Origin of the sequence: Kitasatospora xanthocidica (assembly GCF_014656195.1) — a bacterium.
In the GTDB taxonomy this organism is placed as follows: Bacteria; Actinomycetota; Actinomycetes; order Streptomycetales; family Streptomycetaceae; genus Kitasatospora; species Kitasatospora xanthocidica.
Map to the genome: position 1 here is coordinate 389212 of NZ_BNBY01000003.1, position 57671 is coordinate 446882.

General features: G+C 72.7%; 48 protein-coding genes, 2 pseudogenes and 1 riboswitch (2 of these 51 only partly in view). Of the genes and pseudogenes, 30 read left to right on the forward strand and 20 right to left on the reverse strand.

Going from position 1 to position 57671, the window contains the following annotated elements:
* The 10 genes from IE332_RS07880 to IE332_RS07925 all read left to right on the forward strand — a co-directional run.
* Positions 1-147 carry the 3' portion of a type I polyketide synthase gene (locus IE332_RS07880; protein ID WP_189914413.1) on the forward strand. 2808 nt of this gene lie to the left of the window's left edge, so only the last 147 of its 2955 coding nucleotides appear in the window; its start codon lies beyond the left edge, outside the window; its stop codon occupies positions 145-147.
* A gap of 34 nt (positions 148-181) precedes the next feature.
* Positions 182-388: an MbtH family protein gene (locus IE332_RS07885; protein ID WP_189914414.1), complete on the forward strand. Its 207-nt coding sequence runs from the start codon at positions 182-184 to the stop codon at positions 386-388.
* Positions 385-1674, forward strand: a complete 1290-nt coding sequence (locus IE332_RS07890; protein WP_189914415.1) for an MFS transporter — start codon at positions 385-387, stop codon at positions 1672-1674. The genes IE332_RS07885 and IE332_RS07890 overlap by 4 nt, the downstream gene beginning before the upstream one ends.
* A complete protein-coding gene (locus IE332_RS07895) occupies positions 1667-2461 on the forward strand; it encodes a thioesterase II family protein (RefSeq protein WP_189914416.1) in 795 nt (264 codons plus the stop codon). The genes IE332_RS07890 and IE332_RS07895 overlap by 8 nt, the downstream gene beginning before the upstream one ends.
* An 8-nt stretch (positions 2462-2469) precedes the next feature.
* Positions 2470-4215 carry an acyl-CoA dehydrogenase family protein gene (locus IE332_RS07900; protein ID WP_189914417.1) on the forward strand — a complete coding sequence of 582 codons (1746 nt, stop codon included), beginning with the start codon at positions 2470-2472 and terminating at the stop codon, positions 4213-4215.
* A gap of 83 nt (positions 4216-4298) precedes the next feature.
* On the forward strand, positions 4299-5675 hold the full coding sequence (locus IE332_RS07905) for a condensation domain-containing protein (RefSeq protein WP_189914418.1): 1377 nt from the start codon (positions 4299-4301) through the stop codon (positions 5673-5675).
* 35 nt (positions 5676-5710) lie between these two features.
* The gene (locus IE332_RS07910; protein ID WP_189914419.1) at positions 5711-7591 is read left to right on the forward strand and encodes a non-ribosomal peptide synthetase; all 1881 of its coding nucleotides are present in this window, start codon (positions 5711-5713) and stop codon (positions 7589-7591) included.
* Positions 7592-7636: 45 nt separating this feature from the next.
* Positions 7637-9010 carry an ATP-grasp domain-containing protein gene (locus tag IE332_RS07915; protein WP_189914420.1) on the forward strand — a complete coding sequence of 458 codons (1374 nt, stop codon included), beginning with the start codon at positions 7637-7639 and terminating at the stop codon, positions 9008-9010.
* 55 nt (positions 9011-9065) lie between these two features.
* Positions 9066-9242: riboswitch (M-box (ykoK) riboswitch) on the forward strand.
* Between the two features lie 325 nt (positions 9243-9567).
* Positions 9568-10935, forward strand: a complete 1368-nt coding sequence (locus tag IE332_RS07920) for a magnesium transporter MgtE N-terminal domain-containing protein (RefSeq protein ID WP_189914421.1) — start codon at positions 9568-9570, stop codon at positions 10933-10935.
* Positions 10936-11042: 107 nt separating this feature from the next.
* Positions 11043-12245 carry an NRAMP family divalent metal transporter gene (locus tag IE332_RS07925; protein WP_189914422.1) on the forward strand — a complete coding sequence of 401 codons (1203 nt, stop codon included), beginning with the start codon at positions 11043-11045 and terminating at the stop codon, positions 12243-12245.
* Positions 12246-12445: 200 nt separating this feature from the next.
* On the opposite strand, the gene IE332_RS42330 is transcribed toward IE332_RS07925, so the two are convergent.
* Together IE332_RS42330 and IE332_RS07930 are read right to left on the reverse strand one after the other, a co-directional pair.
* On the reverse strand, positions 12446-12520 hold the full coding sequence (locus tag IE332_RS42330) for a 50S ribosomal protein bL37 (RefSeq protein ID WP_373313685.1): 75 nt from the start codon (positions 12518-12520) through the stop codon (positions 12446-12448).
* Between the two features lie 35 nt (positions 12521-12555).
* The gene (locus IE332_RS07930) at positions 12556-13374 is read right to left on the reverse strand and encodes an SDR family NAD(P)-dependent oxidoreductase (RefSeq protein ID WP_189914423.1); all 819 of its coding nucleotides are present in this window, start codon (positions 13372-13374) and stop codon (positions 12556-12558) included.
* Between the two features lie 803 nt (positions 13375-14177).
* On the opposite strand from IE332_RS07930, the gene IE332_RS07935 reads away from it, so the two are divergent.
* The 3 genes from IE332_RS07935 to IE332_RS07945 are packed head-to-tail and all read left to right on the forward strand — an operon-like array spanning position 14178 to position 17841.
* Positions 14178-15236 carry an iron ABC transporter substrate-binding protein gene (locus tag IE332_RS07935; protein WP_189914424.1) on the forward strand — a complete coding sequence of 353 codons (1059 nt, stop codon included), beginning with the start codon at positions 14178-14180 and terminating at the stop codon, positions 15234-15236.
* Positions 15233-16789: an ABC transporter permease gene (locus IE332_RS07940; RefSeq protein ID WP_229928413.1), complete on the forward strand. Its 1557-nt coding sequence runs from the start codon at positions 15233-15235 to the stop codon at positions 16787-16789. The genes IE332_RS07935 and IE332_RS07940 overlap by 4 nt, the downstream gene beginning before the upstream one ends.
* Positions 16786-17841 (forward strand): ABC transporter ATP-binding protein, encoded by a 1056-nt coding sequence (locus tag IE332_RS07945; RefSeq protein WP_189914425.1) that lies wholly within the window; start codon positions 16786-16788, stop codon positions 17839-17841. Before IE332_RS07940 ends, IE332_RS07945 begins: the two co-directional genes overlap by 4 nt.
* A 274-nt stretch (positions 17842-18115) precedes the next feature.
* Here IE332_RS07945 and IE332_RS07950 read toward each other — a convergent pair whose 3' ends face one another.
* From IE332_RS07950 to IE332_RS07960, 3 genes and pseudogenes are all read right to left on the reverse strand, one after another.
* Positions 18116-18538 carry a hypothetical protein gene (locus IE332_RS07950; RefSeq protein ID WP_189914426.1) on the reverse strand — a complete coding sequence of 141 codons (423 nt, stop codon included), beginning with the start codon at positions 18536-18538 and terminating at the stop codon, positions 18116-18118.
* A gap of 332 nt (positions 18539-18870) precedes the next feature.
* Complete coding sequence (locus IE332_RS07955; RefSeq protein ID WP_189914427.1) at positions 18871-19044, reverse strand: hypothetical protein; 174 nt, start codon at positions 19042-19044, stop codon at positions 18871-18873.
* A gap of 95 nt (positions 19045-19139) precedes the next feature.
* Positions 19140-19583 (reverse strand): annotated as a pseudogene (locus tag IE332_RS07960) (flavodoxin family protein); the annotation flags it as partial.
* A 222-nt stretch (positions 19584-19805) separates the two neighbouring features.
* Here IE332_RS07960 and IE332_RS40775 point away from each other — a divergent pair.
* Entirely contained in the window at positions 19806-20525 is a 720-nt protein-coding gene (locus IE332_RS40775; RefSeq protein WP_229928414.1) for a restriction endonuclease, read from the forward strand.
* Positions 20526-20584: 59 nt separating this feature from the next.
* On the forward strand, positions 20585-21271 hold the full coding sequence (locus IE332_RS40780; protein WP_229928415.1) for a tetratricopeptide repeat protein: 687 nt from the start codon (positions 20585-20587) through the stop codon (positions 21269-21271).
* Between the two features lie 490 nt (positions 21272-21761).
* Here IE332_RS40780 and IE332_RS40785 read toward each other — a convergent pair.
* Positions 21762-21934: pseudogene (locus IE332_RS40785) on the reverse strand (DUF255 domain-containing protein); the annotation flags it as partial.
* 186 nt (positions 21935-22120) lie between these two features.
* On the opposite strand from IE332_RS40785, the gene IE332_RS07975 reads away from it, so the two are divergent.
* From IE332_RS07975 to IE332_RS07990, 4 genes are read left to right on the forward strand one after another with little or no spacing between them, the layout of a single operon-like run.
* On the forward strand, positions 22121-22864 hold the full coding sequence (locus IE332_RS07975) for an NUDIX hydrolase (RefSeq protein ID WP_189914428.1): 744 nt from the start codon (positions 22121-22123) through the stop codon (positions 22862-22864).
* Positions 22865-24028, forward strand: coding sequence for a 5'-methylthioadenosine/S-adenosylhomocysteine nucleosidase family protein (locus tag IE332_RS07980; RefSeq protein WP_189914429.1), 1164 nt, complete (start codon positions 22865-22867; stop codon positions 24026-24028).
* Positions 24025-26007 carry a hypothetical protein gene (locus IE332_RS07985; RefSeq protein WP_189914430.1) on the forward strand — a complete coding sequence of 661 codons (1983 nt, stop codon included), beginning with the start codon at positions 24025-24027 and terminating at the stop codon, positions 26005-26007. Before IE332_RS07980 ends, IE332_RS07985 begins: the two co-directional genes overlap by 4 nt.
* Positions 26008-26033: 26 nt before the next feature.
* Positions 26034-26567, forward strand: a complete 534-nt coding sequence (locus IE332_RS07990) for a hypothetical protein (RefSeq protein WP_189914431.1) — start codon at positions 26034-26036, stop codon at positions 26565-26567.
* Between the two features lie 234 nt (positions 26568-26801).
* Here the strand turns inward: IE332_RS07990 and IE332_RS07995 are convergent, their stop codons facing one another.
* On the reverse strand, positions 26802-27518 hold the full coding sequence (locus IE332_RS07995; protein ID WP_189914432.1) for a flavodoxin family protein: 717 nt from the start codon (positions 27516-27518) through the stop codon (positions 26802-26804).
* A 138-nt stretch (positions 27519-27656) separates the two neighbouring features.
* Complete coding sequence (locus tag IE332_RS08000; RefSeq protein ID WP_189914433.1) at positions 27657-28442, reverse strand: class I SAM-dependent methyltransferase; 786 nt, start codon at positions 28440-28442, stop codon at positions 27657-27659.
* A 219-nt stretch (positions 28443-28661) separates the two neighbouring features.
* Here IE332_RS08000 and IE332_RS08005 point away from each other — a divergent pair, with 219 nt between their 5' ends.
* The gene (locus IE332_RS08005) at positions 28662-30311 is read left to right on the forward strand and encodes an MFS transporter (RefSeq protein ID WP_229928416.1); all 1650 of its coding nucleotides are present in this window, start codon (positions 28662-28664) and stop codon (positions 30309-30311) included.
* Here IE332_RS08005 and IE332_RS08010 read toward each other — a convergent pair.
* A complete protein-coding gene (locus tag IE332_RS08010; protein ID WP_189914434.1) occupies positions 30289-31182 on the reverse strand; it encodes a helix-turn-helix transcriptional regulator in 894 nt (297 codons plus the stop codon). The two genes, IE332_RS08005 and IE332_RS08010, sit on opposite strands and share 23 nt — an antisense overlap.
* A 197-nt stretch (positions 31183-31379) precedes the next feature.
* Between IE332_RS08010 and IE332_RS08015 the strand changes: the two genes are divergently transcribed.
* The 3 genes from IE332_RS08015 (at position 31380) to IE332_RS41820 (ending at position 37214) form a co-directional block, all read left to right on the forward strand.
* Entirely contained in the window at positions 31380-33185 is a 1806-nt protein-coding gene (locus IE332_RS08015) for an RNA ligase family protein (RefSeq protein WP_189914435.1), read from the forward strand.
* Entirely contained in the window at positions 33185-36052 is a 2868-nt protein-coding gene (locus IE332_RS08020; RefSeq protein ID WP_189914436.1) for an RNA repair domain-containing protein, read from the forward strand. Before IE332_RS08015 ends, IE332_RS08020 begins: the two co-directional genes overlap by 1 nt.
* Positions 36053-36173: 121 nt before the next feature.
* Positions 36174-37214, forward strand: coding sequence for an LGFP repeat-containing protein (locus tag IE332_RS41820; RefSeq protein ID WP_189914437.1), 1041 nt, complete (start codon positions 36174-36176; stop codon positions 37212-37214).
* Between the two features lie 68 nt (positions 37215-37282).
* Here IE332_RS41820 and IE332_RS08030 read toward each other — a convergent pair whose 3' ends face one another.
* Together IE332_RS08030 and IE332_RS08035 are read right to left on the reverse strand one after the other, a co-directional pair.
* Positions 37283-37642, reverse strand: coding sequence for a DoxX family protein (locus tag IE332_RS08030; protein WP_189914438.1), 360 nt, complete (start codon positions 37640-37642; stop codon positions 37283-37285).
* Positions 37643-37723: 81 nt separating this feature from the next.
* Positions 37724-38221, reverse strand: coding sequence for a cupin domain-containing protein (locus IE332_RS08035; protein ID WP_189914621.1), 498 nt, complete (start codon positions 38219-38221; stop codon positions 37724-37726).
* A 108-nt stretch (positions 38222-38329) separates the two neighbouring features.
* Here IE332_RS08035 and IE332_RS08040 point away from each other — a divergent pair, with 108 nt between their 5' ends.
* Positions 38330-39181, forward strand: coding sequence for a LysR family transcriptional regulator (locus IE332_RS08040; RefSeq protein WP_229928417.1), 852 nt, complete (start codon positions 38330-38332; stop codon positions 39179-39181).
* Between the two features lie 95 nt (positions 39182-39276).
* Here the strand turns inward: IE332_RS08040 and IE332_RS08045 are convergent, their stop codons facing one another.
* The 4 genes from IE332_RS08045 to IE332_RS08060 form a co-directional block, all read right to left on the reverse strand.
* Positions 39277-39633: a DUF1036 domain-containing protein gene (locus tag IE332_RS08045; RefSeq protein ID WP_189914439.1), complete on the reverse strand. Its 357-nt coding sequence runs from the start codon at positions 39631-39633 to the stop codon at positions 39277-39279.
* A gap of 564 nt (positions 39634-40197) precedes the next feature.
* Complete coding sequence (locus IE332_RS08050; RefSeq protein ID WP_189914440.1) at positions 40198-41217, reverse strand: NADPH:quinone reductase; 1020 nt, start codon at positions 41215-41217, stop codon at positions 40198-40200.
* A gap of 26 nt (positions 41218-41243) precedes the next feature.
* On the reverse strand, positions 41244-42146 hold the full coding sequence (locus IE332_RS08055; protein ID WP_189914442.1) for an aldo/keto reductase: 903 nt from the start codon (positions 42144-42146) through the stop codon (positions 41244-41246).
* A complete protein-coding gene (locus tag IE332_RS08060; protein WP_189914443.1) occupies positions 42143-42700 on the reverse strand; it encodes a TetR/AcrR family transcriptional regulator in 558 nt (185 codons plus the stop codon). Before IE332_RS08060 ends, IE332_RS08055 begins: the two co-directional genes overlap by 4 nt.
* A 341-nt stretch (positions 42701-43041) precedes the next feature.
* Between IE332_RS08060 and IE332_RS08065 the strand changes: the two genes are divergently transcribed.
* The gene (locus IE332_RS08065) at positions 43042-44241 is read left to right on the forward strand and encodes an enoyl-[acyl-carrier-protein] reductase FabV (RefSeq protein ID WP_189914446.1); all 1200 of its coding nucleotides are present in this window, start codon (positions 43042-43044) and stop codon (positions 44239-44241) included.
* Between the two features lie 51 nt (positions 44242-44292).
* Here IE332_RS08065 and IE332_RS08070 read toward each other — a convergent pair whose 3' ends face one another.
* The gene (locus IE332_RS08070) at positions 44293-45063 is read right to left on the reverse strand and encodes an AraC family transcriptional regulator (RefSeq protein WP_189914448.1); all 771 of its coding nucleotides are present in this window, start codon (positions 45061-45063) and stop codon (positions 44293-44295) included.
* A gap of 72 nt (positions 45064-45135) precedes the next feature.
* Here IE332_RS08070 and IE332_RS08075 point away from each other — a divergent pair, with 72 nt between their 5' ends.
* The gene (locus IE332_RS08075; RefSeq protein WP_229928418.1) at positions 45136-46359 is read left to right on the forward strand and encodes an MFS transporter; all 1224 of its coding nucleotides are present in this window, start codon (positions 45136-45138) and stop codon (positions 46357-46359) included.
* Between the two features lie 15 nt (positions 46360-46374).
* Here IE332_RS08075 and IE332_RS08080 read toward each other — a convergent pair whose 3' ends face one another.
* Positions 46375-50625, reverse strand: a complete 4251-nt coding sequence (locus IE332_RS08080; protein ID WP_229928419.1) for a bifunctional nitrate reductase/sulfite reductase flavoprotein subunit alpha — start codon at positions 50623-50625, stop codon at positions 46375-46377.
* Positions 50626-50990: 365 nt separating this feature from the next.
* On the opposite strand from IE332_RS08080, the gene IE332_RS08085 reads away from it, so the two are divergent.
* Positions 50991-51500, forward strand: a complete 510-nt coding sequence (locus tag IE332_RS08085; RefSeq protein WP_189914451.1) for a hypothetical protein — start codon at positions 50991-50993, stop codon at positions 51498-51500.
* Positions 51501-51625: 125 nt separating this feature from the next.
* Here the strand turns inward: IE332_RS08085 and IE332_RS08090 are convergent, their stop codons facing one another.
* A complete protein-coding gene (locus IE332_RS08090) occupies positions 51626-52357 on the reverse strand; it encodes an SDR family NAD(P)-dependent oxidoreductase (protein ID WP_189914453.1) in 732 nt (243 codons plus the stop codon).
* Positions 52358-52452: 95 nt separating this feature from the next.
* Between IE332_RS08090 and IE332_RS08095 the strand changes: the two genes are divergently transcribed.
* From IE332_RS08095 to IE332_RS08105, 3 genes are all read left to right on the forward strand, one after another.
* A complete protein-coding gene (locus IE332_RS08095) occupies positions 52453-53304 on the forward strand; it encodes a LysR family transcriptional regulator (protein WP_189914454.1) in 852 nt (283 codons plus the stop codon).
* Positions 53305-53403: 99 nt separating this feature from the next.
* A complete protein-coding gene (locus IE332_RS08100) occupies positions 53404-54006 on the forward strand; it encodes an ArsR/SmtB family transcription factor (RefSeq protein WP_189914455.1) in 603 nt (200 codons plus the stop codon).
* A gap of 59 nt (positions 54007-54065) precedes the next feature.
* Positions 54066-55376 (forward strand): MFS transporter, encoded by a 1311-nt coding sequence (locus IE332_RS08105; protein ID WP_189914456.1) that lies wholly within the window; start codon positions 54066-54068, stop codon positions 55374-55376.
* A 201-nt stretch (positions 55377-55577) separates the two neighbouring features.
* Here IE332_RS08105 and IE332_RS08110 read toward each other — a convergent pair whose 3' ends face one another.
* Positions 55578-56261 (reverse strand): response regulator, encoded by a 684-nt coding sequence (locus IE332_RS08110; protein ID WP_189914457.1) that lies wholly within the window; start codon positions 56259-56261, stop codon positions 55578-55580.
* A 73-nt stretch (positions 56262-56334) separates the two neighbouring features.
* Positions 56335-57671 carry the 3' portion of a sensor histidine kinase gene (locus IE332_RS08115; RefSeq protein WP_229928420.1) on the reverse strand. The gene runs 16 nt beyond the window's last position, so only the last 1337 of its 1353 coding nucleotides appear in the window; the start codon falls outside the window, past its right edge; it ends in the stop codon at positions 56335-56337.

The following is a 57671-nucleotide window of genomic DNA, read 5'->3' on the forward strand; positions in this document are numbered from 1 at the left end:
ATCGCCGTTCAACTCGCCTCTGCCGTCCGTGCGGCCTTCGGCGTACGCATCACCGTCAAGCAGGTCTTCACCGCCCCCGCACCGCGCCGACTGGCCCGGGTGATCGACGCCGCCCGGGTGACCGACGCCGCCCGGCAACCGGCCTGAACCGTCATCCGACACACCGACCCGAAGGACAGCCATGTTCGAGGACAACGACGACCGGACCTACGAGGTGGTCCGCAACACCGAGGAGCAGTACTCCGTCTGGCCGGCCGGCCGGGCGCTACCCGCCGGGTGGGAGCGGACGGGCGGACGGGGCAGCAAAGCGGACTGCCTCACCCTGATCGACGGCCTGTGGAGCGACCTCCGGCCGAAGAGCGCACGTGAACGGGCGGCCACCCGATGACGCGACCGGCCCCTCCGCCGGGACTGTCGCGCCACCAGGGCTTCCGACGGCTGTGGGCCGCCCAGACGGTCAGCGTGCTCGGCGCCCAGATCTCCGAACTCGCGCTGCCCCTCGCGGCCGTGACGGTATTGAAGGCCACCCCGTTCCAGGTGGGCCTGCTGGCCGCCGTGCAGTACCTGCCGTTCCTGCTGGTCGGCCTGCCGGCCGGGGCATGGGTGGACCGGACGCGCCGACGGCCCGTCATGATCGCAGCGGACCTGGTCCGCTGCGCGGTCCTGCTGACCGTGCCGGCGGCCGCGCTCTGCGGGGTTCTGCACCTGTGGCTGCTGTATCCGGTCGCCTTCGCGGTCGGGGTCATGACGGTCTTCTTCGACCTGGCAGCACAGTCCTTCCTGCCGACCCTGGTCGGCGAGGAGCAGCTCGTCGAGGCCAACACCAAACTGCAGCTGTCCGAGACCTCCGGTCAGCTGGCCGGCCCCGGCGCCGGCGGATTCCTGGTCCAGCTGCTGACCGCGCCACTCGCCGTACTCGCCAACGCGCTCAGCTACGCCGGGTCGGCGGCCCTGCTCCTGCTGGTGCGGGTGGAGGAGCGCCCGGTCCGCGACGCGGTCCGGCCCGGACTGGTGGCGGAGGTCAAGGACGGCCTCGGGTACGTGTTCCGGCACCGGCTGCTGCGCCCGGTAGCGCTGAGCGCGGGGATCGCCAACCTCTTCGGCCTGTTCGGCATGGTCCAGGCGATCCTGGTGCTCTACGCGGTCCGTGACCTGCGGCTCTCGCCGGCCGGGCTGGGCACCACGCTCGCGATCGCGAACGCGGGCGTACTGCTCGGCTCGCTCGCCAACGGCCGGGTGGTGCGGCGCCTCGGCGTCGGGCCGTCGCTCACCTGGGCCGCCTTCGGGCTGGGCGGCACCATCCTGCTGCTGCCGCTGGCCACCCCTGGCACCGCGATGCCCGTCCTGGCGGTCGCGATGGCCCTGGCCGGGCTGTGCGCCTCCGTCTTCAACATCAACCAGATCAGCTTGCGGCAATCCGTCACCCCCGCCCCGATGCGCGGGCGCATGACGGCGACGCTGCGGTTCGTGGTCTGGGGCGTCATCCCCGTCGGGACTTTCCTCGGAGGCGCACTGGTCGGCCCGCTCGGACTGCGCGGCGCCCTCTGGCTCGCCGGTGCGGGCAGCGTCCTCGCCGGGCTGCCGCTGCTGTTCTCCGCCGTGCACTCACTGCGGGCCATGCCCGACGCCGCACCGACTGCCCGATCGATGAGCCAGGAGACCCTTCATGCCTGAGGTTCCGGGGCACACCGTCCCACGCTGGCTGGTCAACCGCCGCAAGCGCCCCGACGCCACGATGCGGCTGTACTGCTTCGCCCACAGCGGCGGCTCGGCCGCCGAGTACGTCCGCTGGGGCGACGACGTGCCCGGCATCGAGGTGTGGGGCGTGCAACTGCCCGGCCGCGGCTCGCGGCTCGACGACCCGCAGTACACCCGGGTCGGCCCGCTGGTTCACGATCTGGTGCAACAGGCCGCGTTCCGCGCACCGTTCGCCTTCTTCGGACACAGCCTCGGCGCCCTGCTGGCCTACGAGACCGCGCGCGCCCTGCGCGAGCACGGCCTGCCCGGCCCCGAGCGCCTGCTGCTGTCCGCCTGCCCGGCCCCGCACCGGCCCCGCGGCCTGCCGCCGGTCCACCACCTCGGCGATCGGGAGCTGTTCACCGCCATCCAGGGGCAGTACGGCTCACTCCCCGACGAGGTGGCCGAGGACCCGGACCTGCTCGCGATCATGATGGCCTCGCACCGCTCCGACTTCGAACTGGTCGACAGCTACCGCCACACCCCCGGCGAGCCCCTTGACCTGCCGCTGCACGTCTTCGGCGGCACCGAGGACCGGCTCCCCGCCGAGGAACTCGCCCAATGGCAGGGCCACAGCCGCGGACCGTTCGCCCTGAACCTGCTGCCAGGCGGTCACTTCTACCTCCGCGAGCACCGCGCCGCCCTGCTCGCACTGGTCCAGGCCGCACTCACCGACCGCCGGCGCGCCGGGTCGCCTGTCGGCTCCCTCTCCCACGACCTGTGAAAGCAGACATGACTCACGACACCATCACCCCGGCCGGCTTCCTCGCCGAGCTCCACCTGGGGCACGTGCGCTGGGACCTGATCAGCCCCTTCCCCGCCCCGTCCGACGAGGACCGCGCCCGCGGCGACGCCGCCGTCGCCGAGCTGATGCGCTTCCTCCAGGAGACCGTCGACCCGACCGAGGTGGACCGCACCGCGAAGCTGCCCGACGGCTTCCACGAAGCCTGCGCCGCCCGCGGCTACTTCAAGCTTCAGGACCCGCTTGAGCGCGGCGGTCTGGGCCTGTCCGCCCACAACGCCTTCCGGATGATCCAGGCCGCCGCAAGCTGGTCGGTGACCGCCTGCTACGCCATGTCCGTCCACCTCGGACTGGGCGCCGGCGCCTATCTGCCGATCCTGGCCGACGGCGAGCTGAAGTCCGAACTCGAACGGCTGCTCGCGGCGGGCGCGATCTCCGGCGACGCCGACACCGAGCCCACCGGTGCGATCAACCGGACCCGGGCCACCACCGCGGTGCCGACCGAGGACGGCACCGGATTCCGGATCAGCGGCGAGAAGGTGTTCATCCAGAACGGGCCGATCGCGGGCCTCCTGAGGGTCTCGGCCACCGTACGCGACGACGACCGGGAGTACATCCGGCTGTTCTTCGTCGACACGACCGACCCCGGCTTCACGGTCAGGTCCTGGCACGAGTACTTGGGTCTCAAGGGCCTGCCCAACGCGGCCCTCACCTTCGACCGGGTCTTCGTCCCGCACAGCCGGGTCTTCACCCTCGACGGCCTGACCGCCGAGGACGAGTGGCGTCTGGCCCCCGAACTGCACACCGTCAGCGTCCGCGGCCGGATGTACCCCATCTCGGCGCCCGCCCTGGCAATCGGCCGGCTCTGCCTGCACTGGTCCCGGGAGTTCGTCCGGCGGCGTTCGGTCGGCGGGCTCGGCCTGGAGCAGTACGACGAGATCCAGCGCATCGTCGCCGCCAACCTCGCCGAGACCTTCGCCGTGGAGAGCGTGGTGGAGTGGTGCCTGCTGGCCGAGGAGCGCCACCCGGGGATCGACCTGGACCCGGAGCAGACGGCAGCCAAGAACATCACCTCGATGACCAGCTGGCGCATCGTCGACCGCACCCTGTCCCTGCTGGCCGCCGAGGGCTTCGAGACGGCGACGAGCAAGGCCCGGCGCGGCGCTCAGCCGCTGCCGGTGGAGCGGTTCTTCCGCGACGCGCGTGCCCTGCGGGTGGCCGGCGGGGTGGACTTCCTCGTGGACCACTGGGCCGCCCGGCACCTGCTCTCGCGCCATTACCCGAAACCGCAGGCCATCGCCGAGGCCGCGACCGACCTCACCGCGGCGGACGCCTGCCTGTCCCCGCGCAACCGGGACCACCTGCGCTTCGTGGCCGAACAGGCCGTGCGGTTCGCCCGCCTCAGCCGCGACCTGGTGGACCGACACCCCGACCCCGAGGAGCTGTTCGCCGAGGAACGCACGCTGATCCTGCTCAACCGGCTCTCCGCCGAGCTGTTCAGCATGTCCGCGGTGCTGGCCAACGCCGCCCGACTGCACGGCGAGGGCACCGGACCGGCCCAGGACCTCGCCGACGTGTTCTGCACCGAAGCACGCCACCGTATGGCGGACGCCCAGCGGCGCCTGGCCGACACCGACGGACCCGACCACGCCGGCGCCTGTGCGCAGTGGCTTCACGGCGACGGCCTGGAGTTCCTGCTCCGCGACACCGTCACCGCCACCCCACCCGCCCGCTGAGCAGGTGGTGTCCGAGGCCGCCACCAGCCCCCAGCCACCAGCCCGCACACCGAACGACCACCGACCCGGAAAGGGCCGCGCCGATGTTCAACCTCTCCCGCTCCCAGGAGATCGTCTGGCTGCACGAGGAACTCTTCCCCGAGAGCCGCGCCTACAACTTCACCGCCTCGCTCGACCTGCGCGGCCCGCTGGACGAGCCGGCCCTGCGGCAGAGCCTGGCGATCGTGCTCGCCCGCCACGAGGCCTTCCGCCTCGAACTCGATCCCGAGGACTTTCCACCGAAGCAGCGGGTGAACGGCACCTGCGCACCGCGCTACCGCACCGTGGACCTGACCGGTGACGAAGACCATGAGGCGGCCTTCGAGGCCCTGTGGCGCGAGCAGCACGACGAGCCCTTCGACACCGCCGAGGCGCCCATGGTGCGGTGGAGCCTGATCAGGCTGGCCGAGGACCACCACCGGCTGCTTCACACCGAGCACCACCTGGTGCACGACGGCTGGTCCTTCGGCCTGGTCCTGCGCGACCTGTTCACCACGTACCGCGCGCTGGCCCAGGGCATCCCGGCCGACCTGCCCGAGCCCCGCTCCTACGTCGAGCACGTCCGCCGGTCAGTGGCCGCCGAGGAACAACCGGGCCACCAGGACGAAGCCCTGGCGTACTGGCGGGGCGCCCTGGACGGCGCCGCCTTCGACCTGCCACTGCCCGGCCTGGCCGCCCCGGGACGGGTCCGCGACATCCCGCACGGCGACCAACTGCGCCAACTGCTGGAGCCCGAGCTGGCCGAGCGCCTGCGGACCGCCGCCCGCCGCGATGGACACACCCCGTTCTCAGTGCTGCTCACCCTCTTCGCGGAGCTGCTGCGCAGGCAGAGCGGCCGGTCCGACCTGGTGATCGGCAGCGCGGTGGGCAACCGCCCGCCCGGCTTCGAGGAGAGCGTCGGGATGTTCGTCAACACCATCCCACTGCGCATCCGCCTCCACCCCGACGACAGTGCGCTGAACGCGGTCGACGAGGTCACCGAGGTCCTGATCCGCTCGCTGCCGCACCAGGGCGTCCCGGTCCAGGACCTGGCCCGCGAACTCGGAGAACACTCCGGCACCGGCCTGGACAACCCACTGTTCCACGTCATGTTCAGCGCGCACGACGCGCCGATCCCGCACGTCGAGGGGCTGAACCTCGAGGTGTCGATCCACGAGGCGTTCAACACCGGTACCTCCCGTTTCGCCCTCGACGTGGTACTGATCCCCGACTCCCGCCGGACCGTCAACACCCGGTCGGGCCGCGGCGGCATGCTGCTGATCTGGGACTACGCCACCGACCTGTACGACGGCCCCCGGATCGCTGAATTGCAGCGGCAGTTCACCGCGCTGCTGGAGGCCTACCTCGCCGACACCGCGACCGGCCTCGCAGCGCTCACCACAACCGGCCTCGCAGCACTCACCGCAGCAGCCGACGGCTGACCCCACCACCCCGAACCATGCCCCGAGGAGACGAGATGACTTCCCACGAACCGACCGGCCACCAGCCGCCCAGCATCGCCTGGGGAGGTGAGCCCGCGCCCGCTCCCGCACCGGGGTCGGGACCACTCGAGTGGTTCGACAGCTGGCTGGCCGAGCAGCCCGACGCCCCGGCGGTCGTGGACGGCACCGTCACCTGGAGCTACCGCGAGCTCGACCAGGCCTCCGCCCGGATCGTGCGGGCCCTCGGCGACCGGGTCACCCGCGGCGAGTTGGTGGGAGTCTGCCTGGAACGTTCCGCGCTGCTGGTGGCCGCGGCGGTCGCGTTGGCCAGGATCGACGCGGTCTATCTCTCCCTCGGCGCGCAGCCGGGGGCCGCGCGGGTGGAATCGATCACCGAGGACGCCGGCATCAGCTGCCTGGTCACCGACGGCACCACCACCCCGCCACCCGGCTGGACCGTTGCGCCGGCCGACGCGGTGGACGGGCTCGTGGTCGCTCTGCGCGGCGGACGGGCGAACGGTGCGCCCAGCGATGCCTTCTGCGCCGTCACCACCTCGGGCAGCACCGGCAAACCCAAGATCGCACTGCTGCCGCAGGGGGCGATGGCCAACCTGGTCCGCTGGACCTGCGACCGGCTCGAGATCGGTCCCGAGTCCCGGGTGGGCCTCTTCGTCGGCACCACCTTCGACGCGCACCTCAAGGAGTTGTGGGAGGCGTTGTCGTCGGGCGCCACCTTGCACGTCGCGCCCGAGGACGCCCGCGGCTCGACGGCCGAACTGTTCCAGTGGTGGCAGGAGTCCGGCCTCACCCACTGCCTGCTGCCGACCCCGCTCGCCGACCTCGCCTTCACCCAGCCGTGGCCCGCCGGCCTGGCCATGCGCCACATCCTGGTGGGCGGCGACCGGATGCGGGTGCGGCCGCCCGCGCAGTGCGCGGCGGTCGTGCACAACGTGTACGGTCCCGCCGAGGCCACCGTGCTCACCACCACCCACCGCCTGCGACCCCACAGCGACGACCCGACCGCCGTCGTGCCGATCGGACGGCCGCTGACCGGTTACGCCGTCTTCATCACCGACGAGGACGGCCGGATCCTGCCCAGGGGACATGCCGGAGAGGTCCGGATCGGCGGTGCGGGCCTGGCGCTCGGCTACGTGGACCCGCAGCGGACCGCCGAACGCTTCGTGCCGGCCCCCGCAGGCCAACCGTACGTGGACCGTGTCTACCGGACCGGCGACAAGGCGGTGATGCGCGCCGACGGCCCGCTGGAATTCCTCGGCCGCATGGACGACCAGGTGAAGATCAGCGGCGCGCGGATCGAACCGGCCGAGGTCGAGGCCGCCCTGGAAACCCACGACTCGGTCCGGCGCGCCGTCGTGGTCCCGTACCAGGGCACCGGCGGCGGCCTACGGCTGGCCGCCTTCCTCCTGCTCGCCGAAGGGGCGCAGGCCGACGAGGACGCCGTGCTGGCCGCCGCCCGCGCCCGGGTACTGAAGCAAGCGGTGCCCGCCACGGTCCGCTTCGTCGACGCGTTCCCGCTGAACGCCAACGGCAAAGTCGACCGCACACTGCTCGCCCGGCAGGCCGCCCCCGCAGCGTCCACCGCACCTGGGGTGTCCACCGCACCTGGGGTGTCCACCGCACCTGGGGCGGCGCCGACCCGGCAGACCCCGCCGGCAGAGGACACCGAAGCGTTCCTCCTCGCGGCCTGCCGCCGGCTGCTCGACCAGCCCGACCTCACGCCCGCCGACAACTTCGCCGAATCGGGCGGGACTTCGCTGGCCGTCGCGCGCTTGATCGCGCTGATCGAGAGCACCTACCCGATCCGGGTCAAGGCCGCAGAGGTCATGCGCCAGCCCGACCTGGCAGCCCTGGCTGACCTGGTCGCCACCCGCCGCGCGGCGTCGGCGCGCGGCTGAACACTCCCGCCACCACCGCCCACCCGCCCCCTGAGAGGACCTTCCGTGGACCGCCCCACCCTGACCGAGCAGTACCTGGCCGAACTGAGCGAAAGCACAGCCACCGCAGCCGAACTGCTCGGTCGTGCACAGCACGACACCCTGCTCACCATCGACTACGAGAACCGCTTCCTGCCCCGCCCGCTCTTCCTCGGCCACGAAGAGCGAGAGCAGCTGATGGAAGATCTGGAAACGCTCCACACCGCGCTGTTCAGCCTGCCCGACAGGCTCTTCGACGGCGACCTCGGCGCGTTCGCCCGGGCCGTCGGCATGACCGAGACCCAGATCGAGGTGATCCTGCGCAGCCGGGGCGCCAGCGCGACCCGCATGGCCCGTACGGATCTGTGCGTCGACGACAGCGGATTCAAGGTCATGGAAGTCAACATGACCAGCTCGCTCGGCGGCATGGGCAACGGCGTGATGGCCCAGGCCCTGCTGGAACACCCGCTCCTCGCCGGCTTCGCCGCCCGGCACGGCCTCGGCTTCGCCGACACCGCCAGGGAACTGCTGCACACCATGTACGCCGCCACCGGGTTCGACCCACGATCCCGGCCGGTCATCGCGGTCGCCGACTGGCCGAGCAGCTACCTGAGCGGCTGGGCCGCCTTCCTGGAGGAGTTCTGCGCCCATCTTCAGGCACTGGGCGCGGACGCACACCCCTGCCACATCGGCCAGCTCGACTACCGCGACGGCCGGGTCTGGCTCGGCGACCGGGCCGTCGACATCATCCACCGGATCTTCCTCGCCGAGGACCTGCTCGAATCCCCCGAAGCCCCGGCGCTGATGGACCAGGTCGTCCGCGCCGCCGCAGCCGACCAGGTGAAGCTGTTCGTCCCGCTGGACGCAGAGCTCTACGCCAGCAAGACCACACTCGCGATGCTCTCGGACGAGAACAACCGGCACCTGTTCAGCACCGAGGAGCTGGCGGCGTTCGACCGCATCCTGCCCTGGACCCGAACCGTCCGGCCCGGCACAGTGACGCTGGAGAGCGGACAAACGGTGGAACTACTCGACTACGCCCGGGCCAACCGAAACGACCTCGTACTCAAACCGACGGTACTGCACGGTGGCAACGGTGTGGTCCTCGGCGGGGACGTGACCGAGGAGAGCTGGGCCGCGCACCTCGACGCGGCGCTCGGCAAGCCCTACATAGTGCAGCGCCGGATCCGCCCGGTCACCGAGCTGTTCCCGGACGAGAACGGCCAGTTGCAGCCATGGCTGCCGGTCTGGGGCGTGTTCACCATGGCGCGCGGCTTCGCCGGCATCATGGCCCGCGCCACCCCCCTGGAAGCCAACGTCGGCGTGGTCAACATCACCAACGGAGCACACGCCGGCACCGGACTGTACGAGCTGCCACCCCGCGAGCGCACCGACGAGTAACCGTCAAGGATTGGGCTGCATGGTCGGCCGGGCCTTATCATGGGCGCGGTTTGAACAGACACCTCGTTCGGTGAGGCGTCTTCACGGACACAGGCCACTGATCCGACGACGTCGAGAGACGCCCAGGGTCAGGACAGATCCTCCCGACCTAAGGGTTGATCCGAAGTGGCTTCCGCCCGACCGGGCCGGACACGCCGTGGAGTGCCAAAGCTCTGACGAGTTGGGGTGCGCCGGGACGTCGTCCCGGTTTCCCCTTGCCGCGCCGCCGCGACACCGATGTTCGCGGCCGGGACCGGGAGGAGGCGAGTTGGACAGTAGTCCGGGCCATAGTCGGCCCTTCACCGTGTTGTCCTCGTTGTCCTCGCCGTCGTTCCGCGGCCAGGGACAGCCTGTCCACCCCTGACCTCACCGGACTGCCGCCGTTCCCGCCCCGCGTTGCCGGGACAGGGTGCTCCCGTGCGTGCGGACCGGCCGAGCGCCGCTGCGGTCAGGGGCGGACAGGCGCGTTCCGGGCTGCCCGCCGCCCCGGTCCCGCCGGGGCCCAGGGGGTGTTCCTCGTGGCCGCTGCCACTCTGCTCATGTCCGCCACGGCCCGGCTGCGCGACCGGAAGGTCGACGCCGAGCGCCGTACCACCGTCTCCCGGACCGTCCGTTCCTCGCTGGTGTCCGTCGCCGGGCTGATCGGCGGCCAGGTCGCCAACCAGGCCGGCGAGGAGGTCGGCCGCGTCGTCGACGTGGTCGCCCGTCTCTACGGGCCCGAGCCCTATCCGCCGGTCACCGGCCTGATCATCCGAATAGGCCGCCGACGCGCCTTCGTCGCCGCCGGCGCCGTCGACCGCGTCCTGCCCGGCCGGGTGCGACTGCGCACCGCCCGCCTGGACCTGCGGGAGTTCAACCGCCGGCCCGGCGAGGTCCTGCTCGCCCGCGACGTGATGGACCACCAGCTCGTCGACGTCGACGGTGTCCAGGTCACCCGCGCCGCCGACCTCTACCTGACGCCGCTCGCCGACCGTACCGTCCTGGTCGGCGTCGACGTCTCCCTGCCCACCCTGCTGCGTCGGCTCGGCCCGCGCCGTTGGCAGGTCCGCCCCACCCCGGAGCGCGTCCTGGACTGGCAGTCCGTCGCCCCGTTCGGCGAGCAGGCCACCCACGGGCCCGCCGAGGTGAGGCTGCGCGCCTCCCGGTCCGCCCTGCACCAGCTGCGTCCGGCGGACCTCGCCGACATCCTGGAGGACCTGGGCCGGCACGAGCGCCAGCAACTGCTCGGCTGGTTGGAGCCGGAGCAGGCCGCGGACGCGTTGGAGGAGATGGAGCCGGCCGAGCTGGAGAACCTGCTCCGCGAGGCACCACCCGAGCACGCTGCCCGTCTGGTGGACGAGATGGAGCCCGACGAGGCCGCCGACGCCCTGCGCGACCTCGACCCCGGCGAGCGCGAAGCCCTGCTGACCCGCATGCCCGCCCCCGAAGCGGCCGAGCTGCGCACCCTGCTCACCCACCGCGAGGGAACGGCCGGCGGCGCGATGACCACCCTGCTGGTCACCGCCCGTCCGACCGAGACCGTCGCCGCGGTACGGGCGAAGCTGGCCGAGCAGGCCGAGCACCGCACCGAGATCGACGCGGTCGCCGTCCTGGACGACGACGGCCGGCTGCTCGGCGACCTCCCGCTGTTCGACCTGGCCGTCGCCGAGGAAGGCGCCCTGGTCGCGGACCTGGTGGCCTGGCGCGAACAGTTCGGTGCGCCGGTCACCGTCCGGCCCGACACCCGCCTCGCCGAGGCCGCCGACCGGCTGGTCGCCGCCCGCGCCAGCTCCCTGCTCGTGGTCGACGACACCGGCCGCCCACTGGGCCGGGTCCTCGCCGACGACATCCTCGACTCGCTGCTGCCCGAGCGCGGGCGCCTGCACTTCCGGAGACTGCTCAAGTGACCCGCGACCTCGACACCGCTCCCACTCCAGCACCCGCCGCAACGCCTTCCCCGACCACGACAACTCCGGTCCGCCGCAGGGGTTTTCGCCGCATCGCAGCCGTCGCGATGGTCGCCGGCCCCGGCCTGGTCGCCGCCAACGCGGGCAACGACGCCGCCGGCATCGCCACCTACGCCAGCGCCGGTTCCCAGTTCACCTACGGCACCCTGTTCTTCATGGTGCTGGTCACCATCGCCCTGGTCATGGTGCAGGAGATGGCCGTCCGGCTCGGCGCCCACACCGGCAAGGGCCTGGGCGCGCTGATCCGCGAACAGTTCAGCCTGCGCCTGACCGCCCTCGCGGTCTTCTGCCTGCTGCTCGCCAACACCGGTCTGGTGGTGAGCGAGTTCGCCGGGATCGGCGCCGCCTTCGAGCTGCTCGGCGTCCCCAAGTGGGCGGTCGTCCCGCCCGCCGCCGTCCTGCTCTGGTCGCTGGTGCTGTTCGGCTCCTACAAGTGGGCCGAACGCATCTTCCTGATCATGTCGCTGGCGTTCTTCGCCTACCCCGTCGCGATGATCCTCGGCCACCCGGACTGGGGGCAGGTCGGCGAGCACCTCGCCGTTCCCCACATGGAGCCGAGCAAGGACTTCATCCTGCTGGCCGTCGCCCTCATCGGCACCACGGTCAGCCCGTACATGCAGTTCTACGCCGCCGCCGGGGTCGTCGACCGCGGCGCCAAGCCCGCCGACTACAAGCTGATCCGCGCCGACGCCGTCCTCGGCGCGGTCTTCGCCTGCGTGATCAGCCTGACCATCATCATCGCCACCGCCGCCGCGATCGGCGGCACCGGCCCCCTGGAGTCCGCCGCGCAGGCCGCCGAGGCCCTCACGCCGGTCGCCGGACACAGCGCCGAGCTGCTGTTCGCCTTCGGCCTGATCGGCGCCTCCGCCCTGGCCGGCGCCGTGGTGCCGCTCTCCGCGAGCTACGCCATCGGCGAGGCCGCCGGCGTCGAGCGCTCCGTCTCCCGCAGCTTCCGCGACGCCCCGCTGTTCCTCGGGGTGTTCACCGCCCAGATCGCGCTCGGCGCCATCGTCGCGCTCACCCCCGTGGACGTCATCCAGCTGCTCATCGGCACCCAGGTCCTCCAAGGCCTGATCAGCCCGATCGTCCTGGTCTACCTCCTCGTCCTCACCAACCGCCGCTCCGTCCTCGGCGAGGCCGCCAACAGCCCCCGCTACCGCCTCGCGGCCACCACCGTGGTCGTAGGCGTGGCCGCCATGTCGACGATCCTGCTCGCCCAGACCGTCCTCGGCTGGTTCGGCCTCGCCTGAACCCGCGCCCCCGCGCAACGCGAACCCTCAGGGAGGAACCACCATGCGCCGCTTCGCCCCGTTGCTGTCGTCCTTCCGGGCGTCCCGGGCATGTGGCGGCCCCTGGAGTCCGTCGTCCGCCACAGTTCGGACGAGGCCGCCAGGAGCCACCGGGGGTCACCCGGTGCCGGTGGCACGCGGCACCGGGTGGGTCTGTCGGGCTACTGCCCGGCCTTGCGGCCGTGGTTCGCCTTCTTCTTCCGACGGGCCCTCTTCTTGCGGGCGCGCTTGGACATCGGGTGCGTTCTCCTCGGTACGGGTCCGGTCCAGGTCAGGCCTGGGCGACGAGCTGGTCGGCGAGCTTGGCGAGGCGGCGCTGCGAGCGTTCCTCCCGGGCTGCCGCGGCGGTCGGGGCGGGGCCGCCGCCGTCGTAGTACTCGCCGTTGGCCACCGGCGTGTCCGGCAGGCAGAGCCGGACGACGGCCGCCGCGCCCTCGGCCGCCGGCGCGCCGGTGCGCCCGTACAGCGGGAGCAGCGCGGTGTCGCACTGGCCCGGGTTGAGGCTGACGGCGGTGATGCCGGAGCCTTCGGGGGCCATGTCGCGGGTGTCCATGGTGAGTGCGAGCTGGGACTGGGCGTAGGCGGCGACCCGGGAGTACCTCTTCGCCCGGTGCGGGTCGGACCAGTTCATCGCGGCGGTGCGGTGCAGTGAGGAGGAGACGTTGACGATCCGGGCGTCGCCGGCCGCCGAGAGCGGGGCGCGCAGCAGCCTGGCCAGCAGGTGTGCGGCGAGGAAGTTGACCTGGAGCGAGATCTCGTTGCCGTCGTCGGTGCGGGTGCAGCGCTCGGGTGCCATGACGGCGGCGTTGTTGACCAGCAGGTCCAGCGCCGGGTAGTGCTTGACGACCTTGCTCGCGAGGACGGCGACCTCGGCGAGGTGGGTGAAGTCGGCCGCCAGTTCGACGAGTCGGTCCCGCCGGGCGCCGGCCGCGACCAGTCGCTCGACGGCGTCCGCGGCCTCGGCGGCCGTCCGGGCGTGGACCAGGACGGTGGCACCGTGCCCGGCGAGCAGGCGGGCGGTCTCCCAGCCGATCCCGGAGGAGGCGCCGGTGACGAGGGCGGTGCGGGCGGACAGAACAGCGTCGGACATGACCCATCCAAGGGTGCCAGGGCACGGCCGGGGTGCCGCCGGACGCGAAGTCGCGCCCGGCGGGTGCCGGCGGTGCGGGAAAGGTGTGGTGCGATGAGAACGCGCGCCCGTCCCCGGGCCCTCGGAGCCGGTTGGAGCCAAGGGAACGGGCGGCGTGATCGGCACGGAACGGTGACGTACCGAACCCGTGCCCGCGGCCGGTAGCGAGCGGGGTAGGGAGCTCGGTCCTACCGGACGGCGGTGGCGACCGCGACAGCGACGACCAGCGGCCGCGTATGCGGCGGGCGGTCGTGGTGGCGTGTCGAGCGGTTCATGTCCCCCATCAAAGTCGGCCCGGATGCCCGGATCAAGTCCGCCTCGCCCTCCTGACGAAACCCTGACGCCGGCTGGACGATCCGTCAGACCTTCAATGTTCTCACCCGCACCCGTCGTCGCGGCCACCCGGTGGGCCGGGCGAGAGCGGTGGCGCCACTCGTGCCGGTTCAGCCGGCGGGCGGGCCCGATCTGCCGGCGATTCACTCACACCCGAGAGCCACTACTCAGTGTAGTCAGTCACCAGTCTCGCGAAGCCCCCGACAACCGGTCGTACACCGTTGCCCTGACCTGTACTTGAAGGGCATTTTGCGTGGGCTTGGGGGTTCGCTCACCGAAGTTCTACCCTGCTGCGACCGGGCCGAGATGTGACGCTCCGACACTTGTTAGGCAAGCCTTTCCTGCCTTAGGTTCTCGTGCCGTCAGGCCGTCGTCCCTCGCAATCCGCAGGGGCCGACGGTCGACCCGCGCCCTTTCGGAGGACCCTCACCATGCCCGGAACCGTCCGGCCCCTCGCGGGCCTGTCCCTGGTCGCCGCCTGCGCCCTCGCGCTCACCGCCTGCGGCAGCTCCGGCGGGGGCAGCGCCTCGCCCACCGCCTCCGGCACCGCCCTGGCCGGCCAGAGCATCACCGTCTACAGCGGCCAGCACGAACAGACCGTCAAGGCCCTGACCGAGGACTTCACCAAGCGCACCGGCATCAAGGTCGAGCTGCGCTCCGGCGACGAGGCCGAGCTGGCCAACCAGATCCTCCAGGAGGGCGACGCCTCCCCGGCCGACGTCTTCTACGCCGAGAACCCGCCCGCGCTCACCGTCCTCGACGACAAGGGCCTGCTCGCCAAGGTCGCCCCCGACACCCTCAAGGCCGTTCCGGCCGCCGACAGTTCGGGCAAGGGCGACTGGATCGGCATCTCCGCCCGCACCTCCGCCTTCCTCGCCGCCACCGGCAAGGGCGCCGACACCGCACCGCCCGCCTCCGTGCTCGACCTGGCCAAGCCCGAGTGGAAGGGCCGCCTGGGCATCGCCCCCGGTGAGACCGACTTCGCCCCGGTCGTCACCCAGGTCCTCAAGGCCAAGGGCGAGGACGCCGCCAAGCAGTGGCTCAAGGGCCTCAAGGACAACGCCAAGGTCTACGACAGCAACGAGGACCTCTCCGTCGCGATCAACAGCGGCGAGGTCGAGGGCGGGGTCATCGACCACTACTACTTCTACCGGATGCGCGACGAGAAGGGCGCCGCCGAGACCCACGCGACCCTGCACTACTTCGCCAAGGGCGACCCGGGCGCCCTCGTCGACGTCTCCGGCGCCGCCGTCCTCAAGCACGGCAAGCACCAGGCGGCCGCCCAGGCCTTCCTCGGATACCTCGCCTCCGCCCCCGCCCAGACCGTCATCGCCGACTCCGCGAGCTGCGAGTACCCGCTGGTCGACGGCGTGAAGGGCAAGCCCGAACTGCCCGCCCTGGACGGCATCGGCACCGTTGCCGACCCGGCCCAGCTGGGCGACGGCAAGCAGGCCCTGTCGCTGCTGCAGGACGCCGGTCTGCTCCAGTGACCTTCCCGCTCCGACCCGAAGGCCCGCCCCCGCTGCGGCGGTGGCGGGCCACCGGCCTGCTCGCGCCCGCCGCCGTCGCCGTCGTCGCCCTGGTCGCCTCGCCGCTCGGCTTCGTCGTCGCCCAGGCCGCGCAGGCCGGTTGGGACCAGACCAGGCGCCTCCTCGGCCGCCCGCTGATCGCCACCCTGCTCGGGCACACCCTCGGCCTGACCGCAGCCGTCACCCTCGCCACCGCCGTCCTCGGCTTCGGCGCCGCCTACCTGGTCGAACGCACCGCGCTGCCCGGGCGCCGCGCCTGGACCGTCGCGCTCGCCCTGCCGCTGGCCGTACCGGAGTTCGTCCGCGGCTACTCCTGGGTCTCGCTGTTCCGCTCCGTCCACGGCTACTGGGGCGCGGTGCTCGTGATGACCTGCTCGCTCTACCCGCTCGTGTTCCTGCCGGTCGCGGCGGCCCTGCGGCACGGCGACGCCGCCGCCGAGGAGGTCTCCCGCTCGCTCGGCCGCGGCCGCCTCGCCACCCTGTGGCGCGTCACCCTCCCGCTCACCCGGCCGGCGCTGGCCGGCGGCGTCCTGCTCGTCTCGCTCTACCTGCTCGGCGAGTACGGCGCCTTCGCGATGCTGCGCTACACCACCTTCGCCACCGCCGTGTTCACCCAGTACAAGCTCGGCTTCGACGCTGCCTCGGCCTCCCTGCTCACCCTGGTCCTGGTCGCACTGGCCCTGCTGCTGGTCGGTCTGGAGGCCTGGGCCGGCCGCCGGGCCCGGGTCACCCGGCACGGCGCCCTCGCCCGCACCGCGCCGCCCGTACGCCTCGGCGGCTGGACGGCCCCGGCGCTCGTCGCCCTGGCCGCGCTGGTCGGCGTCTCACTCGGCGTGCCGCTGTACGCGCTGGGGTACTGGCTGCTCAAAGGCAGCTCCACCACGCTGCCCTCGGCCTCCGTCCTCGGCGCCACCGCGGCCACCCTCGGGTACGCGCTCGGCGCGGCCGTCGTCGCCACCGCCGCCGCCGTCCCGGTCGCCCTGTACGGCTGGCGGCGCGGCACCCGGCCGGCCCGCGCCGTCGAGCGGGTCGCCTACCTCACCCGGGCGCTGCCCGGCATCGCGGTGGCGCTCTCGGTGGTGTACTTCGCGGTCCACTGGGCCCAACCCCTGTACCAGCAGCCGCCGATGCTCGTCGCCGGGTACGTCGTGCTGTTCTTCCCGCTCGCGCTCACCGCGGTCCGGGCCGCCCTCGCCCAGGTCCCGCCCGGCGTCGAGGAGGCCGCCCGCTCCCTCGGCACCCGGCCGCTCGCCGTCCTCGGCCGGGTCACCCTGCCGCTGGTCCTGCCCGGCCTCGGCGCCGCCGTCGCCATGGTCGGCCTCACCGCCTCCACCGAGCTGACCGCCACCCTGCTGCTGCGCCCCACCGGAACCCAGACCCTGGCCACCCAGTTCTGGGTCTACACCAGCGGCCTCGCCTACGGGGCCGCGGCGCCGTACGCGGCCCTCATGGTCGCGCTCTCCGTCCCGTCCGTCCTCCTGCTGACCCACCGCACCCTCCGGAGTGGTTCATGACCGGACTGTCCGTCGTCGACCTGCACGCCGCGCACGGGCGCAGCCCGGTCCTGCACGGCATCGACCTCGCCGTGCCGGACGGCGCCCTCGCCTGCGTCCTCGGCCCCTCCGGCTGCGGCAAGTCCACCCTGCTGCGGGTGCTCGCCGGCTTCCACCCGGCCGCCGCCGGGCAGGTCGTGCTGCACGGGCGGATGCTGGACGACGGCCGCAGCCAGCTCGCCGCCGAGCGCCGGGGTGTCGGCCTGGTCCCGCAGGACGGCGCGCTCTTCCCGCACCTGAGCGTCGCCGCCAACATCGGCTTCGGCCTGCCACGCTCGCAGCGCCGCGCCCGGGTCGGCGAACTGCTGGACCTGGTCGGCCTGCCCGGGCTGGGCGAGCGCCGCCCGCACCAGCTCTCCGGCGGCCAGCAGCAACGCGTCGCCCTGGCCCGGGCGTTGGCGCCCCGGCCGCGCCTGCTCCTGCTGGACGAGCCGTTCGCCGCGCTGGACGCCACGCTGCGCGCCGAACTGCGCCGCGAGGTCGCGGCCACGCTCCGGCAGTCCGGGACCACGGCGGTCCTGGTCACCCACGACCAGGACGAGGCGCTCTCCTTCGCCGACACCGTCGCCGTCCTCCGCGACGGCCGGATCGCCCAGTCCGGCAGCCCCGACGAGCTGTACCACCGCCCGGCGGACGCCGCCGTCGCCCGGGTGCTGGGCGAGGCGAACCTGATCTCCGCCGAGATCACCGCGGCCGAGGCCCGCACCCCGCTCGGCACCCTGCCGCTGGCCGGGCCCGCCCCGACGGTCCGCAGCGGCCTCGCCCTGCTCCGCCCGGGCCGACTCCGGCTCACCGCCCAGCCGGTGGCGGGCTCCGTCCCGGCGAAGGTCCTCGGCAGCGACTTCCGCGGCCACGACCACCGCGTCGAACTCCGCCCCGGGGTCGCCGGACTGCCCGACGTCCTGATCGCGACCTCGGACCGGTCGTGGCCGCCCGGCAGCGAGACGTACGTGAGCGCGATCGGCCCGGCCCACGTGCTGCCGGAACCAGCCGCAGGGGGCGACCGCCCGTAACACGCTTCTGGGGGCGTTGGTTCCGCGCCACGACGAGACGATGTGGTTCCCGGCCGTGGACCACTCCACGCACAACACCGGAAGCGCCGAGGTCCGTTCGCTCCCGTTCGAGCCTGTTCGAGCCGAAGCAGCGGCCCCGCCGCCACCGGCCGGCTCACCCGCGAGGAACCCGCGCTCGCCGTGGACCTGTGGCGGCCTTTCCGGGCCGTCCCGGGCCTTCTCGGGCCTTCTCGGGCCTTCTCGGGCCTTCTCGGGCCTTCTCGGCACCGAAGGCCTACGGCGTGCCGCAGGTCAGCCGGAACTCGTGTCGCTCGACGGTCACCTCACCCGGGTCCGGCTCCCCGTTGGTGTTCAGGTCCCGGTAGACGACCTGGTGGTCCTCGTGGATCGTCAGGGTCCCGATGACCGTCCCGTCCGCGGCGTGGATCGTGCGCTCGTCCTCGGTGCTGACGTTGGCCACCGTGGTGTACGGCAGCCGCAGCACCACCTGGAAGTCGTCCCGGTCGAGGCCGCTCTGCACGTACCGTCCGTCGGGTAGATCCATGTGGAAGTCGACCTCGTTCGTCCCGGTGATCACGACCGTCGCCCCGTTCGACACGACCTGCCCCGTGGAGTGCTCCGTGACCGTGACCGTCCCGATGAGATCCGGCGGCAGGCAGCCCTCCAGCGGCGCGCTGTAGGTCTCCGTGTGCGTCATGTCGAAGTGCTCGACGACCCCCGCCGCCCGGGCCGGCGCCGCCCCACCCATCACGGACACCACAAGAACGGCGGCCAACGCCGCCGGACGCTCCGACCACCTCTCCCACACAGGACGTCCACCAGGTGCCCCCAACCTCGCACCTGATGCCGTCGGCCGCCGTCTCACGAGGTCAACCGAGTCACCCGCTCCCAGAGGCTGTCCGAACGCCCAGTGCTCCCGGACCGTCAGCGTGCAGCGCCTCGAAGCCCTCGTGGTGTGGCAGTCCCGTGGCGGCGACCCGGGCTCGGCACGAGCCGCGCCCGTCACCGGGGCGGTCACCCCTCGGACTGCTACTCCGGCAGGGGCTTGACGATCGTGTGGGTGATGATCTGCCCCTGGATGGTCTTGGTCTCGAGCCTCTGACGGCCGACCGGCTGGGTGGCCTTGACGGTCGTCGGCCGGGCGGTGGTCTCGGCGGCTTCGGGCTCGTCTGCGGTGGTCTCGGTGGGCTGGTCGTCGGCCATGGACGGTCTCCTCGGTCGTGCTGTCCCCGGTATCCCGGTATCCCGCGACGGTCCGCTCGCCTCGGCCGGCTCGTCAACTCACTCGGGCCCTGCCCTCAACGGTGTTCGGGGTTCTCGAAGTCGAAGCGGCAGCCGGCGTCCCACTCCGAGCGCTGGTTGCCGTGGGCCGGGATGCCGCCGGCGTCCTTCAGCATGCGGGCGAGGTGGAGCTGGTTCCAGGTCATGAAGGTGGTGTTGCGGTTGGTGAAGTCGTTCTCCGGGCCGCCGGAGCCCTCGTCAAGGTAGGACGGGCCGGGTCCGGCCTCGCCGACCCAGCCGGCGTCGGCCTGCGGCGGGATGGTGTAGCCCAGGTGCTGGAGGCTGTAGAGCACGTTCATCGCGCAGTGCTTGGCGCCGTCCTCGTTGCCGGTGATCAGGCAGCCGCCGACCCGGCCGTAGTAGGCGTACTGGCCTTCGGAGTTGAGGATCGAGGAGCAGGCGTAGAGCCGCTCGACGACCTTCTTCATCACGGAGGAGTTGTCCCCCAGCCAGATCGGCGGAACACTCTGGCACCCTACCTTGACGTGCAGCAAAGGCACGCTGTTGGTGAGCGCGGTTGTCCCGAACTGCGCCACCCCATAGAACCCGTATGGCAATCCGCGCTCGACGCGGCACCCGAGTCCTGTCCCCGGCGTCAAGCCCGAACCGGCTCGGCCACGCTGTCGGCACCACCGCATAGGCTGCTCACGAACACGAGCGAGCCGAGCCCGAAGGTGCCACCGATGCCCGACCGCACCCCGACCGCCCAACCTCCGGTGGCCGACCCGAAGATCCCGCTCCTGCCCTTCGACTCCCAGAACTGGGCCGACTTCGAGCGGTTAGTCTGCGAACTCGTCGAAGCCGCCGAGGGGCTCGCCCGGGTCGCCCGTTACGGAACCGCCGGCCAGGCACAGGGCGGCATCGATGTGGTCGGCCGTGCTTCCGACGGTCGTTGGTCAGCCTTCCAGGTCAAGCACGTCGCCGAGTTCTCTGCCGCCGCAGCCCGAAAGGTATTCGAGCGCTTCCTCTACGGCAACCGTCCCCATCGCGCGACCAGGTTCGTGATCGTCACCTCATGCCGGGGCACCAACACCCAGGTACGGGAACTCGCGCTCGAGTACCAGGCCGAGTTCCCAGACCTACAGCTCGGCGAGGTGTGGGACGCCGAGCACCTGAGCCGCCTGCTGCGGCCCCTGCCGTGGATCGTCGCGCGGTATTTCGGTGACCAGGTCGCCCAGCGCTTCTGCGACGCGGACGCGGTGGCCGCCTACTACGCGGGTACCTCCGGGCAGACAGGCACGCCCGAGGACACCATGGGGATCGCCGTCACGGACGCCGACCCGTTCGACTTCGAAGTCCACCAGGCGGTCCGGACCGAGGACGGCACCCCGGCCGACGATCCGCTCCGTACCAGGCGCGCTGGCTGGCCGAGAAGGGCCGACATCGGCTGGCCCTCGCCCTGACCAGCTGCGCCTTCCGAGCCGGCAACACCGGGGCGTTCACCGGACTCGCCTGGACGTACATGACCCCGGAGGAGAAGCCGAGGGCCATCGCCGTCCTCAAGCACGCGTTCCACGTCGAAGGTGACGTGAACGCTCCTCGGGAACTGGCCTGGATCCTGGCCGATGACGGTGACCGAGCGGGAAGCGAGGAGTACGCCAAGATCGCGCTTGAGCTCGGCGAGGTAAATGTGTTGCGCGGGCTGGGGATGAAGCACGCCTCCGAGGGCAACCATAGCGCCGCCGCAGGGCTGTACTGGCACGCCTACAACCTGGGCATGACCTGGATCCTGCTCGACCTCGCCGACCTCCGGGAGAAGCAGGGTGACCTCCGCCGCGCCGGACGCCTCTACCGACGAGCGCTCCGTGACGGCCAGTCGTACGCCGCCCACGGCCTGGTCCGGATTCTCGAACTCACCGGACAGGGACGGGCTGCCGAGGAGCTGGCGAACCGCTCCTACGACACCGTGGAAACGCTCGCCCGTGTCCGTGCGGCGAACGGACAGCGGGACAGTGCCGAACTGCTTCTCCGCGCCCTGGTCGTCAAGGGACACACCGAAGCCCTCCTTGCCCTGGGGCAGATCCGCCAGGCCGCTGGGGACCGCGCTGAAGCCGAGTCGGCCTTCCGTCAGGCCACCGCCGCCGGCGCTGACCGAGCCATCCAGGCGCTCACCGACCTACGTGCCGATGCGCAGGACAACGCTCACTGAACCCAGCCGCCCGCACCTAAGGGCCCGGGGTTCACCACGCCGAGAGACTGCGCGGCCCACAGCTCCACGTTCAACCCAGGCGCCGCTGGCAGAGCAGGCGATGGTCCGGTACCCCGCGAGCCGGAAAGGATCGAGCAGCGACGCGTCCTCGGATTGAGGACAGACGCGCCGGGGCCCGCCTCGCCGACCCAGCCGGCGCCGACCAGCGGGGGGGATGGTGTAGCCGAGGTGCTGGAGGCTGTAGAGGACGTTCCTCTCCCTCGTTGCCGGTGATCAGGCGGCCGCCGACGCGGCTGTAGTGGGCTGTGGCACCAGAGGCCGCAGTCAAGCCTCGGTCACGATGTCGTGTGCGGCGTCTGGGTCGACCACCATGCCAGCACACCACATGCATCCCTGCGCGCCACGCAGGACCCGGCTGAGCCGGACGTAGTGACCGGTCCCTTGGCCCCGGGCAATCGGAGGCGAGGTACGAGCTGCGCCAACACCACGTGTGCGCCATCGGGTGGCACCAGTGACAGGACGCGTACCCGACACTCAGCAGCCCCTTCACGCCCCGCCGCTCGGCCTCTGCGAAGGCGTCCGGCCACCCCAGGGCCACCAGTCGACGGGGGTATCGGCGTGCTCAAACAGGTTCGGGAAGGTCACATTGGCCAGACAGTTCACCCTGTGGGCAGTGCCAGACACCGGCTGCGGGAATCACCGATGGGGAAACGGACGAGTGGCGTCGATGTCAGCCGGTCGGTTCGTGCAGTCCCACCGCACCCGCCTCGGCTGTGGAGCAGAGCGGCACAGCACTCCCCCCGCACCCCTTCTTGTGCAAGTGACAGTAACTGAAGTACCTTGCAAGACATGCAAGATGACGTGTGGTCACCGACACCCGTACTACTGACGGTCGATCTCGTGATCCTGACGCTGCGGGAGAGCCGTCTGCACGTCCTCCTGGTGGAGCGCGGCGAAGATCCCTTCCGGGGCATGCCCGCCCTCCCCGGAGGATTCCTGAACCACGATGGTGAGGAGATCCTGGATGCCGCCCACCGCGAACTGAGCGAGGAAACGGCCCTGGCGGCCAGCTGGGTGCACCTTGAACAGCTGGCTGTATACGGGGCCTCGGACCGCGATCCGCGGGGCCGAGTCGTCTCCGTGGCTCACCTGGCGATCGCGCCGGAGCTGCCCGACCCGGTCGCGGGGACGGATGCCACCCATGCCGCGTGGGTTCCCGCAGAAGCCGTCCTGTCCGGCGAGGTGGAGCTCGCCTTCGACCACCGTCGGATCGCCACGGACGGGATCGAACGCGCGCGCACCAAGCTCGAGTTCTCGGCGCTCGCCACAGCATTCTGCAGGGAGAACTTCACCATCGCAGAGCTGCAACAGGTGTACGAGGCCGTCTGGGGCACCGAACTCGACACCCGCAACTTCTACCGGAAGGTCCAAGCTGCGAAGGGATTCATCGTCCCCTCCGGCACGGATCGCAGAACCACGGGAGGACGGCCCGCACGGCTGTACCGGGCCGGCCCGAAAACCGTGCTGTTCCCGCCGCTGATACGGCCCGCGCCATCCGCGACGGACGAGAACACGAGAGGGGAAGAGGGATAGATGTCAAATGGCCCGGTGGTGGTTCTCACTGCCCTCAATCTTGAGTACCAGGCCGTACGCCAGAAACTGGCGGGTCCGCAGGTGCACCGCCATGAGCGTGGCACCCGGTTCGAAGTGGGAACCGTGCAGGGCACGTCGTGCCGTGTCGCGCTGGGCCTGACGAGCAAGGGGAACCACTCCGCCGCAGTGATCGCCGAACGCGCGATTCAGGAGTTCTCGCCGGTGGCCGTGCTGTTCGTCGGGGTCGCCGGCGCCCTGTGGGATACCACCAGGCTGGGCGACGTGGTGATGGCGTCACACGTCTACGCCTACCACGGCGGGACCAGCGAGGACGACGGGCTCAAAGCCCGCCCTCGGGTGTGGGAAGCACCGCACGGCATCAGCCAGCTCGCCTCGCACCTGGCCCGCCTGAACGACTGGGCGGACCCCGCGCCCGGGCACGAGGAGGAACCGCAGGTCCGCTTCGGGGCGGTCGCCGCCGGCGAGGTCGTCCAGAACTCGAGGATCTCGGCCGAGGCGAAGTGGATCCGGCAACACTACAACGACGCGCTCGCCATCGAGATGGAGGCGGCCGGTGTGGCCCAGGCCGGCCATCTCAACGGGGCACCGGTGGCCATCATCCGGGGGATCAGCGACCGGGCGGACGGCACGAAGAACAGCGCGGACGACCGCAACTGGCAGCCGCGGGCCGCAGCGAACGCGGCGGCTTTCGCCACTCGGCTGGCGGTGGAACTGATGGGGGAAGTGGAGGAGAACGCGATGCCCCGGGACGACAGGGTCCGTTCGGCCGACAGGCTCGGCCAACACGTCAGCAACACCGTCCACAACAGCACCGTCGGCATCATGGCCGGTTCGGTCACGGGCAGCAGCGTCCACATGGACACGGCCCCGAAGCCATCCGGGCCAACGGATCTGGTCACGGAACTGAGCAGCTTCCGTAAGCAGTTGGGGCGCCACCGCTTCGAGGGCGCCCTCGACGAGGACACCTACCGGGAGGCCCTGGCCGACCTGGACTCCGCCCTCCGGTCAGCTGGGGGAAACACCCCCGAATCGTCGAAGCGGACGGCCATGACACTCAGGAGGCTGCGTGGGCTGGTGGCTGAATGCCCGGCGCTGGTGACCCGGCTGGCCCCTCTGATCACCGCGGCCGGTGACCTGTCATGAACCACGACAACGATGCCGCGTACAGCTCGGCCGCGTACGACTCCACGGTCGGGATCCAGGCCGGGACCGTGCACAACTCCAACGTCTACTTCGTCCACCCGGATGCCTCACCGCAGGAGAAGTACCGGCTGGGCGTACGGTTCCTGGAGGACGGCGTCCCGAGCCGCGCCCGCGAAATGATCACCGACGCGATGGTGCACGGGTGCGACGGCGCGGAGGTGCGCTTCCACTGGGTGCTCGCCGTGCTCAGCGCACGCACCTACCAGGACCTCACCACTGAAGATGTCCACCGGCTGCACTACACCTCCGGGCTCGTACGGATCTACGCGGAGGGAGAGTGGAAGGAAGCCCTGCGTGTCGTTTTCGACCTGTTGGCGGTGCTCAGCGCCGCGGGCGGCGAGACCGGAGCCGTGCTGAAGCAGCTGCATGACCTGCCGTCCCGCCAGCGCGAAGCGATCCTCCGCCACCTCGACCTCATGCTCACCGGAGGGCTGAAGGACGACCTGTGGGCGGAGACCTGCGAACGGGCCGGGGCGGAACGCTTCGGCAACGACCGGGTCCGGCGAGTCTGGGCCTATTTTGCTCCCGATCCCATCGGGGCGCGGGCCGTTCCACCCCGCCCGAGCGCCGTGGCCGCCGCCCGGGCGGCCCTCCCGGTGCGGGCCGCCCTGTTCGCCTTCAGCAGCGCGCTCCTCTGGGCCCTGGCACTGATCGCGAATCCGGTCTGGGCCGCCGCCGAGTTGCTGGTGGCGCTCGGCGCGGGTCTGACCGCGGCCCGATCCGGCCTCCGGTGGTGGGGTCGGGAACTCCGGTCGGACCTCACGGCCGGGGCCCGCGTCCCGCACCCGCGCGGTCCCGCCTCTCCCGAGGACGGGTTCACCAACCGCGTCCGCCATTCGTTCGATCACTACTTCAGCGTTCGCACGCCCTACGGGTTCCCCCCGGACGCCTGGCTCGCCCACACCGTTCAGATCCGCGGCAGCCTCGCCGCCGAGATCGCGGACCTCTATCGGGAGAGCCGGATCGGCGTGGAGCGGGTCACGTGGTTGATCCGCTACCTCGCCGAGGACGCCCGGAACCGCCACAACAACGGCACCCTGTTCGATCGTCACCGCCAGGACCCGACTCCGGCCAGGACGAAGGCCCTGACCGTGGCAGCCCTCGCCATTCTCGGCGCCTCGGCTCTGGCCGCATCCGGCACGGCCATCTCGGGGGCCGCCTCTCCGCAACCACTGTGGGCGTTCCTGGCCGTGCTCGGTGCGGCCTGGTCCGGGCACGCGGCAGCTTCCCGGTGGCTGGAGATCCGACGTGAAGAGCACCGACTGGCCCGGGAGACCCAGGAGTACCACGAACAGCTGACCGCACGGCAGATCGCCCACCGGCGCTGGAAGGAATTCCTGGACGTCACGCGCCCTACCGAGCTGGAAATGGAGACCTGGCTCACCTGCGACAAGACTTCGTTCGTCGATGAGGCGCTCCGGTATCACCGGCTCACCTGGCGTGACCTGGTCACCCACACAATCCTGGTGGCCCCGGCGCCTTCCTGCAAACGGGGCCGGGTCCGGGGCGGCCCCTGGCGGTACTCGCACTACGTCTTCCGTCTGTTCCTGTTCACCCAGGACGGCGTCCGCGAGGTCAGCTCCGAGTTCAACTCATCCGACGCGACGCGCAGGAACGAGCAGCGGAGCAACTACCGGTTCGATGCGCTGTCCTACGTGCAGGTGACGGAGAACGCCGACATCGGCTACGACCTCGAGCTCGTCCTCACCAACGGTCCGGCCAGGAAGATCCGCGTCAAGGACGCTGACGCCCATCACCTGGCGCCGGCCGAGAACGCTCAGGAGATCTCCGAGATCAACCTCAGCGCGGCCGGCTCCACCCACGCCTTCCGCATCCTGGAGGGGGTAGCGGCGGACGGTAAGGGCTGGATCGAACGGCACAGCCCCAACAACCTGACGCCCTTCCAAATCGCTGGCTGATCCACAACTCGATCTTGGGAGTTCCCGTGACCTCCACGGACGACGTCACCGAGAGCAGAATCCTGCTGGCCGAATACGACTGCCTCAAGGAGGAGCAGAAGACCCGCATCGGGTTCCGCGACAACCTGCTCTACTTCACGCTTGCCGCGGCCACTGCGGTTGTGGCGGTCACCGTCCAAAGCGGACAGTCCCGGCTGCTGCTCTTCGTCCCCGCGATCTGCCTGATCCTTGGCTGGACCTACCTGGTCAACGACGAGAAGATCTCGGCGATCGGCTGCTACGTCCGCGACCGACTGGGACCGCGCCTGGGGGAACTCGCCTCTGCCCACAGCACGGTGTTCAACTGGGAGGTCTACCACCGCAATGTCGCGGGCCGCACCACGCGCAAACGGCTTCAGACTGCAGTAGACCTGTTCACCTACCTAGTCCTGCCCATGGTCTGCACGACCGCGTTCTGGTGCTCCCCCACCGCCCAGCCCCTGCTCGTACTCGCTTCTCTCGTGCAGACGCTCGCCCTGACCGTACTGGGCTGGCAGTTCCTGCGCCGTGCGGAGCGGTAGAACAGCCCTGCCGGAATCCCTGCGGCCCACACCGTCGCCCAAGCCCTGCTCCCGGCGCGCGACCGCCCCGGACGTATCGGTCACAGCGCAGACGGCATCAACGCGCTCACGGCCCTGCTCCTCGGCGAGCCTCGCTCCGCCTGACCGTCCCGCCATGGGTCTGCCGAGCTGCGCACGTCACGGCACCTGACCTGCACCTTACGGGCAAGCGGTTCCGCAGAGGCGGGACAGAGCTCAGCGGTGTTCGGGGTTGTCGAAGTCGAAGCGGCAGCCGGCGTCCCACTCCGAGCGCTGGTTGCCGTGGGCCGGGATGCCGCCGGCGTCCTTGAGCAGGCGGGCCAGGTGGAGCTGGTTCCAGGTCATGAAGGTGGTGTTGCGGTTGGTGAAGTCGTTCTCCGGCCCGCCGGAGCCGGGGTCGAGGTAGGACGGGCCCGGCCCGGCCTCGCCGACCCAGCCGGCGTCGGCCTGCGGCGGGATGACGTAGCCCAGGTGCTGGAGGCTGTAGAGGACGTTCATCGCGCAGTGCTTGGCGCCGTCCTCGTTGCCGGTGATCAGGCAGCCGCCGACCCGGCCGTAGTAGGCGTACTGGCCTTCGGAGTTGAGGATCGAGGAGCAGGCGTAGAGCCGCTCGATGACCTTCTTCATCACGGAGGAGTTGTCGCCCAGCCAGACGGGTCCGGCGAGGGTGAGGATGTCGGCGGCCATCACCTGGGAGTAGATGACCGGCCACTCGTCGGTCTCCCAGCCGTGTTCGGTCATGTCTGGCCAGACGCCGGTGGCGATGTCGAGGTCGACGGCGCGGAGGACGTCGACGGTGACGCCCTGGCGTTGCAGGATGCCGGTGGAGACGTCGATCAGGCCCTGGGTGTGGCTGCGTTCCGGGGAGCGCTTGAGGGTGCAGTTGATCACCAGGGCGCGCAGGTCGGCGTACGACGTCGTCGGGTCCGGCACGGGGTCCTCCGTCGGGCGGCGGTCGGGGGCTGGTCGGGGGCGGATCGGGGGGCTGGTCGGGTGGCGGGCTCCCCGGACAGCTCACCAGTGCGGCTCCGCGGGCGCACACGGGGCTGAGCCGGTCGGGGGGCCGGTCGGTCAGGACGGCAGGGGGCGGCGGACGATGAGCATGTCCTGGGTGTGGCCGATGGCGTAGCCGCCGTCGGGGCGGGCGAAGTGGTCCTGGACGTAGGCGGTGAGGGCCGCGCGGGAGGGGCGGGGGTCGAGGGTGGCGAGGTCGGCGACGTTGACCATGAACTCGGCGACGTCCACGGCCTCGGCGAGGTGCGGCGCGCGGTAGTGGAGGTCCAGGGCTTCCAGGGCGATGTCGTCCTCCGGGTGCTGCGCGCGCAGCCGGGCGGCGAGCGGGGCGAGGTCGTAGCGGACGCCGGAGAAGTGGGCGGCCATCCGCATGCAGGGGCTCTCCGGGTTCTGCAGAACGACCAGCAGGGTGCCGCCGGGGGCCGTCCAGTCGAGGGCACGGCTGACAGTGTCGAACCAGTCCGCCTCCGGGACGTAGTAGAGCACGTGCGAGAGGTGGACGAGGTCGGCCGGCTCGGGCGGCTGGGCGCGGTCGAGCCGGTCCGGGAGGATGACGGCCTCGGGGCAGGTGACGGCGAGCTTCTCCCGCATCGCCGCGCTGGGCTCGACGGCCACCGTACGGTCGAAGGAGCGGGCCAGGTAGGCGGTGGTGCGGCCGTCGCCGGCGCCGAGGTCCAGCAGGACGCGGCGGTGCGGCAGGGTGGCGACGAGCTCGCCCAGCCGGGCGTGGGTGACGGGCTTCTCGTCCGTGCCGGCGAGGAAGAGCTCGAACACCCGGCGGTAGTCGGCGCTCGACACGTCGAGTACGCGGACCGGGTCGGCGTCCTTCGTCCTGGTGTCCACCGTGTGGCCTCCCTCGGGTTCCTCTGACGTCGTACGGGGCGCGCCCATTGCACCCCGGCGTACGGCCGGTCGGGTGCAGGGACGTTCCTGCCCGCGTGTCGCGAGGGGAATCGAAGGGGAGATCGAAGAGGAGGGGCGGGGGCGGTGAAGGGAGGACTGCGGTTCCCAGGGAACGGCGTTCCCTTCCCGGGGGCGCGGCGCCGGCGAACGATCGGTCCCATGAACAGCACGACTCCGGATCCCACCACCCCTGCGCGCTCACGCCCACAGCCCGACGGGCGGCGCTTCTGGCCGACCGTCACCGCCGTCGCCTCCGCCTCCCTGATGCTGCCCTTCTCGGTGACCGGCGCCGCCGTCGCCCTGCCGCGCATGGCCGCCGACCTGGGCTCGTCGGTCGGCGGCGCGCAGTGGCTGCTCAACGCCTTCAACATCGGCTTCGCCGCGCTGCCGCTCGCGGCGGGCGGCCTCGCCGACCGGTACGGGCGGCGGCGGGTGCTGCTGGCCGGGATCGGGCTGGTCGGGGCGATGTCGCTGCTGGTCGCGCTGGCGCCGTCGATGGCGCTGGTGGACGCCGCCCGGGCCGTCCAGGGCTGCGGGGCGGCGGCGGTGCTGGCCTCGGGTGCGGCGGTGCTGGCCCACGGCACCTCGGGGCCGCGCCGGCGGCTGGCGTTCGGGATCCTGGGCACCTCCTTCGGTACGGGGCTGGCGATCGGGCCGCCGGTGGCCGGGGCCCTGGTGGAGGGGCTGGGCTGGCGGTCGGTGTTCCTGCTGGTCGCGGGGCTGTCGGTGCCCGCCGGGCTCTGCGCGACCCGCGTCCCGGAGTCCCGCTCCCCCGGCGTCCCCGCCGTCGCCGCCGTCGCCACCCTCCCCGCCGTCCCCGCCGTCCCCGCCGACGGCCCCGGCCGGCCGCCGCTGGACCTCGCCGGGCTCGCCCTGTTCACCTCCGGGCTCGCCGCGCTCGCCTTCGGCTTCGCCCGGGCGACCACCGACGGCTGGGCGGCGCCCGCTCCGCTGGGGCTGTTCGCGGCCGCCGGCCTGCTGGTCCTGCTGTTCGCCGTGGTGGAGCTGCGCCGCGCCGACCGCGCCCTGTTCGACGTCCGTCTCTTCGGCCGGCCGGAGTTCCTCGCCGTGGTCTGCCAGCCGTTCACCGTCACCCTCGGCTTCGTCGTGCTACTGGTCTACCTGCCCACCTACCTCCAGGGCACGGCGGGCCTCGGCACCCTGGACAGCGGGCTGCTCCTGCTGCCGATGACCGCGCCGGTTCTGCTGCTCCCGCTGGTCGCCGGACGGCTGGCGGACCGTACGTCGGTGCGGGCGGTCCTCACCGCCGCCTCGATTCTGATCGCGGCGGGCGCCCTGCTGCTGACCACGCTGGACGGCGGCGGCTCGTGGGCGGCGCTCGCCCTGCCGCTGCTGCCGTTCGGCGTGGGCGTCGGCCTGGCCTTCGGGGTGATGGACAACGCGGCCGTCTCGACCGTCCCGGTGGAGCGTGCCGGGGCGGCGGCCGGTGTCTTCAACACCCTGCGGATCACCGGGGAGTCGGTCGCCGTGGCGGGCGCGGCCGCCCTGCTCTCCTCGCTCACCGCGGCCCGGCTGCGGGCGGGCGGCCTCCCCGACGGCCTTGTGACCGACGGCGGAACGGCGGCCAGCGGCACGATGGCTCGCGGCACGGCGGCCGACCTCGCCGGGCGGGCCGTCGTCCAGGGGCAGGTGGCGCCGGGGCAGCGGGCCGCGGTGGCGGAGGCCTTCACCGGCGCCTTCCACACCGCCGGGCTGCTGCTCGCCGCGCTGTCCGCGATCGGTGCGCTGCTCACCTGGCGTGCGCTCAGGCCGAGTTCGGCTCCGCTCAGGCCGAGTTCGGCTCCGTGACCGCCTCGGCCGCACCGGCGAGCCGTCGCAGTGCCCGCTCCGCCGGGCTGCCGGGCTCGGCCGTGTAGACCACCAGCAGGTGGTGGCCGTCGCCGGGCGCCCGGAAAGTCTCGTAGGCCAACTCCAGCTCGCCGACGACCGGATGGCGCAGCCGCTTGGGGCCGTGGGACTTCTCGTGCACATAGCGGCTCGCCCACAGGGTGCGGAACTCCGCGCTGCCCAGGGTGAGTTCGCCGACCAGCCGGACCAGCTCCGGGTCGTGCGGCCGGCGTCCGGCGGCCATCCGCAGGATGCCGACCGTGCTGCGGGCGGCCTCGTCCCAGTCGGGGTGGATCTCCCGGGCGCCCGGGTCGAGGAAGATCAGGCGGGCCATGTTCCGTTCCCTCGGCGGGAGTTCGGCGAAGTCGGCGAGCAGCGCGGCGGCCGGCCCGTTCCAGGCCAGGACGTCGTTGCGGTCGTTCATCAGGACGGCCGGGGTGAGCGGCATCGCCTCGACGACCAGCCGCAGGGCCGGCCGAATCACCTGGTCCGCGGGCTCCTTCCGCGCCCGCGCCCGCGCCGATGCCGCTGCCGCGCTCCGCCGGGGCGGACGGGCCAGGTCGCGCAGATGGGTGCGTTCGGCGGGGCCGAGCAGCAGGGCCCGGCCGAGCGCGTCGAGCACCTCGTCGGACGGGCGGTCGGCGCGCCCCTGCTCCAGGCGTACGTAGTAGTCGGTGCTCAGCCCGACGAGTTCGGCGACCTCCTCGCGGCGCAGCCCGGGCACCCGCCGGCGCCCGGTCGGGGGCAGGCCGACGTTCTCGGGCGACACCAGCGCCCGCCGGGCCCGCAGGTAGTCGCCGAGGCTGTTCGGAGTCATGATCGAGTCGGCCATGCGTGCCAGTATCGCCGCACGTCGCGGGGGTACGGGCGCCGGAAGGCACCGGAGGGTGGCCCCGTCACACCCACCCTCGCCGCGCCGCCCGCCGCACCGCCCGCCCCGCCGCCAGCCGCACCGTTAATCGGTGGCCCGCGCCGAACCGCCGCTCCTACAGTGTCCGCCGGATCACTGACGTTCACGGGAGCCCGGACATGCGCGTGCACTACCCCCGGACTCCGCATCTGCCCTGGTCACCCGGGGCGGCTGCGGACGACGTACGGACCGGGGACCTCAGCGCACTCGTCGGCGCGGAGGTCGTCGTCACCGAGAAGCTCGACGGCGAGAACACCACCCTGTACGCCGACGGCCTGCACGCCCGCTCGCTGGACTCCGCCCACCACCCCTCCCGCGCTTGGGTGAAGGGCCTCCAGGGCCGGATCGGCGGGCGGATCCCGGACGGCTGGCGGATCTGCGGCGAGAACCTGTTCGCCCGCCACTCGATCCCGTACACCGACCTGGAGAGCTGGTTCTACGGCTTCTCGGTCTGGACGGACCGCGACCACTGCCTGGACTGGGACGACACCGTCCGCTTCCTGCGCCGGCTCGGTGTCCCGGCGCCCCGGGTGCTGTGGCGCGGCCGTTTCGACGAGCGGGCCCTGCGCGCTCTGAAGACGGATCCGGACCGACAGGAGGGCTACGTCGTACGGACCGTACGGGGCTTCCCCCGGGCGGAGTTCGGCGAGCGGGTCGCCAAGTGGGTCCGCCCGCACCATGTGCGCACCGACACCCACTGGATGCACGCCGCCGTGGTGGAGAACGGGCTCGGCCCGGCTGCCGCGCTCTGGTCCGTACGCTCCGGTGCGCTGCCCGAACTTCCCGCCCTGGCAGCCGCTTTGAGGATTCCCGAACTCACCTGCCCGCCCGAGGAGTTGGCGGAGTCCTCGGCCCGGCTGGACGAGCTCGGCCGCAGCGGGGACGCCCGGCTGGCCGGGGTGCTCGCCACCGCGCTGCGCACCGAACGCCGCTCGTCGCTCGCCCCGCGGCTGGCCGGGCCGCTCGGGCTGCCGCTGGCCCGCCGGGTCGCCGACCTGGTCGGGCTGCACCCCGGGCTGCACCAGCCGTACCCGGACGAGGACCGCCGCGCCGGGCTGGTCCGGCTCTCCGGCGCCGCCGACCTCGGGGTGCTGCACGCCGTCGCCGCGGCCGCCGCCCCCGGGGAGGCGGAACGCGAGCAGGTCGCCTGGTCCGCCCTGTACGCCGAGGACGCCGGGCTGCTCGACTCCTCGCCGCAGGCGCCGCTCACCCGGCTGCGCGCCGGTCTGCGCGAGGCGCTCGCCGGCCTCGACCGGGACGCGGCCGACCGCTGCTGGGCGCAGACCCGCGAGGCGTACGCGCTCGGCCGGATCACCACCGTCGAGACCGCCGAGGAGGCGGTGGCGGCCGCATGGCGCTGGCGCGACGGCCGCTTCCCCCGGCTGCTCCACCTCTGCGGCCCCTCCGGCAGCGGCAAGAGCGCCTTCGCCGCCGCGCTCACCGGCGTCGACGCCCGGATCAGCCTGGACGACCTGCGCGCCGCCCGGGGCTCGCGGGCCGACCAGCGCGACAACGCCGTGGTGCTGCGCGAGGGCCTGGCCAGGCTGGACGCCGCCCTCGCCGGCCCGGGGGCCGACCGTACGGACGCCGACCGCCCGGGGGCCGACGACCGCGCGGGCGTCCCGTCGGCGGGCCCCACCGTGGTCTGGGACGCCACCTCGCTCAACCGCCAGCAGCGCTCCCACGTCCACGCCGTCGCCCGGCGCCGTGACGCCCTGATCACCCAGGTGGTCCTGGTGGTCGACGAGGAGGAGCTGCTGCGCCGCAACGCCGTACGGCCGCACCCGGTGCCCGCCGAGGTGCTCACCGCACAGCTGTACCGTTTCAGCCCGCCCTACCCCGGCCAGGCGCACCGCACCTGGTACGTCGGCGCAGGTGGCACCGTGGAAGACACGGCGGGCACGCTCGACGCCGAGGAGGACTGATGCGTCCCATCGAACAGATCTGCCAGCGCATCCGCTGGGACGCCCGCTTCGACCCGGCCCGGTTCACCCTGGGCGTGCGCCAGCGCGACGACCGCGTCAAGCGCGTCCCGCTGGAGGCCTTCACGGCCGCCGGGGACATCCCCTGGCACCGGGTGCAGCACGTCGAGGCCGACGGCGTCGTCGTATGGGACCGCGCGTCCGGCGTGGACCTGCTCGACACCACCGAGGCCGGGCGCCGCACCGAGCCGCGCCGCCTGCGCTCGCCCTTCTTCACGGCGACGACACCGTACGCCTGGCGGGCGGAGACCGGATGGGCCGCTGCCGAGCCGGAGGCGGTCCGAACCGTGGCTCCGACGGTCAGGGACCTGCGCGTGGTCACCGGCCTGCGTGTAGTCACCTGGAACACCCTCTGGGACCGCTACGACGCCGAGCGGATCGCCACCGCCCGCCGCCGCCCGCTGCTGCTCGCCGCGCTGGAGGCCGCCGACGCCGACGTCATCGCCCTGCAGGAGGTCGAGCCCGCCCTGGTCGCCCTGCTGCTGGCCGCGCCCTGGGTCCGCGCCCGGTACACCCTGGGCACCGACCCGCTCGGGCGGGACGTCGACGAGCACGGCCTGCTGCTGCTCAGCCGACTGCCCGTCCTGGAGGCCGGGCTCCACGCGCTCGGCCCGCACAAGGCCGTCACCGCGATCACCGTACCGGCCGGGGCCGAACCACTGACCGTGGCCGCCGTCCACCTCAGCAGCGACCACTCGACCGACGGCGCCTCCCGCCGCGAGGCCGAACTCGCCCGGCTGGCCGAGGGTTTCGCCGGGCTGGAGGGCGAACTGCTGCTGCTCGGGGACTTCAACGACGCCCGCTCCGGCAGCGCGGGCCCGGCCGCCGCGCTCGGCCTCCGCGACACCTGGACGCAGGTGCACGGCCCGGCCGACGACACCCCGACCTTCGATCCGACGGCCAATCCGCTCGCCGCCGTCTCCTCACTGACCGGCCGCCCGGGCCGGATCGACCGCGTCCTGCACCGCGCCGACCGCACCAGCGTCACCGCCGCCACCCTGCTCGGCGACCGCCCGAGCGCCGACGGACTGCACCCCTCCGACCACTACGGCCTCGCCGTGGACCTCACCCTCGACGGCACGGACGGCACGGACGGCGCAGGCGACGCACACGGCACGCCGGACGGACTCGACACCGCGCCGACCGCCCGCACCGCCGTCGCCTGGCTGCCGCCCGAGGAGCTGTGGCCGCCGATCCAGCGGCTGCGCGCCGCGCACGACCCACAGCTGCGCCGCTGGCCGCCGCACGTCAACCTGCTGTTCGGCTTCGTCCCGGAGTCCGACTTCGACCGCGCCCTGCCGCTGCTGGGCGCGGCCGCCGCCGAGACGGCCCCGTTCACCGCGCGGCTGGAGGGCGTGCACACCTTCGGCCACCGCGAGGACGCCACCGTCTGGCTGGACCCGGCCGCCGCCTCCGCCGAGCCCTGGGCTGCCCTGCGGCACGCGCTGGAACGCCGCTTCCCCCGCTGCCGCGGCCGCGCCGAGGGCTTCACCCCGCACCTGACGCTCGGGCGTAGCACCGACCCGCAGCGGGTGGCCGCCGAGTGCGCGGCCGGCCTCCCCGGGGTCTCGGCCCGGGTCGACGAGCTGGTGGTGCTCTCCCGCCGGGGCTCCGAGCCGATGCGGCCACGCGCGGTGATCACGCTGGGGACGGGCGAGGTACGGTCGGTGCCGGAGGAGGCGGGCGCCGCACCACAGCCGGAGTCTCCCGAACGAACCGCCGCGGCCCGGGCGTTGGCCGAGCGGATCGCGAAGGCGCTGCCGGACGGCGTGGTCCACGTGGTCGGCTCGCGACGGCTGGGCTGCCACCTGGACGGCGCCGACCTGGACCTGGTGGCGGCCCTGCCCGGCCCCGCCGACCTGCCCGGCGTCCGCACCCGGGTGGCGGGCGCCCTGCCGGAGGCCCGACAGCTGCGCGAGGTACGCGGCGCCCGGGTACCGGGACTGCGGATGACGGCGGACGGCCTGTCCGTCGACCTCGTCGTCGTCTTCACCGGCTCCCTCGACCCGGCCCAAGCCGTCGAGGGCCGAGGCGAGTTGGGCGAGGCGGAAGCCGTGGCACTGAGCGCGGTCACCGACGCCGAGGCGATCCGCGCGGCGATCGGCGACCAGCACGACCGCTTCGTCCGGCTCGCCTGTCAGGTCAAGGCCTGGGCCCGGGCGCGCGGACTGGACTCGGCCCCGTTCGGCCAACTCCCCTCGCTCGCCTGGTCGGTGCTCGCCGCCCGCACCGTCCTGGACGACGACGACACGGACTGCGACCTGTTCCGGCAGTTCACCGAGACCTGGGCGAGCTGGGACTGGCGCCAACCAGTCTCCCTTGACGGTCATCTGACGAGCAATCAGTCGACGGAACCGGTCACCGTCCTCACCCCCTCCTCCCCCGTCCGCAGCTGCACCACCCAGGTCAGCGCGGACACCCGCGACCTGCTCACCGAGGAGCTCTACCGCGCCTGGGAGCTCACCACGGAACACCCCGACCCCTGGCCCGCCCTGCTCACCCGGCCCCCGCTCCACCGCCGCCACGCCGCCTGGGCCGTGGTCACCACCGGGGACGCCTCCCTCGGCCTGGTCCGCGGCCGCCTCCGCGCCCTGCTCGCCGCCCTGGAGGACGCCGGCGCCACCCGCCTCCACGCCTGGCCGCACCCGTACCGGACCTCCGACGGCCTCACCCACCTGCCCATCGGCCTCGGCCCCACCCCGCTCACCGCGGCCACGCTCGCCCCGATCGCCGCCACCTGGTGCCGCCACCTCCCCGGCGTCCACCTCAAGCACGTCGAGGGCGGTGGAGTCCCCACCCTCACCCGCTGAGGACGGCCCGGGGCCCGGGCCATCCTCCCAGTCGCGGCCACAACTGGCCGACAGGACAGGGGATATGGCGCATCCGGCCGGCCGTGGGTTCGTGTACCCGCGGCCGGGGCAGAAAGGTGGCATGCATCCTTCACTCGGACGTATCGGAGCACTCCTGGCGGCCCCGGCCGTCGCCCTCGCCGTGGTCACCGCCGGCTTCACCATCGGCGCCACCCCCGCGTCCGCCGAAGTGTTCTGCGGGTCCCACTCCGTGGACGGCGCCATCTGGACCGAGTACACCCAGACCCCCGGCGTCCAGCGGTCGCTGGGCTGCCCCACCAGCGACGAACTCGGCACCCCCGACGGCGTCGGCCGCTTCCAGGTCTTCGACAGCGGCTCGATCTACTGGACCCCCGGCACCGGCGCACACGCCGTGTGGGGCATGATCCGCCAGCACTGGGCCGACCTGGGCTGGGAGCGCGGCTATCTGGGCTACCCCCTCACCGACGAGCTCACGAACCCCGACGGCTACGGCGTACGCCAGCAGTTCCAGGGCGGCACCGTCTACTGGAGCCAGTACACCGGCGCCCACGCCGTCCACGGCCTCACCGGCTGGTGGTGGGGAGAGAACGGGTACGAGAGGGGCTACTACGGCTACCCGACGTCCGACGAATACAGGGAGGACTACGTCGGAGGCAACGAGAACAACAACACGGGCGTACGGCAGAACTTCCAGTCCGGCCGCTACATCCTGTACAGCGGCGGCCAGTCCAACGCCTTCGAAAGCTGCCACACCGCATGTATCGGCTACGGCGGCATCACCAACACGAAGTGGGTGAAGAAGACCGAGGTCTACATGAACCTGGCGGACCAGAACAAGCGCTCCACGCACGTCACCCCGACCGACGCCGCGTTCGCGAGTACCTCGCACTCGGACACCGCTTCCAGCGACCCCGCGGACAACTGGAAGCAGGTCTGGTCCAACACGCTCATGTTCCCGCACGCCTCGCAGGGCGAAATGCACTCGACCTACGAGCAGTTGTACTGCCACGCGTCGTACTCCTACCCCGACGGCAGCAGCCACTTCGGCGGTCCGACCTGGGACCTGGAAGCCTGGCACTACGACATGGTCCCCTACGACGCGGGCAAAGCGCTCCAGACCAAGTGCAACTGGGGAGAGTGACCCCCGCCTGAGTCGCGTCCCCCCTTGCCCGAGCCGGCGGGACCGCCCACCCCGGACGGCGCTCCCGCTCACCAGCCGCCGGCCAGCCCGACGGCCGCTCCCGCCGCGGCGAGGAGACCCGCGTTGAGCGCGATCCGGCGGTCCCCGCCGGTCAGGTGGACAGCCACCGCGCCGACCTGCAGGAGGACGAACCCGGTCGCCGCCGCCGGCGCCAGCCCGGTGGCGACGCCGGTCAGCGGCGGCAGGACCAGCCCTGCCGCGCCGAGCAGTTCGACCGTCCCCAGCGCCCGGACGGCGGGCAGGGACACCCGGTCGACCCAGGCCATCATCGGCCGGAGCCGGTCACGGCCGCGGCTCACCTTGAGTGCGCCCGCGTAGAGGTAGAAGAGGGCGAGCGGTACTGCGACGAGCCCGTAGGCGAGGTTCATGATTCCCGTTCGTGGACAGGGGCCACCGGGGGCTGTCGGTGGCAGTTGGGAGCGGCTGGGTACGGTTCGGGCGCGGCGGCTTCAGGTCGCATCGGCTGCGGGCTCGGTCCCGTAGCGGCTCATCGCGTCGATGTTGGCCTCCGGGGTGAGCGGCCGACCGGCGGCGAGCACGTCCCGGAGGTCCCGGAAGTACTGCACGTACAGGTCGGGGGTGAACGTGCTCAGCATGACGGCGGGCCGGTCGGTCGGGTTGGCGAAGGTGTGCGGGGTGCCGGGCGGAACCACCACGAGCGTGCCCGCCGTGGCGTCGTGGTCCTCGTCCCCGACGGTGAACCGCACCGTGCCGGACAGGACGTAGAAGCCCTCGTCGTGCCCGGCGTGACGGTGCTGGGGCGGTCCCTGGGTGTGCGGGGCGAGGACGGACTCGGCGATCGCGAGGCGGTGCCCGGTGTGGCTGCCGTCCTCCAGGACGCGCATGCGGGTGGTGCCCAGGACGATGGTCTCGCCCTCCCCGGGCCCGACCACCGAGAGCGCGGGCCGGGTCCGCGGTTCGCCGCCGCTCGTTCGGCTTCCGTACATTTCGCTGCCGTGCGTTTCTTCGGTCATGGTCACGAGTCCACCGCCGGACGGCCGGGGCTGTCCAAGACCTGTTCCGCGATCCCGATACCTCCTGGGTATCGTGGCAGCGTGGAGCTACGGACCCTGCGCTACTTCGTGACCGTCGCCGAGGAACTCCACTTCGGCCGGGCCGCCACCCGCCTGCACATGAGCCAGCCGCCGCTGAGCCGGGCGATCAGGCGTCTGGAGTCCGACGTCGGGGCCCCGCTGTTCGACCGCTCCCCCACCGGGGTCACGCTCACCCCGGTGGGCGCCGTGCTGCTCCGGGAGGCGCGGGAGCTGCTCGACCACGCCGACCGCGTACGGCTGCGGGTGAGCACGGCGGCGGGCACCGCGAGCATCACGGTCGGCATCCTGGGCGACGGCACCGACCCGGGGACGGCCAGGATGGCCGCCGCGTACCGCCGTAGCCATCCCGGCGTCGAGATCCGTGTCCGCGACACCGACCTGACGGACCCGACCTGCGGGCTGCGCGCCGGGCTGGTCGACATCGCCCTGACCCGGGCGCCCTTCGACGAGACCGCCCTGACGGTGCGTACGCTGCGCAGCGACCCGGTCGGCGTGGTGCTGCGCGCCGACGACCCGCTGGCCGGCCGCGACCGGCTGCGGCTGGCCGACCTGGACGGGCGCAGCTGGTTCCGGTTCCCGCCGGACACCGACCCGGCGTGGCAGTCGTACTGGCACGGCGGCAGCCCGCGCCGGGGCCCGGTGGTGCGTGCCGTCCACGAGTGCCTGCAGGCCGTGCTGTGGAACGGCACCGTCGGCCTGGCTCCGCTCGGCCACGACCTGGCCCCCGAGCTGACCGTGGTGCCACTTTCTGACCTGCCGCCGAGCCGCGTGGTGGCGGTGTGGAACGAGGGCGACGGCAACCCGCTGATCCGGTCGTTCGTCGAGATCGCGACCGCCGCGTACCGGCGCTGAGCCCCTTCGGCTGTTTGCACGCCGAGCCGATCCGCCCTGAAGCGACCATGGCCGTGCGGCAGCCTTCACGGCTGCCGCACGGCCGGCCCGTCAGGTCAGGGCCCGATGACGTTGATCGTGTGGTTGACCGAGGTCACCGGCACGATGATCTTTTTCATGCCGAGCAGCCGGGAGTCGGTGCTCCCCGTGGTCCAGCACCAGTCGAATGCCCGGTCCGGCATTTGGGTGAGGAATTCGCCACCCCAGCTCAGACTTCTGTCCTGGTTCTCCGCGTAGAAGAAGTACTTCGCCCCGTTGACCGGGCCGGAACGCACCTTCAGATCCGTGTGCGGGGTGACCATGAACCATCCGGTCTTCGACCACGGGTCGCCCTCCGAGGCGCAGTCGCCGTTCGCATAGGCGTAAGCGAACCAGACCGTCGTCGACGTGCTGTTCTGGAAGTAGAGTCCCACGGTCATCCCTCCTGCGGCGTGGGGTCGTCGCCACGGCCGTCGTCGCCGGCGTAGTCGCTCTCCACGCCAGGACGGTGGTCCTCACCGCTGGAGACCTGCTCCGTCCGATCCACCGGGACGGCCTCGCCCGTCCGGTCCGGACCGCGTGATCGCCGGTGTTCGGCAGCCTCGTCCGCTGTCCAGGCCCGTGACAATCTCCCTGCCATCTGCGACACCCTTCCGCTTCTTGAAAGACCGAGCAATGCTCAGGTCGTCGTTCTGCGGGAGTTCCGTTACTGTCGTGCGGCATCGCCTCGATCGCGGCCGCCTCGCATCGGGCCTATTGCCGGCTGGTTCCGTTTCACCAAGGCCGAAGCGCCCACCGGGTTCGCCACCTCACAAGCGTTGCGAGCATTACGAGCGCGAATCTCCCGTACACAAACTAGCTTCGGCGCATCCGCGCCGCATCCGGGCGCGTGACGAGGGGAGATCCGACCACGAGTGCGCCCCACCCCGCCGGTCCGGGTCGGGACCCTCGCGGCGAGGTGGGGCGCAGTGTTGGGCAAGGTGGGGCACAGCGTGGCGTCAGGACGTGATGTCCACCAGGACCTTGCCGACCGTGCCGCTCTCCACCGCGCGGTGCGCGTCGGCGGTGCGGTGGAGCGGAAAGCGGGTCAGCGGCAGGCCGTGTTCCGCGCCGACCGGCAGGGCGCCGTCGCGGAGCGCGGCGGCGACGTCCTCGGCGGCCGCGGTGCGCGCCTGCGGACCGGCCGTGTAGAGCACCAGGAACTGGAGGCGCGCGTTGAGCACCATGCTGCGCAGCACGTCCAGTTCGACCGGCTTGCCGCCGTCGTTGGCGTAGGTCGCGATCGTGCCGCGCGCCCGCAGCACCGCCAGGTCCAGTGCGATGTTCGCGCCGAGCGCCACCTCGGCGACGATGTCGACGCCGTCCGGGGCGATCCCGCGGATCTCGGCGGCCGGATCCCCCTCGCGGTAGTCGACCACGTGGTGGGCGCCGGCGGCGGTGGCCAGCCGGGCCTTCTCCGGTCCGCTGACCGTGCTGATCACGGTCGCGCCGGCCCAGAGGGCGAGCTGGATCACGGCGTGCCCGACCGCCCCGGCCCCGCCGGCGGCGAGCACGACCGCGCCGTCCAGTGCCCCCGGCCGCAGGCGGCGCGGGCCGTCCTCGGCGACGGTGAGCGCGCGGTGCGCGGTCAGCGCGGGGACTCCGAGTGCGGCGCCGGCGTCGAAGCCGGCCTCGTCGGGCAGCGGCACGGCCCGCTCGGCGGGTACGACGGTGAACTCCGCGGCGGTGCCGGTGGGCCGCCCGGCGGCGGCCATGAACAGCCAGACCCGCTCACCGACCCGGCTCCGGTCGACCCCCTCACCGACGGCGTCGATCACGCCGGCGCCGTCCAGGTGCGGGGTGACCTCGGGGAACTGCTTGGCATGGGCGAGGCCGGAACGGGCCTGCCAGTCGGTCGGGTTGACCCCGGACACGGCGACCCGGACGCGGACCTCGCCGGGGCCGGGCACGGGCAGGTCGCGGTCGACGAGCCGGAGGACGTCCGGGCCGCCGTTCTCGCGGTAGACGATGGCTTTCATGATCCGTCCTCACAGGGGCGCGGCGGTCAGCCGATGGGAACGTCGGCGGAGCGGGACTCGATGGCGTCGAGGGCGGCCAGGGCGGCGGCGTCGAGCGCGATCCGGCCGGCCGCCGTGTTGGCCTCCAGGTGAGCGGGGTCGGCGGTGCCGGGGATGAGCAGCACGTTGGGGGCGCGGTGCAGCAGCCAGGCGAGGCCGACCTGCGAGGGTGTGACGCCCAGGGATTCGGCCACGGCGTGCACCGCCGGCTCGTCGGTCACCTTGGGCAGGGCCGGGAAGGACCCGCCGAGCGGGAAGAACGGCACCCAGGCGATGCCCTCCGCCGCGCACAGCCGCAGCAGCTCCTCGTCGTCGCGGGAGACGAGGCTGTACGCGTTCTGCACGCAGGCGATGCCCGCCGGCAGGGCGCGCCGCAGCCCGTCGAGGGTGACGCAGCTCAGACCGATCGCGCCGATCTTGCCCTCGTCGCGCAGGGCGGTCATCACGTCGAGCTGGTCGTCGAGGTCGACCAGCTGGTCGCCGTCGGGTCGCAGACCGGGGCCGGAGTCGAGCCGGCGGAGGTTGACCACGGGGAGCCGGTCGACGCCCAGGCTGCGCAGGTTCTCCTCGACGCTGGCGCGCAGCTGTTCGGGGCGCTGCGCGAGCCGCAGCGGCATCGGCCCGCCCGGATCCGGGTCAGCCCCCACCTTCGTGACGACCAGGACGCCGTCCTCGGGGTGCAGCGCCTCGCGGATGACCCGGTTTGCGAACCCGAAGCCGTAGAACTGAGCGGTGTCCACGTGGTCGACGCCCAGTTCGACCGCGCGTCGCAGCAGGGCGACGGCCTCGTCGCGACTGTGGTGCAGGCGTTCGAGCTGCAGGGCGCCGTAGCCGACCCGGGAGACGGTGCGGCCGGCGAACGGAGCGGTCCGAGCAGTCGGGGTGGTCATGGCGCGGTCTCCTCGGTCGGTGACTGCAGGGCGGTGTACAGCAGTTGGGCCAGGTAGAGGCTCTGCACCCGGTGGGCGATCGGGGTGGCGCGCTCCTGGGCCTCGGCCGGTTCGAGGTGTTCGACCTTGACCAGCCAGGCGGTGACGCTGTCGTGCACCATCGCGCGCATCCGGTCGATGGTGTCGACGACGATGCCGTGGATGACCGGGTTGTTGGTCGCCTCGCCCCAGGTCTGCACGCCGACCCGGGCTTCGACCGGGTCGATGCCGGCGATCAGCCGGTCGAGCAGTTCGTCGGGGTCGGGCGGGGTGTCGCTCCCGGCGTACTCGCCGAGGGCCTCCGCGCGCTTGGCGAGCACCGCGTGGGCGGAGGCCTGGACCAGGTCGGCCTTGTTGCGGTAGTGGGCGTAGATCGAGCCGGTCGACAGGCCGGACTCGGCCGTGATGTCGGCGATCGAGGTCCGCTCCAGGCCGTTGCGGCTGAAGCAGCGGACGGCGGCCTCGGTGATCTGGGCACGTCGGAGTTCCTTGCGCGCGTCGGTGAGTCGAGGCATCGCACCTCCTGCAAAAAGAATCGCTGTTCTGCTTGTGAGCCTCACCATACAGAACCACTGTTCCGTTTGTCGCCCGGCCAGTTGTGGCGAGGGATCACTCTTCTGAGAAGACCTCCGACCGCCAGTACCGACGACGCCGCACACCGGGCCACCCTTCCACCGACGCCGAGACCCCCGAGCTGCGGAAACACCGTCAGCACGAGGGCGGAACCGACAAGATCGGTGCGCGGACGCTGGCACATGTCGCCAGATCACCGCACGGACCGGCCGGACCAAGATGGAGCAGCGGCCGGGCCCGGAGTGGGCGCGCGGCACTCCATCAGCACGAAGGACGGACAGCGATGACCCTCCGCCAGATCAAGCCCGGCAACCGCGGCTTCCTTTACGTCAACTCCCACCCCGGGGGCTGCGCCGCCGTCGTCGACGACCTGTGGCAGCAGACCCCCGCGCCCAGCGGCCCCGCCGGCGCGGAGGGACCGGTCGCCCTGATCATCGGCTCCAGCGCCGGGTACGGCCTCGCCGCCACCGTCGCCGCGCTGCGCACCCACGGCATGCGCGGGGTCGGCATCGCCTTCGAGGCCCCCGAGACCGAGCGCCGGACCGCCTCCGCCGGCTGGTACCGGACCGCCCGCACCGCCGAACTCGCCGGGCCCGACGCCGACTTCACCTTCCTCAACGCGGACGCCTTCGCCACCGCGGCCAAGGAACAGGCGCTGGACCACCTCGCCGCCCGGTACGGCCGGGTCGACTACCTCGTCTACAGCGTCGCCGCGCCCCGCCGCACCGACCCCGCCACCGGCGAGGTCCACCACTCGGCGATCAAGCCGCTCGGATCCGCCTACCGGGCCAAGACCCTGCAGTTCGACGGGGACACCCCGGTCGTCGGCGCCCTCGAACTCGACCCGGCCGACGACGCGGAGCGCGAGGCGACCGTACGGGTCATGGGCGGCGACGACTGGAAGCTCTGGATCGACGCCCTGGCGGACCGCGGCCTCATCCACGGCGGATTCCACACCGTCGCACTCTCCTACGTGGGCTCCGACCTCACCGCGCCGATCTACCGGGCCGGCACCATCGGCGCGGCCAAGCAGCACCTGGAGGAGACCGCGCGCCACCTCCAGCAGCGCCTCGCCCCGCTCGGCGCACAGGCCCACACCGTGGTCGCCGGCGCGGCCGTCACCCAGGCCTCGACCGCCATCCCGTCCATCGCCCTCTACACCAGCCTGCTCCGCGCCGCCCTCGGCGACGACTTCCGCAGCACCGCCCAGCAGGCCACCACCCTCTGGCAGCAGCTCACCGGCGCGGCACCGCTCCAGCTCGACGAGGAGCAGCGGATCCGCCTGGACGGCTGGGAGCTGGACGCCAAGGTCCAGGCCGACATCCACGCCCGCTGGGCCGCCGCCACCACCGACACCCTGCCCGACCTCGCCGACACCGATTGGTTCCACACCCAGGTCGGCCGCCTCTACGGCTGGCACGTCCCCGGCACCGACTACGCCGCCCCGGCCCAGACCACCGTCCCCTGGCCGGCCATGCACTGACCAGGCATCCCGTGCCGGGCGCAGCGGGCGGAAGGCGTAGCCCCGGGGCCCTCAGTCGAAGTAGCCGGTCGGTGTGACGCCGAGGGAGCGGCGGAACATCGCGCTGAAGGCGCTCGGGGTGGCGTAGCCGAGGTCGGCGGCGACGGTGCTGACCGGGGTGGCGCGGGCGAGCAGGATCACCGCGTGCAGCAGGCGGGCCTGCTGCACCCAGTGGGCCAGGGTCATGCCGGTGGCGTGGGGGAAGCGGCGTTGCAGGGTGCGGGGGCTGAGGTGGGTGTGGGCGGCCGCGGTGGCGGTCGTCCACACCGCGCCCGGGTCGGCCCGGATCGCGGCGCACAGCCTTTCCAGCTCGGGGTCGGCGGGCACGGGCAGGTGCAGGGCGGGCACCGGCTGCGGCTCCAGTTCGTACAGCAGCAGGTCCATCAGCCGCCCGTCCCGCCCGTGCGGGTCGTACTCCAGCGGGATCCTGGTGGCGGCCTCGATCAGCTCGCGCAGCAGCGGGGAGACCGAGACGACGGTGGGTTCGCCGGGCGGCTCGGGTGCGGCCCGCGGTTCGACGTAGACGGTGCGCATCCGGACCCGGCCGGCGCAGGTCATCGCGTGTTCGGTCTCCGGCGGGACCCAGACGCCCCGGGTCGCGGGGACCACCCAGCTGCCCCGGTCGGTGACGACCGTGATGACCCCGCTGGTCCCGTAGATCAGCTGCGCCCGGCGGTGCCGGTGCGGCGGGATGTGGTGGCCGTCGGGGAGGTCGCGTGCCATCGCGGCCAGCGGCCTGGGCACGTGCTGGTAGTCCTCGCGGTTCTCGCTCTTGCCGTGCATTGGCACACTCTCGACAGTTCTCGGCGTTCGCGCGACAGCATGCCAGGTCCGGCCTGCCTAGCGTGGACTCACGTGATCGACACCGCCGCTCCCTGCCGCCCCTCGCCTGCCGCCCCCACCCGTGGGGTGCCGATCGTGCTGCTCGCCGCCGCCTCGGCGGTCACCGCCGCGAACGTCTACCTGAGCCAGCCGCTCCTCGGTGCCGCCGCCCGTTCCCTGCACAGCAGCCCCGCCCTCCTGGGCGCCGTCCCGACCGCCACCCAGTTCGGCTACGCCGTCGGGATCGCGCTGCTGGTCCCGGCCGGCGACTGCGTCGACCGCCGTCGGCTGATCTGCGCGCTGAGCGGGGCCGCCGCACTGGCGCTGGCCGCCTGCGCGCTGGCCCCCGGCCCGGGCTGGCTGGCGGCCGCCGGGTTCGTCCTCGGCCTGGTCTCCCCCGTGCCGCAGCTGGTCGCGCCGCTCGCGGTGGCACTGGCCGGCGGACGGGCCACGGGACAGGCCGCGGGACGGCCGGTGGGACGGACCGTCGGCGTCGTCCAGGCCGGGCTGCTGGTCGGGGTGCTGGGGGCGCGCACGTACGCGGGTGCGGTGGCCTCGGTCGCGGGGTGGCGAGCGGTCTTCTGGTGCTCCGCCGGGCTCACCCTGCTGCTGACGCTGGTGCTCCGGCGGACGCTGCCCGCCCTCCCGCCGGTCGGGGCGGTCCGGTACGGCGCGGCGCTGGCCTCACTGCCCCGGTTGTTCACGGCCGAGCCGCTGGTCCGGCGGGTGACCGTGTCCGGCGCCCTGGTCGGGGTCTCCTTCGGGGCCTTCTGGACGGCGCTGACCCTCCTGCTCGACCAGCACTACCGCTTCGGCTCAACGGTGATCGGCCTGTTCGGGCTGGTCGCCGCGGCGAGCGCGCTGCTGTCCCCGGCGGCGGGACGGCTCGCGGACCGGCTCGGCGCGCGGCGCGGGCCGGCCGCGCTGGTGGTGGCGGTGCTCGCGGGGTGGGCGCTCCTGCTGCCGGGCGGCGGTTCGCTCGGCTGGCTGACCGCGGGCGTGGTGGTGCTGGACGTGGCCACCTGGGGCAACCAAGTGGCCTGCCAGAGCGCCCTGTTCACCCTCTCGCCGGGGGCGCACAACCGGCTGAACACCTGCTACTTCACCCTGCGTTTCGCCGGCATCGCCGTCGGCTCGACGGTCGGCTCGCTCGCCTGGGCGCAGGGCGGCTGGTCGGCCGTGGTCGCCGCCGGAGTGGCGGCGGGGCTGGCCGCCCTGGCCGTGACGGTCGCCCGGTCACGGCCGCGACGGGGCTGAGCCGCACGCACGGCCTCAGTAGACGTCGCGGGCGTAGCGCCTGTCGGCGGCGAGCTGCTTGACGTACGCGGCCGCGCCGTCCTCGTCGAGTCCGCCGTGGGCGACGGCGACGTCGCGCAGGGCCCGGTCGACGTCCTTGGCCATGCGGGAGGCGTCGCCGCAGACGTAGAAGTGGGCGCCGTCCTGGAGCCAGGACCAGAGCTGGGCGCCGTGTTCGCGCATCCGGTCCTGGACGTAGACCTTGTTGCGCTGGTCCCGGGAGAACGCGAGGTCGACGCGGGACAGCGTCCCGTCGCGGTGCAGTTCGGCCAGTTCGTCCCGGTAGTAGAAGTCGGTGGCGCGGCGCTGTTCGCCGAAGAACAGCCAGTTGCCGGCCCGGTGGCCGAGGGCGCGCCGCTGGTCGAGGAAGCCCAGGAAGGGGGCGACACCCGTACCGGGGCCGACCATGACGGCCGGGGTGTCGGGGTTGCCGGGCGGCCGGAAGTGGGCGGAGCCCTGCACGAACAGCGGTACCTCGGTACCGGGTTCGGCATCGGCGAGGAAGGTGGAGGCGACCCCCTTGCGGGCGTGGCCGCGCGGGCCCTCGTAACGGAGCACGGAAACGGTGAGGCTGACCCTGCCCGGGGTGGCGAGGGGGCTGGAGGAGATCGAGTACATCCGGGGCTTGAGGGGCTTGAGGAGGGCGGCCCACTCCTGGGCACCGAGGCGGACCGGGAACTCGGCGAGCAGATCGACGGCCTGACGCCCCCAACTCCACTTCGCCAGGCCGTCCTTGTTGTCCGGGCGGAGCAGCCGCTTCAGTTCGCGGTCGCCGGTGCGGTCGGCGACCGTACGGAGCAGCTCGGGGGTGATGCGGGTGATGTCGAGGTGGTGGAGGAGGACGTCGGTGAAGGTGGCGGTGCTGGTGCCGGCGAGGACGACTTCGGCGCCGGGGTCGAGACCGGTGACGGCGAGCCATTCGGCGACGAGGTCGGGGCAGTTGGTGGGACGGACGCCGAGGGCGTCGCCGGCCTGGTACTCGACCTGGTCGCCGATGTCGAAGGTGAAGCGGCGGACCTCCTTGTCGGCGCCCGGGAGGCTGAGCAGCTCGTTCCCGGAGAGGGGAGCCGGGTAGGGGTCGTTCCTGGTCGGTCGGGCGGACGGCGGGGCGGACGGCACGGCGGACGGCGGGGCGGGCGACGTGCTTCCGGCCGCCGGGAGTGTGGTGGCTGCCGTGGGGCGCGGCTCCTCGGCCGAGGTGTCGGGGGCGGAGAGGGCGTCGAGGGCGTCGAGGGCGTCGAGGGCGGAGAGGACGGCGTCGAGCCAGGCTCCGGCGGCGTCCTCGTAGTCGGGTTCGCAGTCGGTGCGCGGGTGCAGGCGGATGGCGCCGAGTTCGGCGAGGCGTTCGTCGAGGCGACGGCCGTGGCCGCAGAAGTCACCGTAGGCGGAGTCCCCGAACGCGAGGACGGCGTAGCGCAGGCCGTCCAGCCGCCGCGTGTCGGGCGTGTTGAGGCCCTGCCAGAAGTCGGCGCCGTTGTCGGGGGCATCGCCGTCGCCGAACGTGCTGGTGACGACGAGCAGGTCGGTGTCGGCGGTGAGATCGGCGGGCGTCGCCTCCGCCATGGGGCGCAGGTCCGGAACGCGGCCGGACTCGGCGATCCGGGTGCCGACGGCGGCGGCGAACTCCTCGGCGTTACCGGTCTGGGATGCCCACAGCAGGAGCAGGCGCCGGGTCGAGGGGCTGGTGACCGGGGCGGCGTCCGGGGCGGGTCCGCCGGTGGGCACCTGCGGACCGCCCGGTGCGGCGACGCGGGAGAACAGGCCGGCGAGAGCGCCGTCGACCCACCGGGCCGTCTCGTGGTCGAACGGGGCGCCGGGCGGCAGAACCGGAATCCCTTGGCCGGGCGGGGCCAGCATGACACCGGAGAAGTAGCCGGCGAGGTAGCGGCGCTCGTGCTCGGCGAGCGGAGGCGGCACGAGGTCGGAAAGGCCGAGCATCGCCGCCAGCGCGGGTACGGCGTCCTGCTCAGGGGAGGGTGCGCCATCCGCCGTGTCCGCAGCAGGCTCGCTCTCGGGTCGGGCCACGGGCACCGGCGCCACCGGCACCGGAACCGCCGCCTTGGCGAGGGTGACGGCGCAGACCTTGAATTCGGGCTGGAAGGAGACCGGGTCGACGGCGTCGTTGGTGACGGCGTTGATGCTGAGGTACTCGCCGAACAGGTCGTTCCAGTGGAAGGGCGCGAAGCAGTTGCCGGGGCGAACCCGGTCGGTGACCACGGCGGGCAGCACGGCCCGGCCGCGTCGGGAGGTGATCTCGACGTGGTCCCGCTCCCCGATGCCCAGCCGCTGGGCGTCCTCGGGGTGGAGCTCCACGAACGGCCCGGGGTTGAGCTTGTTGAGCTTGGAAACCTTCCCGGTCTTGGTGAGGGTGTGCCACTGGTGCTGGAGGCGGCCGGTGTTGAGGACGAACGGGTAGTCGTCGTCGGGGAGTTCGGCGGCCGGCAGGTGCGGGCGGGGGAAGAACCGGGCGCGCCCGTTTCCGGTCGGGAAGACCAGCCGCGGCCGGGTGCCGTCCTCGCGTTCCAGGAGGGCCTGGCTGACGCCGTCGTTGAGGTAGCGGACGGGGTTGCGGTCGGGCCCGCCGGGCGCGGCGGGCCACTGCACCGGTGTCCCGCGCAGCCGCTCGTAGGTGACGCCGCGGATGTCCCAGCCGGTTTGGGGGTTCCAGGCCCGCTTGATCTCCTCGAAGACCTCCTCGGAGTTGGCGTACGTGAAGGCGTCGGCGAACCCCATCGCGCAGGCGACGCGGGCGATGAGCTGCCAGTCCGGGGTGGCCTGGCCGGGCGGGGTGACCACGCCGGGGACGAGGGTGAGGTTCCGCTCGGAGTTGATCATCACACCGTCGGACTCGGCCCACAGGGTGCCCGGGAGGACCACGTCCGCGTACGCGTTGGTCTCGGTCTCGGCGAAGACGTCCTGGGTGATGACGAGTTCGGCGGCCTCCAGACCGGCGATGACGGTCTTGCGGTTGGCGACCGAGGCGACCGGGTTGGTGCAGATGATCCAGCACGCCTTGGTGTCACCGGCGGCCATCCGCTCGAACATCTCCACCGTGCCGCGCCCGACCTCGGTGCGCAGCGTGCCGGCCTCGATGCCCCAGAGGTCTTCGACGAAGGCGCGGTCGGCATCGACGAGGACGGAGCGCTGGCCGGGCAGACCGGGGCCCATGTAGCCCATCTCGCGGCCGCCCATGGCGTTGGGCTGGCCGGTGAGCGAGAGCGGCCCGGCGCCGGGGCGGCAGATGGCGCCGGTGGCCAGGTGCAGGTTGACCAGGGCGTTGGTGTTCCAGGTGCCGTGGGTGGACTGGTTGAGGCCCATCGTCCAGCAGCTCATCCAGTCGCCGGCCTCGCCGATCCACCGCGCGGCCTGCCGGATGTCGGCCTCGGCGAGGCCGGTGATCTCCGCGACCTTCGCCGGCGGGTAGTCGGCGAGGAAGCCGGGCATCTCCTCCCAGCCGTCGGTGAAGCCGGCGATGAACTCCTCGTCGGTGTGGCCGTTCTCGACGAGCAGGTGCAGCAGCCCGTTGAGCAGGGCGAGGTCGGCGCCGGGCCGGATCTGCAGGAACAGGTCGGCCTTGTCGGCGGTGGCGTTGCGCCGGGGGTCGACGACGATGAGCTTGGCCCCGGCGGACTTGACCCGGTCCATCATGCGCAGGAACAGGATGGGGTGGCAGTCGGCCATGTTGGCGCCGATGACGAGGAAGGCGTTAGCGCGGTCGAAGTCCTGGTACGAGCCGGGCGGGGCGTCCGCGCCGAGCGACAGCTTGTAGCCGCTGCCCGCACTGGCCATGCACAGCCGGGAGTTGGACTCGATCTGGTTGGTCCCGATGAAGCCCTTGGCCAGCTTGTTCGCCAGGTACTGCGCCTCCAGCGACATCTGCCCCGACACGTACAGGGACAGCGCGTCCGGACCGTACTTGTCCAGGACCGCCCGCAGCCGACCGGCGACGGCCGCCACCGCCGCGTCCACGTCGACGGGCACCGCCGGCTCGCCCCGGGCGCCGCGCACGAGCGCGGTCTCCAGGCGCCCGGGGGCGGCGAGCAGGTCGGCGTGGGTCGCGCCCTTGGTGCACAGCCGACCGCCGTTGGCGGGGTGGTCCTTGTCGCCCGACACCTTGGCCACGGTCCGGCGGCCGTCCGCGTCCTGCTTCAGGTCCAGCACGACCCCGCAGCCGACGCCGCAGTACGAACAGACCGTCCGCACCCGGCCCGCGTCCGTCCCCGCCACAGTGCCCCCTCAGCCGTACGGGTGCCGGGGCTGCTCCGCGCATCGCGTTCCACCGGCAGCCGGGGCCGCTCCCCGACGGGAGCCACCGTAGGAACGGCGTGTTGCGACCGGCCGAGAAGATCGATTCAGCGCCGTTACGGCGCCCGCACCGCGCTCCGCCCGGGCTGTGAGGACACGAGGTGGCGCGGGAGGAAGCTGCGCGGGGGCACCCAGGCGGTGCCCCCGTCGGCGGGTGTGCCGCACCCGCGTTCGGGAACCGCCGTCAACCACCAGCGCGCGGATCGGGGCGAATCCGCGCTTCACCAGCGGTTCACCGCGCCGGAGCGGTACGTTGGCGGTCGCCGATTGCAGGGAGAACCGTCGACATGACCATCGACCAGGCCGCCCTCGGCCGCGCGGTGAAGGCGGTCTCCGCCGCCGCGCACGCCGATGACGCGGCCGCGCTGTACCGGGCCGTGATGCCGCCGGCGGGAACGGAGACACCGCCGGCCGAGGCCGGGACCTGGTTCGGGACCCTCCTCATCCACCTGGCACTCACGGCGGCGGCCACGTCGGAGCTCGAGCCGGGCTGCCCCCGGGAGGCCGTCTCGGAGTGGATCGGGCAGGAGCTGGGCCCGCCGCCGACCCCGGCACTGCTGCGCGCCGCGGACCCCGACCGCATCGACCACGTCGAAGCCGTGAGCGCCGCGGCGGACCACTCCCGGTACCACGAGTACGCCGTCGACCTGATCCGGCTGGGCCTCGCCGAGCCGGACGAGGCACCGGACGAGCGAGGCGTCGACGCCCATTGCACGGTGACGAACGACAAGGACGCGCGGATCGTCGTGATGGCGATGCTCGGCCGCCTCGCCGCCGCTCCCGGCGGGCGAGGCTGACGATGCCGCCCCCGGTCTGACACCGGGCACGGTGTCAGACCGGGGGCGTCGACGAACCTGTTCGGGACGCGTGGGCGAAGCGGCCTCACCCCCGGTGGCCGCGCGGGTGTTGACCGCCGTGCACGTCACCAGGGCACGACGCCGGCGTCCTCGAAGAACTGGCCCGTCGGGCCGTCGTCGGGCAGGGTCGCGAGTTTGACGGCGATCGCCGCGCCCTGTTCGGGGGTGCGCACGCCCCGGAAGCCGTTGAGGTCGGTCGCGACGTAGCCGGGGCAGGCGACGTTGATCAGGATGTTCGTGCCGCTCAGCTCCCGGACGTACTGGAGGGTGACGGCGTTCAGGAACGTCTTCGACGGCGAGTACGCCGCGGCTACCGGACCTACTGTCAGCTCACCGGCGGCCTCTGACTGCCGGGTGAGGGAGCCGACAGAGCTGGACATGTTCACGATCCGCGGTGAGGCGGAGCGGCGCAGCATCGGCAGCATCGCGTTGGTGACGCGGATGACGCCGATGACGTTGGTCTCCACGACCGTGCGGATGGTGGCGGGGTCGACGCGGGTGGGCTCCTGCGGCATGCCGCCGGTGATCGCGGCGTTGTTGACGAGCACGTCGAGGCGCCCGGCCCGTTCCTCGATCAGCCGTGCGGCGGCTGTCGCGCTCGCGTCGTCGGTCACGTCCAGCGGTACGCCGAACGCGTCGACGCCGGCCGCGCGCAGTTTCTCCACCGCGGTCTCGCGGCGCCGGTCGTCGCGGGCGCCGACGCCGACGCTCCAGCCGAGGGCGCCCAGGCCCGCGGCGATCTCGTAGCCGATTCCCTTGTTCGCGCCGGTGACCAGCGCAATCGTTCGTTCGCTCATGGGGACCATGCTGCTCTCGGACCCCGGCGGGGGTCCAAGACCGATTGGGTGGGCAGCGATACCATCCGGGTATCGATCCGGAGTACGGTGGCCGGATGGAGACCAGAGAACTGCGCTACTTCGTGGCCGTCGCCGAGGAGTTGCACTTCGGGCGCGCCGCGGAGCGGCTCGGGATCGCTCAGCCGCCTCTGTCACGGGCGATCCAGCAGCTCGAGCGCCGGCTCGGGGCGGCGCTGCTGGACCGGACCAGCCGCACCGTCACGCTGACCGAGGCCGGCTCGGTGCTGCTGGCCGAGGGCCGGGCGGCCCTCGACGCGGTCGAGGCGGCCGAGCGCCGGACCCGCCGCGCCGCCCTTGCCTCGGCCGGCCGTCCCGGCCTGGTCCTGGTCACGAAGGCCAGCGCGTCCCGCGAACTGCTGGCGGAACTGCTGGACGCGTACGCCGCCGAACCCGGCGCGGTCCCCGTCGACGTCATCCTGTGCGGCCCGGCCGAGCAGGAACGATTCCTGCGCGAGGGCCGGGCCGACGTGGCGCTGCTGCACCGGCCGTTCGACTCGACGGCCGGGTTCCACACCGAGGAACTCGGCACGGAGGGCCAGGTCGTGGTCCTGCCGGCCGGGCATCCGCTCACCGTCCGGACCCACGTGCACATGGCCGACATCACCGGGCTGCCCGGCCTGCCCCTGCCACGCTGGCCCTGCGCCGACGGCACCTACCAGCCCGGCCCCGGCCCGCAGGTCCGCGACCACGCGCAGTTGTTGCAGCTCGTCGCGCTCGGCCGCGCTTGCGCGGTCTCACCGGAGTCGTGCCGAGCCCAACTGCACAGTGACCTCGCCGCCGTGCCCGTGCTGGACGCCCCGAAGGTCACCACCGTGATCGCCTGGCCGCCGCACAGCCGGTCCAGAGCCGTCGCGGACCTTGTGCGGACTGCGACCCGTCTCCGGTAGTTCCAAGTAGTTCCACGTAGTTCACACAGTTCGGTGCCCGGCACTCCCCGATGCGAAATTTTTATTGCGCAACTTTCCCTTCGGATCTACCGTGGTGGCATGCCCCAGCAACCGCAGCAGCCCGAGACCGACCGGATCACCGACCTGTCCCGCCTGAAGGCGTTCACCAACCCGCTGCGGATGCAGCTCTACCGCCTGCTCTACGCGGCGGGCACCGCCACCGCCTCGCAGCTCGCCGAGCAGGTCGACCAGGCGCCCTCGCTGGTCAGCTACCACCTGCGCAAGCTCGCCGAGCACGGCTTCGTCGCCGAGGCGAGCGGCCGGAGCACTGACGGCCGGGAGCGGTGGTGGCAGGTCGCCTCCGAGGAGGGCTGGGGCTTCCGGGAGTCCGACCTCACCGGGACGCCGGAGGGTGCCGCCGTCGTGGGCGCGGTGACGCACGGTCTCATCGACTCCCGCACCGCCCAGTACCGCGCGTACCTGGGACAGGGCGCCGCCTGGGGAAAGGAGTGGACCGACGCGGCCTTCAGCTCCGAATGGCTGCTCGACCTCAACCCGGCCGAACTCGCCGCGCTGGGTGATGAGTTGCAGGAACTGTCCCGGCGCTGGCGGGAGCGCGGCAAGGCCGCCCGGGCGGCCGGCGACACGGCGGACCGCGAGCACGTGTCCGTCCACCTGTACGGGTTCCCGTTCCGCCCCTGACGCTCCCGGCACCGCCCAAGCCCCCCACTCCGCCCCCACAGAGACGACCGGAGCCCCTCATGGCCGTCGCGGAAGCGACCCCCACCGTCCAGAGCGCCGTCCAGACCGCCACACCACCCGCCGCACCGCCCGCCCACCGCGACGCCAACGTGCTGCGCTGGCTCGCCGCCTACACCGCCTCCCTGATCGGCGACAGCGTCTACTTCGTCGCCCTCGGCTGGTCCGCCCAGCGGGCCGCCGGCCCCACCGAGGTCGGCCTGGTGATGGCCGCCGGGGCGCTCCCCCGCGCGGTGCTGATGCTCGGCGGCGGCGTACTGGCTGACCGGCTGGACCCCCGGCGGGTGATCCTCGGCAGCGACGCCCTGCGCTGCCTGCTCATCCTCTCGGTGGCCGCGGGCATCGCCCTGAGCACGCCCGCGCTCTGGCTGCTGGTCACGGTGGCGCTCGTCTTCGGCGCGGTGGACGCGCTGTTCGTCCCCGCCATCGGCGCCCTCCCGCCCCGGATCACCGGGCCCGACCAGCTGACCCGGGTCACCGGTATGCGCTCGCTGTCGATGCGCGTCGGCCAGATCGCGGGCCCGCCGCTCGGCGGCCTGGCCATGGGCCTGGGCGGCCCGGCGGCCGCGTTCGGCGTCGCCGGCCTGCTCTTCGCGCTCTCCCTGCCGCTTCTGCTCACCGTCCGGGTCCGGCCCCTCGACACACCCGCCGCCGAGGGGACGCCCCAACCGGGTAGCGCCCGCGCCGACCTCCTCGACGGCCTGCGCTACCTGCGCCGCCACCGCCTGATCGGCCCGCTGGTCGCCGTCGGCGCCGTCTGCGAACTCGGCCTCACCGGCACCCTCAACGTCGGCATGGTGCTCCTCAACGCCGAACGCGGCTGGGGCCCGTCCGGCTACGGCTGGATCGTCGCCTGCTTCGGCGCCGGGGCCACCGCCGGCGCCGTGCTGCTCACCGTCGTCGGCCGCCTGCCCCGGGCGGGCCTGACCATGGCGGGCACCCTGTTCGGGGCCAGCACCGGCGCGGCGGCGATGGCCCTGGTCCCGAGCCTGTGGACCGCCGCCGTCCTGGCCGCCGCCGTCGGCCTGTGCGCGGGCGTCTCCGGCGGCCTGGGCAGCGCCCTCATCCAGACCGCGACCGACCCCGCCTACCTCGGCCGGGTCACCTCCGTCGTGATGCTGACCATGCTGGGCCTCGCCCCGCTGAGCTACCCCCTGGTCGGCGCCGCCATCGGTGCCTGGGGAGCCGCCCCCGTCTTCCTCGCCTGCGGTGCCCTCTCCAGCCTGAGCGCGATCGCCGCCCTCACCTCCGACGCCGTCCGCCGCGCCGAACTCCCCGGCCGGCGGAAGCCTGACGGCCAGTCGGCGAGGTAGTGTCCCGGCCCGGGCCTCCGGCGGCGCTGGCGGCGCCGCCGGCGCCGGCGCGAGCCACAGGTACGCCCCGATGCCCGATCCTGCTGCGACCGGGGGTGTGACGGCACGTCCGGAACGCGGCGGATCCGTGGTCGCGATCGTTCATCTGATCCTGCCCCTACCGTTGATCCTGCCCCTACCGTCCGCCCCTCCCATCGGCCTCTACCGTCTACGCGGCACGAGTCCGGTTTCGAAGGCGATGATCGCCAGGTGGACGCGGTCCCGAGCTTCGAGCTTGGCGAACAGACGCGCGACATGGGTCTTCGCGGTCGCCGCGCTGATCACCAGCCGCTCGGCTATCTCAGCGTTCGACAGTCCCTGTCCGACCAGTGCCAGCACCTCGCGCTCCCGGTCGGTGATCCCCGCGATCGGACTCAAGTCGACGGCGGGCCCGGCGTCCGGTTCGGGGGCCGCGGGGCCGGGAGTTCCGGCGAAGTCCGCGATCAGCCGTCGGGTCACGCTCGGTGCGATCAGCGCGTCGCCCGCGGCCACCACGCGGATCGCTTCCAGGATCGCGTCCAGGGCCATGCTCTTGAGCAGGAATCCGCTGGCCCCGGCGCGCAGTGCGCCGTAGACGTACTCGTCGTGGTCGAAGGTCGTCAGCACCAGGACCTTGGGCGGGTCCGGCTCGGCGGTCGCCTGCCGGGTCGCCTCGATCCCGTCCATGCCCGGCATCCGGATGTCCATCACCACGACGTCCGGACGCAGTTCACGCACCAGGCGCACCGCCTCGCGGCCGTCGCCGGCCTCGCCGACCACCTCCAGGTCGTCGGTGTCGCCGATCAGGATCCCGAGCCCGACCAGCATCAGCGGCTGGTCGTCGACCAGCAGTACCCGCACGCTCATGCGCCCACCTCGCTGACGCTCGGCGAGCGCTTCGCGCACGCGCACCTGTTGACGGTGAGCTCGCTTCGCTCGCTCATGCCGGAAGCCTCGCAGCCACCCGGAACCCGCCCTCCGGACGCCGGCCGGCGCTGAACTGGCCGGACAGCAAGGTCACCCGCTCGCGCATGCCGAGCAGGCCGAAGCCGCTCCCGCCGACCGCCGCCGAGAGCCTCGGACGGCCCGGCCCGCCGAGACCGTCGTCCCCGTCGTCGACCACCTCGATCGTCACCCCTTCCGGCTCGTAGCCGACCGCGACCAGGCACGTCCGCGCACCGGAATGCCGCACCACGTTCGTCACCGACTCCTGGACGATCCGGAACGCCGACAGCTCGATCTCCGGCGGCAGCGGACGCCGCTCGCCCCGCCAGGTCACCTGGACCCGCACCCCGGCGCCGGCCGTGCGTTCGGCGAGCTGCGGGACGTCGGCCAGGCTGCCGGCCGGCGCCAGCGGAGCGGCCTGCGGCATGGCGTCGTCCGGCTCGGCGCGGCGGAGCGCCCCGAGCATGCGCTGCAGCTCCAGCAGCGTCTCCCGGCTGGTGGTCTCGATGCCGGTCAGCGCCTGCCGCGCCTGCTCGGGCTTGCTCTCCACGACCCGCGCCGCCGCTCCCGACAGCACCGTGATGATCCCGATGCTGTGCGCGACGCTGTCGTGCAGTTCGCGGGCGATCCGCAGCCGCTCGGCCATGACGACGCGGGCCGCGGTCTGCTCCTGCAGGGCTTCCAGGTATTCGCGGCGTTTGCGGTACACCCCGCCGAAGACCCACGCGACCGCGAACCACAACGCGAAACCCCCGGCCCACTGGACCGCGTCGCCGACGGACTGCTCGCGGGTGTGGAGGTCGTTGACGAGCGCGGCCGCGACGCCCGCGACGGAGCCGACGGCGGCAGCCTTGGGCCGCCGGACGGCGAGGTACCCGCCCAAGCCGACGAGCAGGACGAACACGATCGAGGGCCGCGCGCCGAAAGCGTCGCCGAGGACCGTTTCGCCCAGGACCGCCGCGAAGACCGCCGCCGGCAGGCGGCGCACCAGCAGAACCGGCAGGGCGAGGACGATGTACAGACCGACCATCTGGGCGGGCTCGAGGTCGGGGAACCGGAACAGGCCGTTCTCAGGGGTCGGCATCGTCAAGGGGAGCATCAGCGCGTACAAGCAGGCGGTGGCCAGTACCACGGCCTGTGACGTCAGCCAGGTCACGCGTTTCGATGTCGACAGACGCTGGAGAAGCTGTTCCATGCGGAGATCGTATTCAGCGGCGTCGGCTCCGCGCGTCGCCCCGGGGATGTACGCCGGATGCGCCGGATACGCCCCCTGGCCGATGGCCTGGGAAGAGGTGACATCCGTCGGCCGACGCGGTGGATCGTGGTCCGTTC

Coding starts and splice junctions, on each gene's coding strand:
- IE332_RS07885 (WP_189914414.1), top strand. CDS start 182: ATGTTCGAGGACAACGACGACCGGACCTACGAGGTGGTCCGCAACACC.
- IE332_RS07890 (WP_189914415.1), top strand. CDS start 385: ATGACGCGACCGGCCCCTCCGCCGGGACTGTCGCGCCACCAGGGCTTC.
- IE332_RS07895 (WP_189914416.1), top strand. CDS start 1,667: ATGCCTGAGGTTCCGGGGCACACCGTCCCACGCTGGCTGGTCAACCGC.
- IE332_RS07900 (WP_189914417.1), top strand. CDS start 2,470: ATGACTCACGACACCATCACCCCGGCCGGCTTCCTCGCCGAGCTCCAC.
- IE332_RS07905 (WP_189914418.1), top strand. CDS start 4,299: ATGTTCAACCTCTCCCGCTCCCAGGAGATCGTCTGGCTGCACGAGGAA.
- IE332_RS07910 (WP_189914419.1), top strand. CDS start 5,711: ATGACTTCCCACGAACCGACCGGCCACCAGCCGCCCAGCATCGCCTGG.
- IE332_RS07925 (WP_189914422.1), top strand. CDS start 11,043: ATGGTCGCCGGCCCCGGCCTGGTCGCCGCCAACGCGGGCAACGACGCC.
- IE332_RS07930 (WP_189914423.1), bottom strand. CDS start 13,374: ATGTCCGACGCTGTTCTGTCCGCCCGCACCGCCCTCGTCACCGGCGCC.
- IE332_RS07935 (WP_189914424.1), top strand. CDS start 14,178: ATGCCCGGAACCGTCCGGCCCCTCGCGGGCCTGTCCCTGGTCGCCGCC.
- IE332_RS07945 (WP_189914425.1), top strand. CDS start 16,786: ATGACCGGACTGTCCGTCGTCGACCTGCACGCCGCGCACGGGCGCAGC.
- IE332_RS07950 (WP_189914426.1), bottom strand. CDS start 18,538: ATGACGCACACGGAGACCTACAGCGCGCCGCTGGAGGGCTGCCTGCCG.
- IE332_RS07955 (WP_189914427.1), bottom strand. CDS start 19,044: ATGGCCGACGACCAGCCCACCGAGACCACCGCAGACGAGCCCGAAGCC.
- IE332_RS40775 (WP_229928414.1), top strand. CDS start 19,806: ATGCCCGACCGCACCCCGACCGCCCAACCTCCGGTGGCCGACCCGAAG.
- IE332_RS40780 (WP_229928415.1), top strand. CDS start 20,585: ATGACCCCGGAGGAGAAGCCGAGGGCCATCGCCGTCCTCAAGCACGCG.
- IE332_RS07975 (WP_189914428.1), top strand. CDS start 22,121: ATGCAAGATGACGTGTGGTCACCGACACCCGTACTACTGACGGTCGAT.
- IE332_RS07980 (WP_189914429.1), top strand. CDS start 22,865: ATGTCAAATGGCCCGGTGGTGGTTCTCACTGCCCTCAATCTTGAGTAC.
- IE332_RS07985 (WP_189914430.1), top strand. CDS start 24,025: ATGAACCACGACAACGATGCCGCGTACAGCTCGGCCGCGTACGACTCC.
- IE332_RS08005 (WP_229928416.1), top strand. CDS start 28,662: ATGAACAGCACGACTCCGGATCCCACCACCCCTGCGCGCTCACGCCCA.
- IE332_RS08010 (WP_189914434.1), bottom strand. CDS start 31,182: ATGGCCGACTCGATCATGACTCCGAACAGCCTCGGCGACTACCTGCGG.
- IE332_RS08015 (WP_189914435.1), top strand. CDS start 31,380: ATGCGCGTGCACTACCCCCGGACTCCGCATCTGCCCTGGTCACCCGGG.
- IE332_RS08020 (WP_189914436.1), top strand. CDS start 33,185: ATGCGTCCCATCGAACAGATCTGCCAGCGCATCCGCTGGGACGCCCGC.
- IE332_RS41820 (WP_189914437.1), top strand. CDS start 36,174: ATGCATCCTTCACTCGGACGTATCGGAGCACTCCTGGCGGCCCCGGCC.
- IE332_RS08030 (WP_189914438.1), bottom strand. CDS start 37,642: ATGAACCTCGCCTACGGGCTCGTCGCAGTACCGCTCGCCCTCTTCTAC.
- IE332_RS08035 (WP_189914621.1), bottom strand. CDS start 38,221: ATGTACGGAAGCCGAACGAGCGGCGGCGAACCGCGGACCCGGCCCGCG.
- IE332_RS08050 (WP_189914440.1), bottom strand. CDS start 41,217: ATGAAAGCCATCGTCTACCGCGAGAACGGCGGCCCGGACGTCCTCCGG.
- IE332_RS08055 (WP_189914442.1), bottom strand. CDS start 42,146: ATGACCACCCCGACTGCTCGGACCGCTCCGTTCGCCGGCCGCACCGTC.
- IE332_RS08060 (WP_189914443.1), bottom strand. CDS start 42,700: ATGCCTCGACTCACCGACGCGCGCAAGGAACTCCGACGTGCCCAGATC.
- IE332_RS08065 (WP_189914446.1), top strand. CDS start 43,042: ATGACCCTCCGCCAGATCAAGCCCGGCAACCGCGGCTTCCTTTACGTC.
- IE332_RS08070 (WP_189914448.1), bottom strand. CDS start 45,063: ATGCACGGCAAGAGCGAGAACCGCGAGGACTACCAGCACGTGCCCAGG.
- IE332_RS08085 (WP_189914451.1), top strand. CDS start 50,991: ATGACCATCGACCAGGCCGCCCTCGGCCGCGCGGTGAAGGCGGTCTCC.
- IE332_RS08090 (WP_189914453.1), bottom strand. CDS start 52,357: ATGAGCGAACGAACGATTGCGCTGGTCACCGGCGCGAACAAGGGAATC.
- IE332_RS08095 (WP_189914454.1), top strand. CDS start 52,453: ATGGAGACCAGAGAACTGCGCTACTTCGTGGCCGTCGCCGAGGAGTTG.
- IE332_RS08100 (WP_189914455.1), top strand. CDS start 53,404: ATGCCCCAGCAACCGCAGCAGCCCGAGACCGACCGGATCACCGACCTG.
- IE332_RS08105 (WP_189914456.1), top strand. CDS start 54,066: ATGGCCGTCGCGGAAGCGACCCCCACCGTCCAGAGCGCCGTCCAGACC.
- IE332_RS08110 (WP_189914457.1), bottom strand. CDS start 56,261: ATGAGCGTGCGGGTACTGCTGGTCGACGACCAGCCGCTGATGCTGGTC.